Annotated in this window: 55 protein-coding genes and 1 tRNA gene (2 of these 56 only partly in view); 37 read left to right on the top strand and 19 right to left on the bottom strand. The window is 69.0% G+C overall.

What is annotated here, in order from left to right; translation table 11 throughout:
* The 4 genes in view from argF to IGS68_RS21780 are tightly spaced (at most 58 nt apart) and all read left to right on the top strand, a layout consistent with a single transcriptional unit that may run on beyond the window.
* On the top strand, window positions 1–712 hold the 3' portion of the coding sequence (argF, locus tag IGS68_RS21795) for an ornithine carbamoyltransferase (protein ID WP_201073810.1). The gene continues 215 nt to the left of window position 1, outside the view; only the last 712 of its 927 coding nucleotides appear in the window; its start codon lies beyond the left edge, outside the window; its stop codon occupies window positions 710–712.
* A complete protein-coding gene (locus IGS68_RS21790; RefSeq protein ID WP_201073808.1) occupies window positions 709–1,641 on the top strand; it encodes an Hsp33 family molecular chaperone in 933 nt (310 codons plus the stop codon). Before argF ends, IGS68_RS21790 begins: the two co-directional genes overlap by 4 nt.
* A gap of 16 nt (window positions 1,642–1,657) precedes the next feature.
* Entirely contained in the window at window positions 1,658–2,932 is a 1,275-nt protein-coding gene (locus IGS68_RS21785; RefSeq protein ID WP_201073802.1) for a serine hydrolase, read from the top strand.
* A 58-nt stretch (window positions 2,933–2,990) separates the two neighbouring features.
* Window positions 2,991–3,587 carry a hypothetical protein gene (locus IGS68_RS21780; RefSeq protein ID WP_201073801.1) on the top strand — a complete coding sequence of 199 codons (597 nt, stop codon included), beginning with the start codon at window positions 2,991–2,993 and terminating at the stop codon, window positions 3,585–3,587.
* A 7-nt stretch (window positions 3,588–3,594) separates the two neighbouring features.
* Here IGS68_RS21780 and IGS68_RS21775 read toward each other — a convergent pair whose 3' ends face one another.
* The 9 genes from IGS68_RS21775 to IGS68_RS21735 form a co-directional block, all read right to left on the bottom strand.
* The gene (locus IGS68_RS21775) at window positions 3,595–4,206 is read right to left on the bottom strand and encodes a DUF3226 domain-containing protein (protein ID WP_201073799.1); all 612 of its coding nucleotides are present in this window, start codon (window positions 4,204–4,206) and stop codon (window positions 3,595–3,597) included.
* A 164-nt stretch (window positions 4,207–4,370) separates the two neighbouring features.
* The gene (locus IGS68_RS21770; protein ID WP_201073797.1) at window positions 4,371–5,480 is read right to left on the bottom strand and encodes an AAA family ATPase; all 1,110 of its coding nucleotides are present in this window, start codon (window positions 5,478–5,480) and stop codon (window positions 4,371–4,373) included.
* A gap of 63 nt (window positions 5,481–5,543) precedes the next feature.
* Window positions 5,544–6,020: a hypothetical protein gene (locus tag IGS68_RS21765; RefSeq protein ID WP_201073795.1), complete on the bottom strand. Its 477-nt coding sequence runs from the start codon at window positions 6,018–6,020 to the stop codon at window positions 5,544–5,546.
* A gap of 62 nt (window positions 6,021–6,082) precedes the next feature.
* Window positions 6,083–6,706, bottom strand: a complete 624-nt coding sequence (locus tag IGS68_RS21760; RefSeq protein ID WP_201073793.1) for a helix-turn-helix transcriptional regulator — start codon at window positions 6,704–6,706, stop codon at window positions 6,083–6,085.
* 43 nt (window positions 6,707–6,749) lie between these two features.
* The gene (locus IGS68_RS21755) at window positions 6,750–8,195 is read right to left on the bottom strand and encodes a TrkH family potassium uptake protein (protein ID WP_305800072.1); all 1,446 of its coding nucleotides are present in this window, start codon (window positions 8,193–8,195) and stop codon (window positions 6,750–6,752) included.
* An 81-nt stretch (window positions 8,196–8,276) separates the two neighbouring features.
* The gene (folE, locus tag IGS68_RS21750) at window positions 8,277–8,912 is read right to left on the bottom strand and encodes a GTP cyclohydrolase I FolE (RefSeq protein ID WP_247881413.1); all 636 of its coding nucleotides are present in this window, start codon (window positions 8,910–8,912) and stop codon (window positions 8,277–8,279) included.
* A gap of 214 nt (window positions 8,913–9,126) precedes the next feature.
* Window positions 9,127–9,519 (bottom strand): Co2+/Mg2+ efflux protein ApaG, encoded by a 393-nt coding sequence (gene apaG / locus IGS68_RS21745; RefSeq protein ID WP_158046969.1) that lies wholly within the window; start codon window positions 9,517–9,519, stop codon window positions 9,127–9,129.
* Window positions 9,520–9,633: 114 nt separating this feature from the next.
* The gene (locus tag IGS68_RS21740; protein ID WP_201073789.1) at window positions 9,634–10,377 is read right to left on the bottom strand and encodes an ATP-binding cassette domain-containing protein; all 744 of its coding nucleotides are present in this window, start codon (window positions 10,375–10,377) and stop codon (window positions 9,634–9,636) included.
* Window positions 10,374–12,152, bottom strand: coding sequence for an ABC transporter permease (locus IGS68_RS21735; RefSeq protein ID WP_201073781.1), 1,779 nt, complete (start codon window positions 12,150–12,152; stop codon window positions 10,374–10,376). Before IGS68_RS21735 ends, IGS68_RS21740 begins: the two co-directional genes overlap by 4 nt.
* A 427-nt stretch (window positions 12,153–12,579) precedes the next feature.
* Between IGS68_RS21735 and IGS68_RS21730 the strand changes: the two genes are divergently transcribed.
* The 3 genes from IGS68_RS21730 (at window position 12,580) to IGS68_RS21720 (ending at window position 13,667) form a co-directional block, all read left to right on the top strand.
* Window positions 12,580–13,167 (top strand): GNAT family N-acetyltransferase, encoded by a 588-nt coding sequence (locus IGS68_RS21730; protein WP_201073779.1) that lies wholly within the window; start codon window positions 12,580–12,582, stop codon window positions 13,165–13,167.
* A gap of 75 nt (window positions 13,168–13,242) precedes the next feature.
* A tRNA-Gly gene (locus tag IGS68_RS21725) sits at window positions 13,243–13,316 on the top strand.
* Between the two features lie 129 nt (window positions 13,317–13,445).
* The gene (locus IGS68_RS21720; RefSeq protein WP_201073777.1) at window positions 13,446–13,667 is read left to right on the top strand and encodes a hypothetical protein; all 222 of its coding nucleotides are present in this window, start codon (window positions 13,446–13,448) and stop codon (window positions 13,665–13,667) included.
* Window positions 13,668–14,108: 441 nt separating this feature from the next.
* Here the strand turns inward: IGS68_RS21720 and IGS68_RS21715 are convergent, their stop codons facing one another.
* The 3 genes from IGS68_RS21715 to IGS68_RS21705 form a co-directional block, all read right to left on the bottom strand.
* Window positions 14,109–15,689 carry an HNH endonuclease family protein gene (locus IGS68_RS21715; protein WP_201073775.1) on the bottom strand — a complete coding sequence of 527 codons (1,581 nt, stop codon included), beginning with the start codon at window positions 15,687–15,689 and terminating at the stop codon, window positions 14,109–14,111.
* Between the two features lie 623 nt (window positions 15,690–16,312).
* Window positions 16,313–16,630 carry an EthD family reductase gene (locus tag IGS68_RS21710; RefSeq protein WP_201073773.1) on the bottom strand — a complete coding sequence of 106 codons (318 nt, stop codon included), beginning with the start codon at window positions 16,628–16,630 and terminating at the stop codon, window positions 16,313–16,315.
* A gap of 127 nt (window positions 16,631–16,757) precedes the next feature.
* A complete protein-coding gene (locus IGS68_RS21705) occupies window positions 16,758–18,170 on the bottom strand; it encodes an alanine/glycine:cation symporter family protein (RefSeq protein ID WP_201073770.1) in 1,413 nt (470 codons plus the stop codon).
* Window positions 18,171–18,345: 175 nt separating this feature from the next.
* Between IGS68_RS21705 and IGS68_RS21700 the strand changes: the two genes are divergently transcribed.
* Window positions 18,346–19,965, top strand: coding sequence for a bifunctional metallophosphatase/5'-nucleotidase (locus IGS68_RS21700; protein ID WP_201073768.1), 1,620 nt, complete (start codon window positions 18,346–18,348; stop codon window positions 19,963–19,965).
* A 10-nt stretch (window positions 19,966–19,975) separates the two neighbouring features.
* On the opposite strand, the gene IGS68_RS21695 is transcribed toward IGS68_RS21700, so the two are convergent.
* Entirely contained in the window at window positions 19,976–22,843 is a 2,868-nt protein-coding gene (locus IGS68_RS21695) for a hybrid sensor histidine kinase/response regulator (RefSeq protein ID WP_201073766.1), read from the bottom strand.
* A gap of 115 nt (window positions 22,844–22,958) precedes the next feature.
* On the opposite strand from IGS68_RS21695, the gene ehuB reads away from it, so the two are divergent.
* From ehuB to IGS68_RS21670, 5 genes are all read left to right on the top strand, one after another.
* Window positions 22,959–23,843, top strand: a complete 885-nt coding sequence (gene ehuB / locus IGS68_RS21690; RefSeq protein ID WP_201073758.1) for an ectoine/hydroxyectoine ABC transporter substrate-binding protein EhuB — start codon at window positions 22,959–22,961, stop codon at window positions 23,841–23,843.
* 130 nt (window positions 23,844–23,973) lie between these two features.
* On the top strand, window positions 23,974–25,140 hold the full coding sequence (locus IGS68_RS21685) for an MlaE family ABC transporter permease (protein WP_201073756.1): 1,167 nt from the start codon (window positions 23,974–23,976) through the stop codon (window positions 25,138–25,140).
* A gap of 1 nt (window position 25,141) precedes the next feature.
* A complete protein-coding gene (locus IGS68_RS21680; protein WP_201073754.1) occupies window positions 25,142–25,966 on the top strand; it encodes an ABC transporter ATP-binding protein in 825 nt (274 codons plus the stop codon).
* Between the two features lie 31 nt (window positions 25,967–25,997).
* Window positions 25,998–26,984 (top strand): MlaD family protein, encoded by a 987-nt coding sequence (locus IGS68_RS21675; protein ID WP_201073744.1) that lies wholly within the window; start codon window positions 25,998–26,000, stop codon window positions 26,982–26,984.
* Between the two features lie 3 nt (window positions 26,985–26,987).
* A complete protein-coding gene (locus tag IGS68_RS21670) occupies window positions 26,988–27,599 on the top strand; it encodes a PqiC family protein (RefSeq protein WP_201073735.1) in 612 nt (203 codons plus the stop codon).
* A 16-nt stretch (window positions 27,600–27,615) separates the two neighbouring features.
* On the opposite strand, the gene IGS68_RS21665 is transcribed toward IGS68_RS21670, so the two are convergent.
* On the bottom strand, window positions 27,616–28,845 hold the full coding sequence (locus IGS68_RS21665) for a sensor histidine kinase (protein WP_201073733.1): 1,230 nt from the start codon (window positions 28,843–28,845) through the stop codon (window positions 27,616–27,618).
* Window positions 28,846–29,154: 309 nt separating this feature from the next.
* Here IGS68_RS21665 and IGS68_RS21660 point away from each other — a divergent pair, with 309 nt between their 5' ends.
* From IGS68_RS21660 to glcF, 5 genes are all read left to right on the top strand, one after another.
* Complete coding sequence (locus IGS68_RS21660) at window positions 29,155–30,108, top strand: methyltransferase domain-containing protein (RefSeq protein ID WP_201073725.1); 954 nt, start codon at window positions 29,155–29,157, stop codon at window positions 30,106–30,108.
* Between the two features lie 139 nt (window positions 30,109–30,247).
* Entirely contained in the window at window positions 30,248–30,373 is a 126-nt protein-coding gene (gene ykgO / locus IGS68_RS21655) for a type B 50S ribosomal protein L36 (protein ID WP_012973122.1), read from the top strand.
* Between the two features lie 275 nt (window positions 30,374–30,648).
* Window positions 30,649–32,136, top strand: a complete 1,488-nt coding sequence (locus IGS68_RS21650; protein WP_201081575.1) for an FAD-linked oxidase C-terminal domain-containing protein — start codon at window positions 30,649–30,651, stop codon at window positions 32,134–32,136.
* 8 nt (window positions 32,137–32,144) lie between these two features.
* Window positions 32,145–33,392 (top strand): glycolate oxidase subunit GlcE, encoded by a 1,248-nt coding sequence (gene glcE / locus IGS68_RS21645; RefSeq protein WP_201073723.1) that lies wholly within the window; start codon window positions 32,145–32,147, stop codon window positions 33,390–33,392.
* A 14-nt stretch (window positions 33,393–33,406) separates the two neighbouring features.
* A complete protein-coding gene (gene glcF / locus IGS68_RS21640) occupies window positions 33,407–34,750 on the top strand; it encodes a glycolate oxidase subunit GlcF (RefSeq protein WP_201073722.1) in 1,344 nt (447 codons plus the stop codon).
* A 15-nt stretch (window positions 34,751–34,765) separates the two neighbouring features.
* Here the strand turns inward: glcF and pyk are convergent, their stop codons facing one another.
* Window positions 34,766–36,217: a pyruvate kinase gene (pyk, locus tag IGS68_RS21635; RefSeq protein ID WP_201073719.1), complete on the bottom strand. Its 1,452-nt coding sequence runs from the start codon at window positions 36,215–36,217 to the stop codon at window positions 34,766–34,768.
* Window positions 36,218–36,573: 356 nt separating this feature from the next.
* Here pyk and IGS68_RS21630 point away from each other — a divergent pair, with 356 nt between their 5' ends.
* From IGS68_RS21630 to IGS68_RS21615, 4 genes are all read left to right on the top strand, one after another.
* Window positions 36,574–37,017, top strand: a complete 444-nt coding sequence (locus IGS68_RS21630) for a FecR family protein (RefSeq protein WP_201073717.1) — start codon at window positions 36,574–36,576, stop codon at window positions 37,015–37,017.
* Window positions 37,014–38,027: an OmpA family protein gene (locus tag IGS68_RS21625; RefSeq protein WP_201073715.1), complete on the top strand. Its 1,014-nt coding sequence runs from the start codon at window positions 37,014–37,016 to the stop codon at window positions 38,025–38,027. The genes IGS68_RS21630 and IGS68_RS21625 overlap by 4 nt, the downstream gene beginning before the upstream one ends.
* A gap of 2 nt (window positions 38,028–38,029) precedes the next feature.
* A complete protein-coding gene (locus tag IGS68_RS21620; protein ID WP_201073713.1) occupies window positions 38,030–40,321 on the top strand; it encodes a CHASE2 domain-containing protein in 2,292 nt (763 codons plus the stop codon).
* Between the two features lie 93 nt (window positions 40,322–40,414).
* Window positions 40,415–41,230 (top strand): IclR family transcriptional regulator domain-containing protein, encoded by an 816-nt coding sequence (locus IGS68_RS21615; RefSeq protein WP_201073711.1) that lies wholly within the window; start codon window positions 40,415–40,417, stop codon window positions 41,228–41,230.
* A 6-nt stretch (window positions 41,231–41,236) separates the two neighbouring features.
* Here the strand turns inward: IGS68_RS21615 and IGS68_RS21610 are convergent, their stop codons facing one another.
* Complete coding sequence (locus tag IGS68_RS21610) at window positions 41,237–42,013, bottom strand: FadR/GntR family transcriptional regulator (protein ID WP_247881015.1); 777 nt, start codon at window positions 42,011–42,013, stop codon at window positions 41,237–41,239.
* Between the two features lie 177 nt (window positions 42,014–42,190).
* Here IGS68_RS21610 and IGS68_RS21605 point away from each other — a divergent pair, with 177 nt between their 5' ends.
* Window positions 42,191–43,756: a FliM/FliN family flagellar motor switch protein gene (locus IGS68_RS21605; RefSeq protein WP_201073709.1), complete on the top strand. Its 1,566-nt coding sequence runs from the start codon at window positions 42,191–42,193 to the stop codon at window positions 43,754–43,756.
* 85 nt (window positions 43,757–43,841) lie between these two features.
* On the opposite strand, the gene IGS68_RS21600 is transcribed toward IGS68_RS21605, so the two are convergent.
* Window positions 43,842–44,786: a DMT family transporter gene (locus tag IGS68_RS21600; protein ID WP_201073700.1), complete on the bottom strand. Its 945-nt coding sequence runs from the start codon at window positions 44,784–44,786 to the stop codon at window positions 43,842–43,844.
* Between the two features lie 164 nt (window positions 44,787–44,950).
* Between IGS68_RS21600 and IGS68_RS21595 the strand changes: the two genes are divergently transcribed.
* The 4 genes from IGS68_RS21595 (at window position 44,951) to IGS68_RS21580 (ending at window position 47,909) form a co-directional block, all read left to right on the top strand.
* Window positions 44,951–45,772 (top strand): N-formylglutamate amidohydrolase, encoded by an 822-nt coding sequence (locus tag IGS68_RS21595; protein WP_201073698.1) that lies wholly within the window; start codon window positions 44,951–44,953, stop codon window positions 45,770–45,772.
* Between the two features lie 5 nt (window positions 45,773–45,777).
* Window positions 45,778–46,932 (top strand): carboxylate-amine ligase, encoded by a 1,155-nt coding sequence (locus tag IGS68_RS21590; RefSeq protein ID WP_201073696.1) that lies wholly within the window; start codon window positions 45,778–45,780, stop codon window positions 46,930–46,932.
* Between the two features lie 129 nt (window positions 46,933–47,061).
* Window positions 47,062–47,373 (top strand): DUF1244 domain-containing protein, encoded by a 312-nt coding sequence (locus tag IGS68_RS21585; protein ID WP_201073694.1) that lies wholly within the window; start codon window positions 47,062–47,064, stop codon window positions 47,371–47,373.
* Window positions 47,374–47,621: 248 nt separating this feature from the next.
* A complete protein-coding gene (locus tag IGS68_RS21580) occupies window positions 47,622–47,909 on the top strand; it encodes a DUF2312 domain-containing protein (protein WP_158046941.1) in 288 nt (95 codons plus the stop codon).
* On the opposite strand, the gene IGS68_RS21575 is transcribed toward IGS68_RS21580, so the two are convergent.
* A complete protein-coding gene (locus IGS68_RS21575) occupies window positions 47,882–48,232 on the bottom strand; it encodes a hypothetical protein (protein WP_201073692.1) in 351 nt (116 codons plus the stop codon). The genes IGS68_RS21580 and IGS68_RS21575 overlap by 28 nt on opposite strands.
* Before the next feature lie 72 nt (window positions 48,233–48,304).
* Window positions 48,305–48,937 carry a S24 family peptidase gene (locus tag IGS68_RS21570; protein ID WP_201073690.1) on the bottom strand — a complete coding sequence of 211 codons (633 nt, stop codon included), beginning with the start codon at window positions 48,935–48,937 and terminating at the stop codon, window positions 48,305–48,307.
* A gap of 261 nt (window positions 48,938–49,198) precedes the next feature.
* Between IGS68_RS21570 and IGS68_RS21565 the strand changes: the two genes are divergently transcribed.
* The 10 genes from IGS68_RS21565 to IGS68_RS21520 all read left to right on the top strand — a co-directional run.
* On the top strand, window positions 49,199–49,534 hold the full coding sequence (locus IGS68_RS21565; protein ID WP_247881014.1) for a hypothetical protein: 336 nt from the start codon (window positions 49,199–49,201) through the stop codon (window positions 49,532–49,534).
* Complete coding sequence (locus IGS68_RS21560) at window positions 49,531–49,980, top strand: hypothetical protein (RefSeq protein WP_201073688.1); 450 nt, start codon at window positions 49,531–49,533, stop codon at window positions 49,978–49,980. The genes IGS68_RS21565 and IGS68_RS21560 overlap by 4 nt, the downstream gene beginning before the upstream one ends.
* Window positions 49,981–50,014: 34 nt before the next feature.
* Window positions 50,015–50,410 (top strand): hypothetical protein, encoded by a 396-nt coding sequence (locus IGS68_RS36210; RefSeq protein ID WP_201073686.1) that lies wholly within the window; start codon window positions 50,015–50,017, stop codon window positions 50,408–50,410.
* A gap of 3 nt (window positions 50,411–50,413) precedes the next feature.
* The gene (locus IGS68_RS21550; protein WP_201073684.1) at window positions 50,414–51,862 is read left to right on the top strand and encodes a portal protein; all 1,449 of its coding nucleotides are present in this window, start codon (window positions 50,414–50,416) and stop codon (window positions 51,860–51,862) included.
* Window positions 51,863–51,907: 45 nt separating this feature from the next.
* Entirely contained in the window at window positions 51,908–52,519 is a 612-nt protein-coding gene (locus tag IGS68_RS21545) for a capsid assembly protein (RefSeq protein WP_201073682.1), read from the top strand.
* 170 nt (window positions 52,520–52,689) lie between these two features.
* Entirely contained in the window at window positions 52,690–53,046 is a 357-nt protein-coding gene (locus IGS68_RS21540; RefSeq protein ID WP_371821849.1) for a HigA family addiction module antitoxin, read from the top strand.
* Between the two features lie 312 nt (window positions 53,047–53,358).
* Window positions 53,359–53,547 (top strand): hypothetical protein, encoded by a 189-nt coding sequence (locus IGS68_RS21535; RefSeq protein WP_201073680.1) that lies wholly within the window; start codon window positions 53,359–53,361, stop codon window positions 53,545–53,547.
* Window positions 53,548–53,727: 180 nt separating this feature from the next.
* Window positions 53,728–54,546, top strand: coding sequence for a phage capsid protein (locus tag IGS68_RS21530; RefSeq protein WP_201073678.1), 819 nt, complete (start codon window positions 53,728–53,730; stop codon window positions 54,544–54,546).
* Window positions 54,547–54,575: 29 nt separating this feature from the next.
* Window positions 54,576–54,845 carry a hypothetical protein gene (locus tag IGS68_RS21525; protein ID WP_201073676.1) on the top strand — a complete coding sequence of 90 codons (270 nt, stop codon included), beginning with the start codon at window positions 54,576–54,578 and terminating at the stop codon, window positions 54,843–54,845.
* 44 nt (window positions 54,846–54,889) lie between these two features.
* A protein-coding gene (locus IGS68_RS21520; RefSeq protein WP_201073674.1) for a phage connector family protein crosses the window boundary here: on the top strand, window positions 54,890–55,093 show its 5' portion. It continues 369 nt past the right edge of the window; 204 of the gene's 573 nt are visible here — the first part of the coding sequence; it begins with the start codon at window positions 54,890–54,892; its stop codon lies beyond the right edge, outside the window.

Raw genomic sequence — 55,093 nt, 5'->3', positions numbered from 1 at the left:
CGGCGGCGACGTGGTGATGCTCAGCTCCAAGGAGATGCAGCTCGGCCGAGGCGAGACGGTGGCCGATACCGCCAAGGTGCTGTCCCGCTTCGTCGACGTGATCATGCTGCGCACCGATTCCGAGGACAAGCTGCTGGAACTGGCGGAGCACGCGACCGTCCCGGTGATCAACGGGCTGACCGACCGGTCGCACCCCTGCCAGATCATGGCCGACGTGCTGACCTTCGAGGAGCATCGCGGCCCGATCGCGGGCAAGGTGGTGGCCTGGAGCGGCGACGGCAACAATGTCGCCGCGAGCTGGATCCACGCCGCGGTGCGCTTCGGCTTCGAGCTGCGGCTCGCCTGCCCGGAACAGCTCCGGCCCGACCCCGACCTGGTCGGCTGGGCGCTCGGGCAGGGGGGGAAGGTCAGCGTCGGCGGCGACCCGGATGCCGCCGTCGCCGGGGCCGACTGCGTGGTCACCGACACCTGGGTCTCCATGAACCAGCAGGACGCCGAAACCCGCCACAACATGCTGGCACCCTACCGGGTCGACCGGCGCCTGATGGCAAACGCGAAACCGGACGCCATATTCATGCACTGTCTGCCAGCCCACCGCGGCGACGAGGTCACCGCCGACGTGATCGACGGCCCGAACTCCGTGGTATGGGACGAGGCGGAAAACCGCCTGCACGCCCAGAAGGGCATTTTAACCTGGTGTCTGAGTTCATGAGTCATTTCGGTCACGCCGAGAATCCCCTCACCGACGACATTGTGCAGCCTTTCCAGATCGACGCCTCGCACCTGCGGGGCCGTCTGGTCAAGGTCGGCCCGATGCTCGACGAGGTCCTGTCCAAGCATGCCTACCCCGAGCCGGTCGCCCACCTGCTCGGCGAAACCATCACGCTCGCCATCACCCTGGCGGGCGCCCTCAAGTACGAGGGCATCTTCACGCTCCAGACCAAGGGCGACGGCCCGATCTCGCTGATGGTGGCCGACGTCACCAGCACCGGCGACGTGCGCGGCTACGCCCAGTTCGACGCCGAGCGGCTGGCCGGGGCCGACGCGGGTGCTACGGCCCCGGTCCCTGCGCTGCTGGGCACCGGCTATCTCGCCTTCACGGTCGATCAGGGCGAGCATACCGAGCGCTACCAGGGCATCGTCGAGCTGAACGGCGATACCCTGTCGGACTGCGTCCAGCATTATTTCCGCCAGTCCGAACAGCTCGACACCGGCATCAAGGTCGCGGTCGGCCATGCCGGAACCGATTCGGACCGGATCTGGCGCGGCGGCGCCCTGATGCTCCAGCGCCTGCCGGAGGACCAGATCCAGCAGGTGCTGGGCAGCGACGTCGCCGACGACTGGCGCCGCGCCATGGTGCTGATCGGCACCTGCACCGACGCCGAGCTGCTGGACCCGGGGCTGCCGCCCAACGACCTGCTGTTCCGCCTGTTCCACGAGGACGGCGTGCGGGTCTATACGCCGACGGAACTCCGGGCCACCTGCCGCTGCTCGCGCGACCGCGTGGCGACGGTGCTGCGGTCGCTGCCGCGGGAGGAGATCTCGGAGCTGAAGGTCAACGGCCGGGTCGAGGTCACGTGCGAGTTCTGTAACTCGACGTATACTTTTGATGATGCACAATTGGAGAATGTCTACGGCTGATCCATAGGGGTTCATCGTGCTGCGGGTATGCGTTCGTGTATCGTCGGCGGGCGCGCTCGCGGCCCTGATCCTCTTCGGAGCCCTGGTCTCCAGCCTTCTCTTTTCCAGCCCTGCCGCCGCGTACCGGGCCAGCCTGGTGGTCGATGCCGACAGCGGGGTCGTGCTCCACGCCGAGCAGCCGAACCTGCGCAGCTTCCCGGCCTCGACCACCAAGATGATGACGGTCTACATGGCGTTCGACGCGCTGCGGGCCGGCCGGCTGAAGCTGGACGAGGAACTGCCGGTGTCGGTCCGGGCGGCCAGCCAGACCGGCCAGTCCCTGCGCCTGCGCCAAGGCTCGACCATCCGGGCGCGCGACGCCATCCTGGGCGCCATCATCGAGTCCGCCAACGACGCCGCCGTGGTCCTGGCCGAGCGGCTGGGCGGCACCGAGTCCGACTTCGCCGAGGCCATGACCGCCAAGGCCCGCTCGCTCGGCATGAACCGGACCGAATTCCGCAACGCCTCCGGCCTCAACCACCCGGAGCAGGTCGTGACGGCGCGCGACCTGACGATCCTGGCGCTGGCGCTGCTGCGGAACTTCCCCGACCAGTACGGCTATTTCAGCACCCGGAGCTTCGTCCACCGGGGCAGCACCTTCAACAGCGTCAACGGTTTCCTGGCCAACTACCGGGGTGCCGACGGCATCAAGACCGGCTTCACCTGCGCCGCCGGGTACAATCTGGTGGCATCGGCGGTGCGCGACGGGCGCCGGCTGGTCGCGGTCGTGCTGGGCGAGCTGAGCCGGGGCGACCGCGCCGACAGCATCGCCCGGCTGATGGACCAAGCCTATGCCAAGCCCGACCCGAAGATCCCGGTCACCCTGCGCGACATCGACCCGGTCCGGACCCGGGAGCCGGACGAGCCGGCCGCCGGCGTCATCTCCCCGGCCTGCGCGTCGATCGTCTCGGTTCCCGGCATGCCGCGGGCGCAGGGCGGTTGGAGCGTCGAGATCGCCGGAACCTTCAACACCAAGGCGAAGGCGGCCGACGCCGGGCGCAAGCTGATGCGGAACCATGCCGCCGTGCTCGGCGGGGCCATGCTGACCACGATCGAGCGGCGAAAGAAGCACCGCCCGATCGTCGTCGGGCTGGAGGAGGAGCAGGCCACGGCCGCCTGCAAGCGCCTGCGCCAGGCCAAGGCCTACTGCGTGGTGGTCTCGCCGAAGAACCTGCGCGCCGCCGTCACGCCGGCCTCGGCGAAGGTCCGGAAATCCCCGCCGGCCAAATCCCCATCGGCCAAATCCAAGTGACCGGGACCAAGGCCCCGTGCTATCCGTGAACCCCCTCCTTTTCCGCGAAACCGTGATCATGCTCCGCAGCCTTCTCCGTCCGGCCGCCCTCGCCCTGGCAGCCACCCTCGCCCTGGCGGCCTGCCAGTCGGCGCCGCCGCGCCCGGCGGCCCGCCAGATCAGCTTCGCCAACGCGGCCCCGATCTCGTTCGACGTCGCCACGATAGAGGTCGTCCAGCAGTACCAGCCGCCCCAGGTGCAGCCGAACGTCGATCATCTTGCCCCGATCCCGCCGTCCGACGCGATCCGCCGCTGGGCGAACGAAAGGCTGCGCGCCATGGGCGGCAGCGGCACGCTGCGGGTCGTCATCAAGGACGCCAGCATCGTCGAGACCGGCCTGCCGCCGACTACCGGCCTGCGCGGCGCCTTCACCACCGACCAGTCCGAGCGATACGACGGCAAGCTGGCGGTCGACCTGGTCGTGGACCAGCCGTCGCGCCGCTTCAACGGCTATACCGGCGCCGCCGTCGCCCGCACCATCAGCGTGCCCGAGAACATCTCCCTCCAGGGCCGCGACGACGCCCTGTTCGCCATGGTCGAACGCATGATGACCGAGCTGAACGCCAAGCTGGAGGAAGGGGTCTACGGCAACCTGTCGGCGGTGACGCTGCGGTAGGAGTCCGTCAGGCGGTCAGGTCGGTCAGGAACCGCTCAAGACGCATGCGGAACGGAAGCCCGTAACCATCCGGCGCGATCCAGCGGCAATCCTCGATCGCGACCTGGATCGCCTTGCACGGCTTCAGGACGCTGGCGATGGCCGAAGCGACGGCTTTCCTGCGCCCTGCCGGCTTGTTCGCCTCCCTCAGGTCGTGACGGGTCAACCCGTCGGCGACGACGGCGCTTTCGATGAAGCGCCGCGCTCCGCCGTGGAGTGCCGGGTAGACGCTTTCCGCCGCTTCGATCAGGACGTCTTCAAGCGTCCCCATGACCTCATTGTCCGGCATAACGAAAATGCCGAATCTCGGTACACCCCCGCCGACCTCCCCAGCGGCTCCGGGCATCGTCAGGGCGGGGCATGATGCCGAGATCGCGCGCGTCAGATCGGCATAACGCTCCGGCGGAAGGTGCTGATGATCCGCGTCGAGCACGATCCCGATGGCGTCAAATCCTCCGTCAGGCACGAGCGAGAGGTCTTCTCCCAACAGATCGACGATCTGGCTTTCGCCATTGGCCGCCTGTATCGCGATCGACAGGTCCGGAGACGCGAAAAAGGAAGGAACCGGGACCCGCTTCATGAGGTCGTCCCTGATCGGAAACCGGGTCGGCACGGTGAACGTCCAGAATGGATCGAGCTCGGTCAGAAGCCTGACGCGCTCCAGGCCCCTTGTGCCGGCAGAGCTTCGACAGCAAGGCGACATCATGCTGTCCCTCGACGATCAGCAGCACCCTTTTCATCGATCTACCGGATATCCAAGCCACGATCGAGGATCAGCCGCTTCATCATCGCTCCATCGAATCGCCTGACCTGCTGCCGCCCGTCGGTTTCTTCGATCCGATAGCCTGCGATCTGGTCAAGATGCTCGGGATTCTCGTACAGGATGGCGTCGAGGGCTTCAAGGCTGTGGGTCGTGACGAAAAGCTGCACCTTGAACTGCCGGCAAGCCGATGTCAGCCACGCGAAGAGCTTGTTCAGGGCGGAGTAGTGGATCGCCGACTCGATCTCGTCGATCAGCAGGAATCCGCCCTCTACCTGCGGAATCGTCGAGGCGATGATGAAAGCGCGCCGGATGACGTCTCCCAACAGCTTGAGCGGGATCATCCCGGCCTTCGCGTGATTGATGAAGATTTCCGGGCGTTGCCCCATTAGGTTCAGGAGTTCGATACCGCGGATGGAAGGATCGATATCGGCCAGCAAGGCCACGATCTGGTCCTTCCGGCCAAGCTGCGTAGCCGTCGAAAAGCTGCCTTGCTGGGTGGGTTCGATCCGGTGCGAGTAGGGTACCAGGAACTCCATGGGGATCAGGGTGTCTGGAAACAGGGCAAGCTGATGAACTTCGTCCTCCCAGTAAACTCTGGCGTCTCCCGCTGAACCTTCTTGCCCATCCGAACCGGAGCGGGTTACCTGATGCTTGATCCTTATGCCGCGTCTTTGGCGATCGAACCGACCGGATGCCTGGGGCGAGTTTGGATCTGCGGTCTCTTCCGGCCATAAGCCAAACACTTCGGAAATACTCGAAACCAATCGATGCTCAAACTCAGGGCCACTGGTCGAAAGTTCCAGTCGGCCGTTATAGGGCCCTGGTCCCATTTCTGGGGTTTGAGGGAACAGCCATTTGATATTGTCCAGGAAGCTCCCGGCAAACGAAGAAAAGCGGCCCTCGCGACGCTGGGCTATCCAGCTCCACTCCAAGGGGCTGCGGGCATTCGCCAATACCGCAAGGCTTTCCAGAAGCGTAGTCTTGCCGGAGTTGTTGCGGCCCACGAAAATATTGACATCGGCCAACTGGTCGAGCTTCACGTCCCGCAGCCCGCGGAAGCTGCCGATATGAAGAGAGTCGATGTGCCGCATATCGATATCCGCGCCGACGCTTTCTGGAAGTCATCGCCAGCTTATAGCAACCGACGACAGGCGTCACCGGCAACGCAACGTCGAGCGGTCCGCCCGGACCAACCCCATAGCTTCCAGGGCCACCGCCGCCGGGTTCTCGCCGGCCTCGCGCAGGCGGGCCATGGCACCATGCCACAGCAGGTCGTTCAATTCCGCCAGCACGGGTTCTCCGGCGCAGCGCCGGGCCAGGAAGTCGGGATCGAAAAGGCGACGGCGGTCGTCTCCGGTCCAGTGCCGGGCCGGGACGGCGTTCAGCTCGATGCGTCGCGCCAGGCGCGCCAGCGTCTCGACGAAGCGGGCCTCGCGGGTCCCGTTGGTGAAGCTGCCCGCCGCCGCCAGGCGCAGGCATTCATCGAGGTCCAGGCGTTCCCTCAGGCGCGGGCCGAGGGCCAGGACCATCAGGGCGATCCGGTCTGCGTCCCGTGCCGCCATCAGACCGGCGAGCACGTCCGCAAGCGGCGGCTCCGCGACGGGGCGGCGCCGGAAGAGTCGGATCGGCATGGCTCATCCCTCCAGGAAAGGGCGAGCTTACCGCCGCACCCCCGCCCGGGCCGACGTATAAATCATACGACCGGCTCCTCGGCTCCGGTCGGGGCTCCGGGCGGCAGGGAGACGATGCGCGCCTCGGGGACGCCGCGCCGCAGGTCCTCCAGCGGCAGCGTGGTGACCATCCGGGCGAAGCCGCCGTCACTCAGCCGGACCCGCTCCCACAGCCACATGCCCGGACCCATGCGGATCACGCCCGAGTGCTTGAAGTCGGTCCAGCCGGCGACGGGGCGGGCGACCGGTTCGTACCAGCCCAGGTCGCCCAGGCGCGCCTCGCCGTCGCGGATGCCGTCGGACGCGAAGGGCCACAGGGTCTCGCCGTAGAGGTCATGGGCGTCGTTCTCCCACTCCCGCCGGCGCCCCTGGGACACGGCCAGCAGCCGGTGGCTGACGTCGCACACGAGATGGACGCGCAGGGCGGAGGTTTCCACCAGCCGCTTCAGCATGGCGTCGCCCGCCGGGTTCAGGCGCGCCTCCAGCAGGGGCAGCAGCCGCGCCGCCTGCTCCGGCGTCGGCCGGTGCCGCCCGGATTCCCAGCGCGACACGGTCGCCTGGGTCACGCCGGCCAGTTCGGCCAGGTGTTCCTGCTTGATGCCGTTGAGCCGGCGGAGCCGGCGCAGGGAGCGTCCGAATTCCAGCATTTCCTTGATCCCGCCAGGACGGGGGAACTGTATCCCCATTCCCTCACTGGCGCCAGAAGGCCGGGGTCAGCAGGACCAGCACGGTGAACAGCTCCAGCCGCCCCATCAGCATCCCGGCCGAAAGCACCCATTTGGCGGCGTCGGGCAACGGCGCGAAGGTGCCGCTCGGCCCGATCACCGGCCCCAGGCCGGGGCCGACATTGCTGATGGCGGTGGCGGCGCCGCTCATGGCCGTCAGGTAGTCCAGCCCCAGCAGTTGGAGCGATAGGGACAGCACCACGAAGCACAGGGCGTAGAGGAAGAAGAAGCTCATCACCGACACCGAGACCGCCTCCGGGATCGGCTTGCCGTTGTAGTAGGCGATGAAGACCCCGTGCGGCTGGATCAGCCGCCGCATCTGCGCGTCGGCGGTGGCGTAGAGCACCTGGAACCGGAAGATCTTGATCCCGCAGGAGGTGGAGCCGGCGCAGCCGCCGACGAACATCAGGAAGAACATCAGCCCGGCGGCGAACGGTCCCCAGGTCCCGAAATCCGACGTCGCGTACCCCGTGCCGGTGATCACCGACACGACGTTGAACGACGCCAGCCGCAGTGCTGCCAGCGGTTCGTAGTCGCGTTCGAGCCAGAGGTGCGCGGCCATGATCGCGATCGCGGCGGTCACCACGGCGGCGAACCACTGGACCTGCCGGTCCGCCAGCAAGGGCCGCAGGTCGCCGCGCAGGGCCCGCAGGTACAGCACGAAGGGCAGCGCCCCCGCCAGCATGAAGGTGATCCCCACCAGCTCGACCAGCGGATCGTCGAAGAAGGCGACCGACGCGTCGGCGGTGGAGAAGCCGCCTGTCGCGATGGTCGTCATGGCATGGGCGAAGGCGTCGAACCAGCCCATGCCGGCCAGCCGGTAGCCGACCGCGCACAGCGCCGTGAAACCCAGATAGATCAGGCCGATCCAGCTCGCCAGCTGGGCGGCCCGGGGCAGCACCTTGTCCGATTTCTCCGACGATTCCGTCCGGAACAGCTGCATGCCGCCGACCTGCAGCATGGGCAGCACCGACAGCGCCAGCACGATGATGCCGATCCCGCCCATCCACTGAAGCAGCGCCCTCCACAGCAGGATGCCCGGCGGGGCGTTGTCCAGCCCGACGATCACGGTGGCACCGGTCGTCGTGATGCCGGACATCGCCTCGAAGAAGGCATCGGTGTAGCTCAGCCCCATCTCCGCCAGCATCAGGGGCACCGCGGCGAAAGCGGCGGTCACCACCCAGGAAAGCGTGGTCAGCAGGAAGGCCTGGCGGATCGACAGCGTGAATTCGGGCATCCGGTTGGTCAGCAGCAGGGACACGCCGACGAACAGGGTGAAGGCCGCCGAGATCGCGAAGGTCTGCCAGTCCGGGTGCCCGACCGACAGGTCGGCCAGCATCGGGACCAGCATGCTGATGGCGAGCGTCGACAGCAGGATGCCGAGAACGAAGAAGACGGGGCGATAATCCAAAGGAAAGGGCCAGGGTCCGGAATTGGAAAAGGGCGCCGCGTCGCCGCGGCGCCCTCATCATACTGCCTTATGCCTCGCGGATCAGCCGCCGATGCCGTTGCCCGACGGGCTGCCGATCATGGCCAGGAATTCCCGGCGGGTCGACGGGTCCGTCCGGAAGGCGCCCAGCATCCGGCTGGTCACCATGTTGACGCCGGGCTTGTGGATGCCGCGGGTGGTCATGCACTGGTGCTCGCCTTCCAGCACGACGGCGACGCCGAGCGGCTGGAGGACCTCCTCGATCGTGTTGGCGATCTGCGAGGTCATCTTCTCCTGGATCTGGAGCCGCTTGGAATAGGCCTCGACCACGCGGGCCAGCTTGCTGATGCCGACGACGCGGTGATTGGGCAGATAGGCCACGTGCGCCTTGCCGATGATCGGCACCATGTGGTGTTCGCAGTAGGATTCGAACCGGATGCCCTTCAGGACGACCATCTCGTCATAGCCGTCGGTCTCCTCGAAGGTGCGCTGGAGCAGCTCGACCGGATCGACGCCGTAGCCGGCGAAGAACTCCTCGTAGGACCGCACCACGCGGTCGGGCGTGCCCAGCAGGCCCTCGCGGTCGGGATCGTCCCCCGCCCAGAGGAGGAGGGTGCGGACGGCCTGTTCGGCTTCGGCACGGCTTGGGCGCGCGATCCCGGGGGCGCTGCGGCGATGGTGGGAAGGACCACGGACGATATTGTCCGTAGCCAGGGGCTTCGATGCACTCACGACGGGTACCTTTCGATGGTCGGCTCTGTCCCGGTTCGCTGTGTCGCGCACTGTCGTCCCCCGACCGTCGTGCGTGGGCGGGAACCGGTTCCGCATGAACAGCGAGGTGGCGTGCCGTTCGCCCGATTCAAGATCGGCCGGTCGGCAGGCGCGCTGCTGGTCGACGCAGGTGGGGTGGCTGCTAATTGAGTTGGACAGTCTCGTGGGGGCTGTCCAGCGAGAAGGCCGGAATGGTCACGTCGAACTTCTCGCCACGCGCGGTTTCCATCTGATAGCTGCCCGACATGATGCCCGAGGGAGCGGTCAGCGGGGTGCCGCTGGTGTATTCGAAGCTCTCGCCGGGCTCCAGCACGGGTTGCTCCCCGACCACCCCGGCCCCCTGGACCTCCTGCACCCGGCCGAACCTGTCGGTGATCCGCCAGTGCCGGTTTCGCAGCTGAACCGTCTCGCCCCCGGTGTTCTCGATCCGGACATGATAGGCCCAGACGAAATGGTGCTCCGCCGGCGAGGACTGTTCCTCCAGGAACGTCGGCTTCACGGAAACCCTGATCGAGCGGGTTGTCTGACTGTACATGGCGGGCTCGCGACCGGGCGTCGGTTATATCGAAATGGCAGCGAAACAAAAATTACTCCGTGCTTTCCTCCTTGTCCAGGAGCGTATCCATTCCGTTTCTACGCCTCTTTGCGTTTACGCCCGCTTAACAACGTACCCCGATATGCGGGTCGTCGGCGTATCCGGCTCCGCCGCGCCGAGATCGACGACCGGCCCGTCCGCCTCCTCCGCGTCCGCCGGATCGTGGGTGACCAGCAATGTCGGCAGGCCGCGCCTCCGCGCATGGTCGAAGACCCAGGCGCGGAACCGGCCGCGCAGGGCGGCGTCCAACTTGCCGAAGGGCTCGTCCAGCAGCAGGGCCGCCGGCTCCGCCAGCAGGGTCCGCAGCAGGGCGACGCGGGCGCGCTGTCCGCCCGACAGGGTCGCCGGGTCGCGTCCGCCGAAGCCGGCGAGGTCGGCCTCCTCCAGCGCCCGCTCGACCACGGCCCGCCTCCCGGCGCGTCCCCAGACGGCCGGCGGCAGTCCGAACGCCAGGTTCTCCGCCACGCTCATGTGGGGGAACAGCAGGTCGTCCTGGAACAGGATGCCGACCCGGCGCCGTTCCGGCGGCAGACCGGCCAGGTCGGCGCCGTCCAGCACCACCCGCCCGGCGGCGTCGAAGGCGGGGTCCAGGGTCCCGCACAGATGGGCCAGCAGGCTGGACTTGCCGCTTCCGCTCGGCCCCATCAGCACGGCGACCCGGCCGCCCCGGATGGTCAGCGACAGCGGCGCGAACAGGTTCCGCCCGCCGAGCTTGAGCGTCACCCGGTCGAGTTCCAGCCGGTGTTCCGCATCCGGTCCCAGGCCCGCTCCCAGACCCGCTCCGAGGCCCGCCCTCATGCCCGTCCTCCCGCTCCGCTTCCGAACCGGCGCGCCCGCCCGGCCAGCCCCGGCGCCAGCAGCGCCAGGGCGAAGGCGGCCAGGGGCAGGGCGGCCTGGGCGAAGCCGTAGACGCCGATCAGCCGGCGGTCCGCCCCGGCCGCCAGCCCGACCGCCTCGGTCGTCAGCGTCGGCAGCCGGCCGGCCCCGGCGAACTGGGTCGGCAGGTACTGGGCGACGCTGACCGAGAAGCCGATGGCCGCCGCCGCCAGGACCGGGCGGATCAGCAGGGGCAGCTTGACCCGCAGGAAGACCCGCGCCGGCGAGGCGCCGAGGCACGCCGCCGCCCGCGCGTAGCGCTCGTCCAGCGCCCGGTAGGGATCGGCCAGGGTCAGGAACACGTAGGGCAGCACGAACAGCAGGTGGCTCCACACCAGCGCCGGCCAGGTGCCGTCCAGCCCGGCCGCCACCAGCAGCACCTGGGTCCCGAACAGGAAGCCGATCTGCGGCACCAGCAGCGGCAGGTAGAGCAGCCACAGCCCGCGGGCGGAGGGGCGCAGGCCGGATCTCTGCTCGTTCTCCAGGCAGCCCAGCACCAGCACCAGGGCGATCCCGGCGGCGGCCAGCCCGGCGGTCAGCGTCGTCCAGGCGGGGCCCGCCAGGGCGGGCAGCGCCCGTTCCCAGGTCTCCAGCGTCCAGCCGCCGGGCAGGGCGTCGGGAAAGCGCCAGCGCGACGCCACCGACCACAGGCCGAGCCCGACCGAGGAGCCGACCGCGACCGCCACCACCCCGGCGGCCAGCCCGGCCGAGGCCGCCCGCGCCGCCCGCCCGGAACCGCCGCGCCGCCCGGACACCAGCCAGCCCCGGCTGGCCCGCCCGGCCGCGACCTCGGCCAGGCGCCACAGGGTGATCATCGCCGCCACCAGGACCAGTTGCAGGCAGGCGCCCGCCGCCGCTTGGTAGCGGAGCGCCAGGTCGGGATCGGTGAACCAGCGCAGCACCAGCACCGCCAGCGGCGGCGGCGTGCCCGGCCCCAGGATCAGCGCCACGTCCACGACCGACAGGGAGAAGGCCAGCACCGCGTAGACCGGCAGCCTGACCTGCGCGTAGACCAGCGGCAGCACCACCTTCAGCCAGGCCGTGACCGGGCCGTACCCCATGCTGCGGGCGACCGTCAGCGCCTTGTCCGCCGGCGTCTGGCCGAGCGCCGCCACCATCATGAGCATCAGGAACGGCACCTCCTTGACCATCAGCCCCAGCACCAGCGCCAGCCCCCAGGGGTCGTTGACCAGCGCCAGGTCGGGCGGGAAAGTCCAGCCGGTCGCCCAGGGCGACAGCAGCCGGACGATCCAGCCGCTGGGCGCCATCAGGAAGGCCAGCCCGATCGCGAAGGCGGCGTGGGGCAGGGCCAGCAGGGGGGCGAGCAGCCGCCGGAAGGCGGAGAAGGTGCGGGTGCCGTGCCACGCGGCGCAGAACCACAGGGCGATGGCGAAGGACAGCAGCGTCGCCGCCAGCCCCGTCCCCGCGGACAGCAGCACGGCCCCGCCCAGTCCCGGCGCCGCCAGCAGCCCGCGCCACGGGTCCAGCGTCGGCTCGGTCCCGCCCAGCGCGGGCAGGATGCCGAAGGCCGGTGCCCAGGTGCCGGCCAGGCCGGCGGCGATCGGCCCGAGGAACAGGACGAGCGTCACCGCCGGCACGGCCTCCAGCCGGCTGCGCCGCCGCCGGCCCGCCGCCGGGGCAGGGGCGGTGGGTGCGGCGGGAGCGGTCGCGGAGTCGATCCGTTCGCCTGTCGTCATGCCTTGAACCAGATCCTTTCAGCCGTCCCGGACGGGTGCCGGACGGGTGCCGGACGGGTGCCGGACGGTATCCCAGGACAACCCGCGAGTCAGTCGGAAGTCATGGATGTGGCGTACCGATCACGCCGGTTTGATCGATGTAGGGCCATGTTGTCCCATGACGAATTTCCTGCTTTAACCGGAAGGGGTGCGGTGTTATATCCTGCGTCCGTTGAAACTGTATGGGTAACCCTAGCCCCATGTCGCCCCAGCACGCCCTACGACGACGAAGGATGCCGGCTTGCGCTCTCGCAAGCGATGCGCTCCTCACGCCGCGTGCTGATGCCCATGGGATAGCAGGCTGAACCCCTGAGTTTCCCTCCCCGGCATCGGCGGCACGGCGTCTAGCCTCTCTGCCCACTTCCTGCCGCCGGGATCACAAGCCTCAATGAACATTGCGATCGAGCAGCCGCATCACGCCGCCGCCATCGACACCCTGCTGGACCTCTCCTTCGGCCCCGAACGGGCCGGCAAGACCGTTTACCGCCTGCGCGAAGGCGTCGATCCCGTCCCCGGCCTGTCGCTGGTTGCGCTGGAGGACGATGCCGTGGTGGGCACCATCCGCTACTGGCCCGTGCTGATCGGCGGCGTCACGCCGACCATCCTGCTCGGCCCCATCGCCATCGCGCCGCACATGCGCAGCGGCGGCCTGGGCGCCCAGATGATCCGGCAGAGCCTGAACCGGGCCTCGGCCGCCGGCTGGCGCAGCGTCGTCCTGGTCGGCGACGCGCCCTACTATGGCCGCTTCGGCTTCACCCGGGACCTGACGCTCTCCATGGGCCTGCCCGGCCCGGTAGACCTGGACCGCTTCCTGGCGCTGGAACTGGTGGAAGGCTCGCTCGCCGGAGTCTCCGGCCTGCTGACCCGCTGGCCCGCCGAGCCCGAGCCGATGCTGGCCCCGGAAATCGCCGCCCGCCAGGGCGCGGGTGCGCCGGCCTATGCCCGGGAGTGGCGGCTGCTGAACGCGCCGGCGTGAAGGCGGGACCTTTACGGGGGAGGATGAATCGCCGCCTTGAATCAGGGGCGGCGATGCCCTATAAACAGGGGCGTCGCGGGTGTAGCTCAATGGTAGAGCAGAAGCTTCCCAAGCTTACGACGAGGGTTCGATTCCCTTCACCCGCTCCAAAAATCTCCAGAAAGAACAACGCCTTGCGCGAGTTCCTGGGCTCCTACTCCGAAATGTCATCGATTTTTCGGACCAGTTCGGACCACTCATGATCCGCTCGAGTGGTCCAGTTGGTCGGGGATAGGGGCATGGCAACGATTGATCGGCGAAGCGGTTACTCACGGCGCGCCCGGGTCCGCCGCAACGGAAAATCCGAGGCACGGGCGTTTGTATCCTACGAGGCTGCTCAGCGATGGGTGCTGGAGCTCGAAAGGAAAATCGTTGGCGACTACTACGAGGACCGGCGGCAGGCGCACGGCATCACGTTCGCCCAGGTCCTTGATTGGCTGATCACCAACATCAACCGGTGACAGGTCTACGCCCAGAATTAAATCAGCAAGCTTTGTTACTGGAAGGCCGGCGGATTGGCCCTTGGTCTCGCTTCGCCCGGCCCACCTCATGCGCTGGCGCCGCTAGGTTCTCAATGAGGATAACGCTGAGGATTGTGAGGCCGCCGGACCGGCTGCCGAAGTTGGACCGCCGACCGTGGTTTGATTGGGGCGACTGGCAAGCGGCCGGTCCTGCCCGTCGAAACCAGCCGAGGTATCGCTCACGCGTTCCGCGATGCCGTCGATGACCCGAAGTTCCCTGACCTACGTTGGCAAGACCTATGGCACGAAGCAATTAGCCGCCTTTAACCTCAAGGATCCGCTATAACGTGATGATGGCAATCTTCGGACACCTTTGTGCCGACCGATTCGGGGGCCAACTGCCGGGTAGCTGCCTGAACCCCGGTCGAAGCAGGTGATATGCTACTGTGCCACGGTGCTGTTGCAGAACGGATGCTGCATCATCGCGTTGCTCACATCGCCCGTGCCGCCGTCGCGCTTTGCCTTCACGTGCCCAGCCTGCATGCCATTGCGGTGCATTATGCCTCCGCAGGTCGGACATCTCGGTGCTGTCGGAAGAGCATCTCGCAAGAATGCAGCGCCCTTCGTTTCCCTGCTGAACTTTCGACCCGGCGAACTTGGTTCGACGTCACCTGCATCCTTGAAGAGAAATGCGTAGTTGTCATCAGCAAGCAGTGCTTGGGTTACTTCATGAACTGAATTTCCCTGCAAGAACTGATCCATTAACTCTCGGAACATGGATACTACGCGCGGCCTACTCCTTGCCCCACTACCGAGCTTTCTTACAGCTTCGGTTATGCTACGATGGACCATCAGAAATTCTTCGAACTTGCCACGTATCTGCGCGAAATGGATGAAATCAGCAGTCTGAAAGCCTTTGAAAAGATGAATGATACTTAACAAGGCCGTAGTCTGAAATACTCCTCCATGACTATAGAAGTACAATGCCGGATGTAACCCGAGTGAAGACGCGTGATTCGAACATATGCGCCACAGTATTGACCTTGTCTTGATAAGGTATTCTATTGTCTTGCCTCCATCTTCATCCTTTATCATTCCTTCATCATCTCCTGAACGCTTGTAGCTAGAGTCTTTTACTGCAACGTCGTTCGTCAAATTTACTAAATCGAACAGAAAAGGTAGGACATGAGGGCCATATCCCTGCCCGGCTAGAGGAACATCGAGCGTTCGTACTGGCAATTCGAGTCCGGGCTCAAATAGTAGCTTGTAGATCTGCCCTCCTAGTTCTTCGATTTTCTCCCTATTCTCCACTTCGAACGACTTCCAATAATTATGACCAGTGCCAGACCGGAGTATTGCCCGCGCTGCCAACGCCGTCGCAGACCCTCGCGCGTTCAGGATTCTCCTCTCCGTCGGGTCGATTTTTGTTCCGCCTTGATTGATTCGGAAGAAGGACTTCTCCGCTTTGTCGTGGTCAGCGTTCCTGATCCACTGGGCTGGAATTTCCTGCCAGCCAATACGGGCTGCCCTTTCTGCGATGTCTGGCCGGGAACGGTCGGGAAAGTCGATTGCAAACTGATGGTCACGGAAGGAGCCAACCTCCGCATTGACAAGGTCACGCGCCCTATTCGCTGCTTTCGATTGTTCTTCGGGAATGTAATTCTGGAAAAATCGGCGAGATACATCGCCGTCCCCGTAATCGTCGTGAACCCAGGCAATCAGAGCGCTGAGCCTGTGAGCGCCATCGATAACAAAAACTGTATGGCCCGCCCTCCAAAGGATTACAGCCGGGATGAGGTCACGCCGAGCGAACGTGCTGATCAGGTCAGCTACTTGCTCAGGACCCCAGCTAGCCGTTTCGCGCTGAAAATCTGGTTTTCGAAGGGCTGGATAGAGCAGACCCTTCGGTGCCAGACCCATAACAGAGAGCGCGTTGATGTCTTCAGAAGACTCACCTGGAGTCGCCAAATCAGCACGACGAATCAGGGCGTCTAGGTTCACGATGTTGGTTGTTGCAGCCATGCTTCCCTATATCCTCCAAACGCGCGAGGTATAAAAGCGTATCCGCGCTATTTTGGGAAGCCCTCAAATTGCGAAAGTAGTAGCTATTGCCGCGTCAAGGTCGACAAAGTCGAATGTAAGCGGATACCAACGCAGATCGGTGCATGAAATGAGGTAAAGTAAGCAAGTATGCCTGTCTCTGTATGTCTCATATTGTCGCAATTGCTCTAAATATTGAAGAATGTTAACGCTACGGCTCGCCTTGATAAGAGCGTGGCAAACTAGGTTTTTGTTTCGTAGAAACGTCGGGTCGGCCCCTTCGGTCGCAGATCCAACAGCTTGCCCCTACGGGGGCTACAGGAGAACGAGACATGACGGAGCCTTCGGAGAAGACGCCGGCTCACCGAACCGCACGACGGCGGCCGAGATGGGCCTGGCAGAGCGAGGCGAGGTCCCGGCTGGGCAGTACGTAGCCGACACCATCGCGGCACAGAAAACCCTCGGCGAGCATCCCTGGGACGCACGAACGGCAGGCTGCAACCAGCTTCTCGCCGATCGGACTCGATTGCTATCGAATCCGGCGCACTGGGGAGCCCCCGCAGCCCAATGCTGCGCACCCCCCAGGACCCGCTTCCGGCCGACCGCTAAACGATCCGCCGCACCTCCACCGGGAAGGCCACCACCCGCGACGTGTCCGCGAAGTTGGCGACGTCGTCCAACGCGGCCTTGCCCTCCGGGGAGGCGAAGCCGGCCTGTTGGGCGTCGGCGCTGTCGAAGGTCAGTTCGGCGATGCCGTCTACCGGCACGTTGCCTTCGGCGTCGGGCTGGACGTGCTTCTGGACATAGCCGCGCAGGCCGGGGATCTTCGCCGCGATCGGGCCGTGAACGTCGTGCCAGTAGTTCTGGTACTGCTCGGTGGTGGTGCCGGGCTTCCGGTAGAGCAGCAGGGCCAGCGTGAACATGGGTCGATTCCTCCCGGTTCGTGATTGGTTGTTGTTGCCATGGTCGAGCGGTGACGGTGGCGGCGGCGGCGATCGCTGTCAATCGGGACGAAAGCAGCATCGCCGCCTGGTGCGGGGGCCGTAGCGCCTACCACACCTCCGTCTTCAGGGGGGCCGGCATCAGGGCGTTGCCGCTGGCCTCGAACCGGGGCTGGCCCCGCTCTTCCGCCGCCTCGTAGTCGGCCAGGGTCGCGAAGGCCCATTTGGACAGCATCAGGATGGCTCCCAGGTTGACCAGCGCCATCAGGCCCATGGCGACGTCGGCCAGCGCCCAGACGGTCGGCAGCTCGCCGATCGACCCGCCCAGCACCGCCAGCACCGCGACGATCCGGAAGATGGTGAAGGCGCTGACCCGGGCGCCCAGGAAGGTCATGTTGCCGTCGGCATAGGCGTAGTTGCCGATGATCGAGGAGAAGGCGAACAGGAAGATCACGAAGGTCATGAACAGGCCGCCGGCCGTCCCGAACTCCTCCGCGATCACGGACTGGGTCAGGCTGGCGCCGGCCATCTCGGTGGCGCCGGTCACGTCGTACTGGTTGGACAGCAGGATGATGAAGGCGGTGGCCGAGCAGATCACGATGGTGTCCATGAAGACTCCCAGCGCCTGGATGAAGCCCTGGGTCGCCGGATGGGCCGTCGTCGCGGTGGCCGCCATGTTGGGGGCGCTGCCCATGCCCGCCTCGTTGGAGAAGAGGCCGCGCTTGGCACCGTTCATCAGCGCCACCATCAGCCCGCCGAAGGCGCCGGCCGCCGCCTGGTCCAGCCCGAAGGCGGAGCGGACGATCAGCATGAACATGTCCGGCACCCGGTCGATGTGGATCACCAGGATCAGCAGTGCCAGCGCCACGTAGGCCAGCGCCATGGCCGGCAGCATCCATTCCGCCACCCGCGCGACCGAGCGGATGCCGCCGAAGAAGATCGGCGCGCAGACCAGCGCCAGCGCCACGCCGGTCACCCAGGTCGGCACCCCGAAGCTCTCGCCCAGCACGTCGGCGATGGTGTTCGCCTGGACCGCGTTGAAGGCCAGCCCGAAGGTGAAGATCAGCAGCACCGCGAACACGATGCCCCAGGCCCGGGAGCCCAGGCCGCGCTGGATATAGTAGGCAGGACCCCCGCGGAACGTGCCGTCCGGCTGCGGCACCTTGTAGAGCTGGGCCAGGGTGGCCTCGACGAAGGCGGTCGCCATGCCCACCAGGGCGACGCACCACATCCAGAACACCGCGCCCGGCCCGCCCAGGGTCAGCGCGATCGCGACGCCGGCGATGTTGCCGGTTCCGACGCGGCTCGCCATGCTGACGCAGAAGGCCTGGAACGGCGATATCCCGCCGCCGTCGCAGTGCCGGGAGCCGGACATGACCCCGAACAGGTGGCCGAACCGGCGGAACTGCAGGAACCTCATCTTCACGGTGAAATAGATCCCGGCGCCGATCAGCACGTAGATCAGCAGATAGCCCCAGATCACGGTGTTGAGTGCGCCGAGAACGGCATCGACACTTTCCATGGCAGGCCTTTCAGGTTTGGGCTCGACCCGGGGTGGCGGTCGAAGCCCCGCGGGGGAATCGCGCAGAGTTCTTCTTGAAGACTGAACGCATGATCGTGCAAAAGGTTGGGGCCGGCCTCGGGGCCGGGACCTTCCGGAGGGACATGCGACGATGTCGAAGGCGACGATGGCGACGATGGCGACGAAAACCGCTCTGCTTGGCTCAGGGCTCCTGGCCCTGCTCGGAACCGGCCTCTGGGCCGCGCCGGCCGGAGCCGCCGAATTCCAGCTGCGCATCCTGCACGTCAACGACGTCCATGCCCGCTACGACCAGGTGACCTCCTCCGGCGGGTTCTGCACGCCGAAGGACGAGGCGGCCGCCAAATGCGTCGGCGGCGCCGCCCGCCTGCAGACGAAGCTCCGGGAACTGCGCGGCGACAACGCCCTGTTCCTCGATGCCGGCGACCAGTTCCAGGGAACGCTCTTCTATACCCATTTCAAGCACGGCGCGGTCCAGACGGTGCTGGGCATGCTGAACCCGGACGCCCAGACGCTCGGCAACCACGAATTCGACGACGGCCCGGCGGGCCTGCGCCCCTACCTGGACGCGGTGTCCTGGCCGGTGCTGAGCGCCAACCTGGACAGCTCGCGCGAGCCCGCCCTGGAGGGCCGCTACAAGCCGTCCACCGTAATCGAGAAGGGCGGGCAGCGGATCGGGATCGTCGGCCTCACCACGTCCGACACCCCGATCACGTCCAGCCCCGGCCCCACCGTGGCGTTCCGGGACGAGGCCGCCGCCCTGGCGCGGGCGGTCGCCGACCTCAAGGCGCAGGGCGTCGACAAGATCATCGCGCTGACCCATGTCGGCTATGCCGAGGACCAGGCGCTGGCTGCGGCGGTGGACGGCGTGGATGTCTATGTCGGCGGGCACAGCCACAGCTTCCTGGAGACCGGCAACGACAAGGCCGCAGGCCCCTATCCGACCGTCGTCACGACTCCGTCCGGCGCCCCCGCCCTGGTGGTCCAGGCGGGCTCCTACGGCACCCATCTCGGCCGGCTGGACGTCACCTTCGACGGGGCGGGCGTCGCGACGGCCTGGACAGGCGGGCCGGTGGCCCTGGGGGCCGAGGTGGCGCAGGACCCTGTCGTGCAGGACAAGATCGTCCAACTCAACGTGCCGCTGGCCCAGCTCCGTAACCAGCCGGTCGGCGAGGCCGGCGTGGAACTGGTCGGCACCAGCGACGCCTGCCGGTTCGGCGAATGCAACCTGGGCAACCTGATCGCCGACGCGATGCTGTGGGCGACCCGCGACCAGGGGACCCGCATCGCGGTCCAGAACGGCGGCGGCATCCGGTCCGGCATCCCGGCCGGCCGGGTGACCATGGGCCAGGTGATCGAGGTGCTGCCCTTCTCCAACACCCTGGCGACGTTCGGGATCAGCGGCGCCGACCTGCGCGCCAGCCTGGAGGGCGGGGTGTCCAAGGCGCACGACAAGACCACGTCGGGCACCGGGCGTTTCCCGCAGGTCGCCGGGCTGCGCTACGCGTTCGATCCCGCCAGGCCGGAAGGCGAGCGCATCCGGTCGGTGGAGGTCCGCGAGCCGGACGGCAGCTTCCGCCCGCTCGACCCCGCGGCGACATACAAGGTCGCGACCAACAATTTCGTGCGGGCGGGCGGCGACGGCTACGGCCTGTTCGCCAAGGCCGCCGACGCCTATGACTTCGGCCCCAACCTGGAGATGGTGGTCGCCGAATACATCAAGGCGAACGGCCCGGTGGCGCCGCGGGTGGAGGGGCGCATCACCCGCGCCCAGTGAGGTCCGGGACTCAGTCCGCCGCGTCGCTGAGCAGCTTCTCCACCGCCAAGCTGAGCTGGTGCGACGTGATCGGCTTGTGGGCGACGCTGAAGCCATGGGCGGCGGCGTCCCGCGCGCATTCCGGCCCGGTCTCCCCGGTCAGGATCACGCCGGGGATGTCGCTGCCGAACAGCTCGCGGATCCTCAGGATCGCCTCGGTGCCGACCCGGCCGCCGCGCAGCCGGTAGTCGGCCACGACGATGTCCGGCCTGCGGCCCGAGGTCCCGAGCCGGTCCAGCGCCTGGTCCGTCGATCCGGCGGCCAGCACGTCGTAGCCCCAGTCCCGCAGGATGCTCTGGAGACCGAGGAGGACGATCGCGTCGTCGTCCACCAGCACCGCGTAGCGCCGCGCGCCCGCCGGGGCCGCGGCGGCGGGCGGCGGGGGAGCGGCCGAGGCGTTCGCCGGCGCTTCCCCCCGCGTTTCCACGGCGGCGCCGGCCGGCAGTTCGATGCTGAAGACCGACCCCCGGCCCAGGGCCGACCGGGCCTCCACCCGGTGGCCCAGCAGGCGGGCGAGGCGGTCGACGATCGCCAGCCCGAGGCCGAGGCCCTGGTTGCGGTCGCGCTCCGGGTTGCCGACCTGGTGGAACTCCTTCCAGATGTCTTCCAGGTGGTCGGGCGGAATGCCCATGCCCGTGTCCTGGATCTCGATCCGGACCGTGTCGCCGGTCCGGCGGCAGTCGATCCTGATCCGGCCGGATTCGGTGTAATGGACGGCGTTCTCCAGCAGATTGTTCAGGATGCGGCTGAGCAATGTGCGGTCGGTGCGCACGGTGCCGCCGCAGGGGTGGATCTCGAACGACAGGCCCTTGGCCGCGGCCACCTTCGCGTAGGCGCTTCCGACCTGGTCGAGCAGCGGGTCCAGCGGCACGTCCTCGACGGTCGGCTCGACCGCGTCGGCGTCCAGCCGGGAGATGTCCAGCAGGCCGTCCAGCAGGACCTTCAAGGCGTCCAGGCCGCGCCGCAGGTGCAGGAGCTTGTCGGCCCCCTCCCGATCGGCGATGTGCGCCTTCAGGCTGTCGGCGAACAGGAACAGCGACTGCATCGGCTGCCGCAGGTCGTGGCTGGCGGCAGCGAGGAACCTGCTCTTGGCCAGGTCGGCCTGCTCGGCCACGCCGCGGGCGCGCTCGGCCTCGTCGCGGGCGGCCTGGAGCGCCTCCTGCTGCAGCTTCTGGTCATGGATGTCGGTCGAGGTGCCGAACCACCTCACGACCTGTCCGGTCTCGTCCAGCATCGGCAGGGCGCGGGCCAGATGCCACCGGAACATGCCGTCGTGGCGGCGGAAGCGGTGCTCGTGCTCGTAGACCCCGGCGGTGGTCTGGGCGTTTCTCCAGGCCTCCCGGGTGCTTTCGACGTCGTCGGGGTGCAGGTTCTCGAGCCATCGCCAGCCGTCGGAGAAGCTTTCCTCCTTGGCGCCCAGATAGGTCTTGAGCCGGCCGTTGACGTAGTCGACGCCGCCGTCCGGGGTCGCCGTCCAGACGATCTGGGGAATGCTCTCGGCCAGGAAGCGGTAGCGGCGCTCGCTGTCGGACAGCGCGTCGCGGGCGCGGCGGCCTTCGGTCACGTCCTGGAAATAGACGGCGATGCCGCCGTCGGGCAGGGGGAACGCCCGGACATAGAACCATGCCCCCAGGGCCGGATAGAACTCCTCGAACTCGGCCGGGACCCGGTCCGTGGCGACGCGATGGTACTCGTGCCAGAAGGCGGTGGTGTCGGCGCCGGGCAGGACGTCCCACAGCAGGCGGCCGGTGACGTCGGCTCCCCCGGTCAGCAGGGAGCGGGCGCGGCTGTTGATGAAGATGATGCGCCAGCCGGGGTTGACCTCGAAGACTCCGTCGGACGTGCTTTCCAGGATGGCCGCGGTGCGCTCGTTCGAGGCCTGGGCCAGTTCCAGCTGAAGCAGGCGGCGCTCGGCGGCGCTGCGCTTCATCAGGGAGCGCGCCAGCAGCCACCCGATCCCCAGGGCCAGCGCGACCGCCAGGATGCCGCCGCCGACCACCGCGGACAGGGTCCGCTTGGCCGGCAGGTCGACCAGGGCCGCCGGCATGCCGAGGGCTACCGTCCACCCGGTCAGGCCCGAGACGGAGGAGGCGACGTACAGGCTCTCGTTCAGCGCATTGGTCGCGTGGAACATCGGCAGCCCGCGACGCAGCCCGTCGAGCAGGGTGGCGTCCGGCGGGCCGCCGATGCCGGGATCGCGCGGATCCTCCGACAGGGTGCGGGCGACCAGGCTGCCGTCCTCGTCCAGGACGGCGATCCGCCAGCCCGGCGAAACGCCCTGGTCGCGCAAGGCCTGGTTGATCGTCCAGGCCCGCACATAGGCGGTGACCACGCGCTCGACCCCGCCGTCGCCGAACAGGGGGACGCTGACCGCGAAGACCGGTTCTTCGGCCCGCGCCGGATCGGCCAGGATGCCGCTGACGCGCGGCTCGCCGTAGCGGAAGACCGCGGCGATCTCCGCCTCCACACCGTCCGGCCCGGCGTCGCGGGGTGGGTCCGGGCCGCCGCGGCGCACGTCCGCCTCGGTGCCGCCGTCCCGGTCGGAGAGCCTCAGGGCCGTCCAGTCCGGGCGCATGGCCAGCATGCGCTCCGCCTGCGCGGGAAAATCGGCGCGCCGGCGCTCCGCGGACCGGTCCGATATGGCCAGCGTCTCGAGGGCGATCCGGATCGTCGTCACGCGTTCGTCCACGGTGGCGCGCGCTGCCGCGGTCGCCTGATGCATGACCGCTTCCCAGGACCGTGTCTGCTGCCGGTCGAACAGGACCGTCATGGCTGCGGCGAAGAGGACGATGGGCAGCGCGGCGGCCAGCAGCATCGTGGGAAGTCGGGCGCGCTTCATGGGCTGCGGCTGGTTCCTATCCTTCGTTGGTTAACATGAATGATGGCGGTGCTATCAATGATGGCACTATGATGCGCAAGTCAACCATCCTTGAATTGTATGAAGTGCGGGGGCGATGATGGTGACCCGTTGCCGGCCCGGCGGGCTGACCGTGGCATTCCTGCTGATCCTGCTTGTTTCGGCCCTGCCGATGGCATCGTCCCGGGCCGGGGAGACCCTGGACCGGATTCTGGAAACGCGGTCGGTCCGGATCGGCTATGCGCCGCTGCCGCCCTTCTCCTACCGCCTGCCGGACGGGCGGGTGACGGGCGAGGCCCCGGAGGTCGCCCGGCGGGTGTTCGCCCGGATGGGTGTCCGGGAAATCCGGGCGGTGGAAGTGGAGTTCGCCGCGCTGATCCGCGACCTGAAGGCCGGGCGCTTCGACGTCATCGCGTCCGGGATGTACATCCTGCCGGAGCGCTGCCGGCAGATCGCGTTCTCCTCACCGACCTTCCGCGCCGTCAACCACCTGGGCAAGGGGTTGGCGGTGCGCGCCGGCAACCCCCGCGGCATCCACGGCTACGACGACATCGCCAGGGACCCTGCGGTCCGGCTGGGCGTCGTGGCCGGGACCGTCGGGCGGATCCAGGCCCGGGCGGCGGGTGTCCGCGACAGCCAGCTCGTGATCTTCCCCGACGTGGCCGTCGCCGCGCGCGGGGTGGTGACCGGGAGGGTCGATGCCCTGGCGGCCGCCGAGCCCGCCGTCAGGGCCGTGGTGGAACGCGACCCGAAGATCCTGGAAATGGCGCAGCCATCCCGGCAGACGGCCCGGCCGGCTGCGGGATTTGCCCATCACGGCGCCTTCGGCTTCCGGAAGGAGGATGCCGATCTGGTCGAGGCGTTCGACCGGGAGCTCCGGTCGTTCCTGGGTACGCCGGAGCATCTGGACGTGGCGGCGCCGTTCGGCGTCTCCGTGGCCGAGCTGCCCGAGGCGACCACGACGGACCTATGCGCCCGCTGACCTGCGCCGCCTTGTGGCTTTTCTCGGTTCCCGGGAACAAATCGGCGTCCACCTCCTTCGTTCAGATTAACCGGACGAAACGGAAGGCGCCCGGCTCACGGCCTGCCGGCCCGAGCCCGGACGGAGTGCGATGACGGCGGTTACCAGGCAGGACAGGTCCCGGGGCGACGACCGGGGCAACGCAGTGGAATTGCGCCCCGGCGATGCCGGGCGGCTGACTCTCGTGCTGTCCGGGGACTGGCGGATCGCCAACGGCCTCGCCGGGACGTCGGACGTCGAGGCTCTGCTCGACGGGGGCCGGGTCCGCTCGCTGGCCTGCGAGGACGGCGGCCTGCGGGGCTGGGACAGCGCCCTGGTCAGCTACCTGCTGAAGGTGCGGGACCTGTGCGCCGCCCGCGACGTGCGCTTCGACGCCGGGGGGCTGCCGCCGGGAATCGTCCGGCTGATCGCGCTGGCCCGCGCGGTGCCGGTCAAGGCGGACGCGGCGCGCGGCGGCGGCGCCGAGCCGCTGACGGTCAGGGTCGGGCGCGCCGTGCTGGACAACCTGCGCGGCGCCGACCAGGCGGTCAGCTTCCTGGGCGAGATCATGCTGGGGCTCGGCCGGCTGCTGGTCGGCCGCGCGCGCTTCCGCCGGGTCGATTTCCTCCAGGCGATCGAGGATGCCGGGGCGCAGGCGCTGCCGATCGTCACCATCGTCTCGCTTCTGGTCGGGCTGACCGTCGCCTTCGTCGGCGCGATCCAGCTCCAGCAGTTCGGCGCGGACATCTATGTCGCGAACCTGGTCGGCCTTGCCATGACGCGCGAGATGGCCGCCCTGATGACGGCGATCGTGCTGGCCGGCCGGACCGGCGCCGCCTACGCCGCCCAGCTCGGCACCATGCAGGGCAACGAGGAGATCGACGCGCTGTCGACCATCGGGATCTCGCCGATCGATTTCCTGGTGCTGCCCCGGGTGCTGGCGCTGGCGCTGATGATGCCGCTGCTGTTCATCTATTCCTGCTTCCTGGGCCTGCTGGGCGGCTACATCGTCGGCGTCGCCATGCTGGGCCTGTCCGGCAACGCCTACATCATCCAGACCGTCGGCGCGCTGAGCATGACCGACTTCTGGGTCGGCTTCGTCAAGAGCATCGTGTTCGGCATGCTGGTGGCCTATGCCGGGGCGCTCCGCGGCATGCAGGCCGGGCGAAGCGCCCAGGCCGTCGGCGTCGCCGCCACCTCGGCGGTGGTGACCTCGATCGTCTTCATCATCGTGGTCGACGCGGTCTTCGCCGTCATGACCAACCTGCTGGGAATCTGACATGACCGACCCCGGGGCCGACCGGCCCAGGACGACCGAGCCCAGGACGGCCGCGCCCGGCGAAGCCGCGCCGAGGATCACCGTGGAAGGGCTGACCATGGCCTTCGACGGTTTCGTCGTCCAGCGCGACGTCGGCTTCCAGGTGCCGATCGGCGACATCTTCGTGATCATGGGCGCCAGCGGCTGCGGCAAGAGCACCCTGCTGAAGCACATGATCGGCCTGGTCGAGCCCGCGGCCGGCGACATCCGCTACGACGGCGAGAGCTTCACCGCCGCCGACCTGGAGCGGCGGGCGGTGATGAGCCGGCGCTTCGGCGTGCTGTTCCAGAGCGGTGCGCTGTGGAGCTCCATGACCCTGGCCGAGAACGTGTCGGTTCCGCTGTCCCAGTACACCAAGCTCGGGCCGGCGGAGATCGACGAGCTGGTGTCGCTCAAGCTGGCCCTGGTCGGGCTCGCCGGGTTCGAGGACTTCTACCCGTCGGAGATCAGCGGCGGCATGCGCAAGCGCGCCGGCCTCGCGCGGGCGATAGCGCTCGACCCCGACATCCTGTTCTTCGACGAGCCGTCGGCCGGGCTCGACCCGCTCAGCTCGCGCCGTCTGGACGACCTGATCCTGGAGCTGCGAGACAGCCTGGGCGCCACCGTCGTGATCGTCAGCCACGAGCTGGCCAGCATCTTCGCCATCGCGAACAATTCCGTCTTCCTGGACGCCGAGAGCCGCACCGCGATCGACGGGGGCGATCCCCGGCACCTGCGGGAGCACAGCCGCCACCGTTCGGTGCGGGACTTCCTGAGCAGAGGCGAGCTCGAGGAGGCCCAGCCATGACGACGAAGCCGTTTTCCGCCGGGAGAATTCCATGAAGAGAAAGGCGAATCCACGCCTGATCGGCCTGTTCGTGCTCGGCGCCATCGCCCTGTTCGTCACCGCCCTGGTGGCGCTCGGCAGCGGCTTCCTGAGCCAGCGCCAAGCGCCGGCGGTGGTCTATTTCGACGGATCGGTCAACGGGCTGTATGTCGGGGCTCCGGTCAATTTCCGCGGCGTCCGGGTCGGTTCGGTGACCCGGGTGGACCTGGTGATCGACAGCAGGGACCTGACCGCCCGCATCCCGACCTACATCGAGTTCGATCGGGACCGGACCAAGTGGGCCGGGTTGCCCGACGGCGAGCAGCCGGACATCTCCTACAGCGCCATGGTCGAGCGGGGCCTGCGCGCCCAGCTGGTGTTCCAGAGTTACGTGACCCAGCAGCTGATGGTCGAGCTGGACCTGCTGCCCGGAACTCCCGCCACCCTGGTCGGCGGCGACCCCGACGTCGAGGAGATCCCGACGATCCCGTCCACCCTGGACGTGGTCCGGCGCAACATCGAGCAACTGCCGATCCAGGACATGGTCGCGACGGCCATGAACACCCTGACGCGGGTGGACGACCTGCTGTCCTCGCCCGAGATCGGCGAAGCCCTGGCGGCTATGGCCGGCGGGATGCGCGAGTTCGAGACCACCATGGCCGCGGCCCGCACCACCTTCGCCACGGGGTCCGACACCCTGGCCCAGGTGCAGCGGGACCTCCAGTCCACCATGGCCGAGCTCCAGGGGCTGATCGGCACCGCGAACCGGGAGTTCGAGCCGCTGGCCGAGTCCCTGCGCACCACCTCGCGGAGCGTCGAGGAGGCGGTCGCGCAGGCCCAGGCGATGCTGGGCAACACCAACGAGCTGGTTTCCCGCAATTCGCCCGTCCGCTCCGACCTGGAGACGTCGATGCGCAACCTGTCGCTGGCCTCGCGCTCGCTGCGGGGGTTCGCCGAGACGCTGGAGCGCAATCCCAACGCCCTGCTGCTGGGGAGATAGACCATGAGACGCTTTCGCCTGGGATTGCTGGCCCTGCTGATCCCGTTGGTGGCCGGCTGCGCCGGGACGCTGCCGCCCCCCGACCTGCATGTCCTGAGTTCCCTGCCGCGCGAAGCCGCGACCGGGCCGGGATCGCCGGCCGCCGCGCGCGGCCCGGCGGTCGGGGTCGAGCAGGCCAACATTCCCGAATACCTGGACCGGCCGGAGATCGTGACCCGGTCCGGCGCCAACACGATCCAGGTCAGCCAGGGCGACCGCTGGGGCCAGCGGCTCCAGGGCGACGTGACCCGCGTGGTGGCTGACAACCTTCGGGGCCTGCTGCCCAGCGACAACGTCTTCGTGCTGCCGCTTCGCCGGCGCGAACAGCTGGCCTATACCGTCACCCTCGACGTCACCTCGTTCGAGCGCGACGCTTCCGGCGACGCCGTGCTGAACGCCTACTGGAGCGTGCTCGACGCGCAGACCGAGGTGGAGCGGGCGGGCGCCCGGGCGCGCTACGTGGAGCCGGTCGAGGGCGAGGGCATCGAGGCCACCGTCGCCGCCATGAACCGGGCGCTGAACGCGCTGAGCCGGGACATCGCCGCCGGGATCAGGCGGGCGTCGGCCCGCAGGTGAGCGGGCGGGGCCGGCGTCACTCGGCGAAGCGGATCCGGATCGCCAGGCCGGAGTCGTGTTCGACCGAGACGCCGGCGCCGATCTGGGTGGCGAGGGCGCGGATCAGGGTCATGCCGATGCCCCTCTCTTCCTCGCCCCCGGCGGCCCGCGGCATGCCGATGCCGTCGTCGGCGAGCAGCAGTTCGGTCAGCCCGTCGGGGTGGGCGGCATCGGGAAGGCGGCGCAGTCTCACCCGCACCGTGCCGTCCCGCTCCCCCGGGAAGGCGTGCTTCAGGCAGTTGGAGATCGCCTCGTTCGCGATCAGGCCCACGGGGATCGCGGTATCGAGGGTGCATTCCAGGGGATCCGCCTCGATCAGGATCCTGACCCGGTCGTGCCGGTCGTGCAGGTCCATGAGGCCGCGGCACAGCTCCTCGAGATGGGCGGCGAGGTCGATCCGGGCGAGGTTGGGCGAGGTATAGAGCTGCTGGTGGATGCTGCCCATCACGTTGATGCGCTGGCTGACCGCGTCCATCCGCTCCCTGGCATGGCCGTCGGCCAGCTTGGACTTCTCGATCTGGAGCAGGCCCCACAGGCTCTGGAGGTTGTTCTTGACCCGGTGATGGATCTCTCGCAGCAGGGTCTCCTTCTCCTCCAGCGCCGCGGCGAGCGCGTGCTCCGCCTTGCGGCGCTCCTCGATCTCCCGGGCCGCGACGTCGGCCGCGTGGCGGGCCTCGATCTCGTGCATCACCATGGCGGCCAGGTCCCGCAGGATCGCCTTCTCCTCGTCCCCGAAATCGTGCCGGGGAACTTGGTCGATGACGCACAGGGACCCGAATGCCAGGTCGCCGGAGGTCCGGAGGGGCACGCCCGCGTAGAACCGGATGCCGGGATCGTCCGTCACCAGCGCATTCCGGGCGAAACGCTCGTCCTCGAGCGCGTCGGAGACCACCATGACGTCGTCCTGGAGGATGGTGTAGGAGCAGAAGGCCAGGTCGCGCCGGGTCCAGGGCGTGTCGAAGCCGTGGCGCGACTTGAACCACTGCCGGCTTTCGTCGAGCAGGCTGATCAGCGAGACCGGGGTGCCGAGCATCCGGGCGGCCAGACGCGTCATCCGGTCGTAGGCGGCCTCCGGCGGCGTGTCGAGCAGCGCATAGCGCCGCAGGGATTCAAGCCGCTCCGGCTCGTTCAACGGCAGCGGAGGAATGATGGCAGGGAAGCCATCGGTTTCGGGGCGCTTCCGGTCGGTACACGGCGGATGGATCATTCAGGCACAAGCTTTATTGTTTGGACCCCGACTTTCTCGATCCTTTCGGGAACCTTATGATCATCATCAGGTAACATGAAGCCGATCAGCAACCTAGAGAAAGGTTGGTGCTCCAATGTTAACACCCTATGGTTATAGTATGAAAGTGCGGCGCGTTCTTTGTCCCGCCCGGACGATCCGCTCCCGGCTTTCAGGAAAAGCTCGCGATCCCCCTTAACGGGCGTTTAACGGCATCATGCTACGAGAGGGGCGCCGCCGGCGGTCCTCGCCGCGGCTGTTCCATGCCGCATTCAGGACGACGTTTGGGAGATGAGCGAAGCCCCGGCAACCGGCAAGCCTTGGAAGAAGCGCCTGCTCGCCTGGTGGGAAGGCTACGACCTGCCCGAGGACAAGGCGCACGCAGCACCGGAACCGGCGGCAGCCGCGCCGGCCGCTCCCGCCGCGCCCAGGCCGGCGATGCCGGGCGTCAATTCCCGCTTCGGCAAGCCGCTCTGGTCCGCGACCCGGATCGGCGTGGTGGAGAAGATCTGGGGCGACGGCTTCACCTCGCCGGGCGGCGACGACTACATACCGGAACTGGTCAAGCCGCTGGGGCTGAACCCGGCGATGAGCGTGCTGGACCTGGCGGCCGGCCTGGGCGGTGCCGCGCGCAAGATGGCGGCCCAGTATGGCTGCTGGGTCACCGGGCTGGAACCGTCCCCCGTCCTCGCGAAGGAGGGGATGGAGCGGTCGGTCAAGGCCGGCATGGCCAAGCAGGCGACCGTCACCCACTACGACCCCGAGAATTTCCGGCACCCCAAGCGGTTCGACTGCATCTTCTCCAAGGAGTCCTTCTTCTGCATCAAGGACCGCGAGAGCCTGAACGACGGCATCGAGATGAGCCTGAAGCCGCGCGGGCAGCTCCTGTTCACCGACTATGTCTTCGAGAAGGACGAGCCGCGGTCGCCGGCGGTGAAGGAGTGGCTGGCGAAGGAGCCGCTGGAGCCGTTCCCGCTGACCGTCGCCAAGACGGTCAATTCGCTCCAGCAGCGCAACCTGGACATCCGCATCACCGAGGACGTGACGGATGCCCATCGGGTGCTGATCCTGGCCGCCATCCAGTCGCTGACCGAGTTCCTGGAGAAGCACAGCATGGACCACGAGACCAAGCTGGCGGTGGTCGAGGAGGTCGAACTGTGGGCGCGGCGCGTCGCCGCGCTCCAGGGCGGGCTGCGCATGTACCGCTTCTTCGCCCTGAAACTGGCCGACGGGTCGGAAGGCTGACCCGGGGGTCGGAAGGCTGACCCGGGGGTCGGAAGGCTGACCCGAAAACCGCGCGCAAACACAGGCGCTTGTTGACATCGGGCCTTGCGCTCCATATTTTCCGCCGCTCTTGTGACTTACCCTCCTGGGACTGTGAACCATGAAGATCGTGAACTCGCTGAAATCCATGAAGACCCGGCACAAGGCCTGCCGCGTGATCCGCCGCAAGGGCCGCGTCTACGTCATCAACAAGCAGAACCCCCGCTTCAAGGCGCGCCAGGGCTGAGCGTGCTGAAGGGGAGAGCCCGTATCTCCGGGGGGTGACCGCGCCGCAGTTTCGGCGCGGTTTTGCTTTTCAGGGGTTGGGGAAAACCCGCAGGATCCTATCTTCAGGGCCTCTTGTTCGGCCAAGTGGTGATACCACTTTACATCAACGCGACGTTTTCCCAATGTGCGCGCGATGAAATGCCGGCGCCGACGAGGCGCGGCCGAGGGACAAGAGACCGGCATCGGCTGTTGCCGCTGTACGGCCCCGTCCGCTGGAGGAGGAAACACGGCATGATCAAGATGCCCACGCCTGACGCTTCGGTGCTCGCCCGCCGGGCGGAGATCGTCAATGCACTGAGGGCCATCGTGCCGGGCGAAGGCGTCATCGTCGAACGCGACGAGATGCGGGTCTACGAGACCGACGCCCTGACGGCCTACCGCCAGCTGCCCATGGTGGTCGTCCTGCCGACCACGACCGAGCAGGTTTCCCAGGTCCTGAAATACTGCAACGAGCTGGGGATCAAGGTCGTTCCCCGCGGGGCCGGCACGTCGCTGTCCGGCGGCGCGCTGCCGCTGGCCGACGGGATCATCCTGGGACTGGGCAAGTTCAACAAGATCCTGGACATCGACTACGCCAACCGGACCGTGACCGCCCAGCCCGGCGTCACCAACCTGGGCATCACCACCGCGGTGGCGCACGAGGGGTTCTACTACGCCCCCGACCCGTCGAGCCAGATCGCCTGCACGATCGGCGGCAATATCGCCGAGAACTCGGGCGGGGTCCACTGCCTGAAATACGGCCTGACCACCAACAACGTGCTCGGCATCGAGATGGTGCTGATGAACGGCGACATCGTCCGGCTCGGCGGCAAGCACCTGGATGCCGAAGGCTACGACCTGCTCGGCATCATGACCGGGTCGGAGGGGCTGCTGGGCGTCGTGACCGAGGTCACCGTGCGCATCCTGCGCAAGCCGGAGACGCTGCGCGCCGTCCTGATCGGCTTCCCGAGCAGCGAGACCGGCGGCAACTGCGTGGCCGCCATCATCGCGGCCGGCATCATCCCCGGCGGCATGGAGATGATGGACAAGCCGGCGATCCATGCGGCGGAGGAGTTCGTCCACGCGGGCTATCCGCTGGACGTGGAGGCGCTGCTGATCGTCGAGCTGGACGGGCCGGAGGCGGAGGTCAACCACCTGATCGGCGAGGTCGAGAAGATCGCCCGCGACTGCGGCGCCGTCTCGGTCCGGGTCAGCGAGTCGGAGGACGAGCGCATGGTCTTCTGGGCCGGGCGCAAGGCGGCTTTCCCCGCCGTGGGCCGGATCAGCCCGGACTATCTGTGCATGGACGGGACGATCCCGCGCAAGCAGCTGCCGCTGGTCCTCAACCGCATGACCGAGATGTCGGCGAAGCACGGGCTTCGGGTCGCCAACGTGTTCCATGCCGGGGATGGCAACCTGCATCCGCTGATCCTCTACGACGCCAACAAGCCCGGCGAGCTCCAGGCGGCGGAGGATTTCGGCGCCGACATCCTGAAGCTGTGCGTCGAGGTCGGCGGCGTGCTGACCGGCGAGCATGGCGTCGGGGTCGAGAAGCGCGACCTGATGACCCACCAGTTCACCGAGATCGACCTGAACCAGCAGCAGCGGCTGAAATGCGCCTTCGACCCGGAAGGGCTGCTCAACCCCGGCAAGGTCTTCCCGCAGCTCCACCGCTGCGCCGAGCTGGGCCGCATGCATATCCACCGCGGGCAGATCCCGTTCCCCGACCTCCCGCGCTTCTAGGGCCCGGCATGAAGACACATCTGAAGCCCACGGACGCGGACCAGACCCTGGAAGCCGTCCGCTGGGCGATCTCCGAGGAGACCCCGCTGGAGCTGGTCGGGAACGGCAGCAAGCGGGCGCTGGGGCGGCCGTTCCAGGCGACCCACACGCTCGACCTCTCGGGCCTGACCGGGGTGACCCTGTACGAGCCGGAGGAGCTGGTGCTGTCCGCCCGCGCCGGGACCCCGCTGGCCGAGCTGGAAGCCCTGCTCGCCGAGAACCGCCAGCAGTTCGCCTTCGAGCCGACCGACTTCGGCCCGCTGCTGGGCGGCGAGGCCGGACGCCAGACGATCGGCGGCGTGGTCTCGTGCAACCTGGCGGGACCGCGCCGGGTGAAGGCGGGCGCCGTGCGCGACCATTTCCTGGGATGCCAGGCGGTCAGCGGCCGGGGAGAGGCGTTCAAGGCCGGCGGCAGGGTGGTCAAGAACGTCACCGGCTACGACCTGCCGAAGCTGGTGGCCGGCGCCTACGGCACGCTGACGGTGCTGACCGAGGTCACTCTGAAGGTGCTTCCGGCGCCGGAGGATACCCGCACCGTGCTGATCCGCGGGCTGGAAGACACGGACGCCATCCGGGTAATGGCGCTGGCCCTGCAAAGCCCCTACGAGGTCGCCGGCGCCGCCCATGTGCCGGCGTCGCTGGCCGGCGGGCTGGGCGTCGAGGAACTGGGCGCCAAGGAGTCGGGCGTCGCGGCGACCGCGATCCGGCTGGAGGGTTTCGGCCCGTCGATCGAGTACCGGGCCGGCAAGCTGCGAGACCTGCTCGGCGGCTTCGGGACGGTGGACTTCCTGGACCGCGAGCCGTCGCTGGCCTTCTGGGCCGCCCTCCGGGACGTCAAGCCGTTCGTTTCCCAACCGGAACGGCTGGTCTGGCGCCTGTCGGTGCCGCCCGCCGACGGGGCGCGGGTGGTGGCCGACATCAAGCGGCGGCTGCCCGGATCGGACGCCTATTTCGACTGGGGCGGCGGCCTGGTGTGGCTCGCCGTCGATCCCGGCGCCGAGGCGGCCGGGCAGCACGCCGTGCGCGGCGCGATCGGACTGGGCGGAGGATCGAGCGGCGGCCACGCGACGCTGATCCGGGCGCCCGACACCGTCCGCGCCTCTTCCGACGTGTTCCATCCCCAGCCGGCACCGCTGGCGGCCCTGTCCGCCCGCGTCAAGGAAACCCTGGACCCCAAGCGCATCTTCAATCCCGGCCGCCTGTACGCCGGGGTCTGACGCGGAGAACCGCCATGCAGACCAATTTCTCCATAGCCCAGCTCGCCGACGCCGATGTCCGCGAGTCCGAAAAGATCCTGCGCGCCTGCGTCCATTGCGGCTTCTGCACCGCGACCTGTCCGACCTATGCCCTGCTGGGCGACGAGCTGGACAGTCCGCGCGGCCGCATCTACCTGATGAAGGACATGCTGGAGAACGACAAGCCGGCGACCGAGCAGGTGGTCAAGCATATCGACCGCTGCCTGTCCTGCCTGTCCTGCATGACCACCTGTCCGTCCGGCGTGCATTACATGCACTTGGTCGACCACGGGCGCGCCCATATCGAGAAGACCTACCGCCGCCCGGCGGCCGACCGGCTGATGCGCAGGATGCTGGCGACGGTCCTGCCGCGGCCGGGCCTGTTCCGCCTGGCGCTGATGGCCGCGCGGGCGGGAAGCCCGGTCGCGGGCGTGCTGCCGGCCAAGCTGAAGGGCATGCTGGCCTTGGCGCCGAAGCGCATTCCCGGCCCCAGCGCCGTGGACAAGCCGCAGGTGATCCCGGCCGAGGGCGCGCGGCGCAAGCGGGTCGCGATCCTGAACGGCTGCGCCCAGCAGGTGCTGAACACGGCGATCAACGAATCGACCGTCCGCCTGCTGACCCGCCATGGCGTCGAGGTGGTGGTGGCCAAGGGGGCCGGATGCTGCGGCGCCCTGACCCACCACCTGGGCCAGACCGACGGCAGCCACGGCTTCGCCCGCGCCAACATCCTGGCCTGGACCCGGGAAATCGAGCGGGGCGGCCTGGACGCCATCGTGATCAACACGTCCGGCTGCGGAACGACCGTCAAGGACTACGGCTTCATGTTCCGCGAGGACAAGGAGCTGGCGGACAAGGCGGCGCGCATCTCGGCCCTGGCGAAGGACGTCACCGAGTTCATGGCCGAGCTCGGCCTGGGCGAGCCGGTGGTCGAGACGGGGCAGGTGGTGGCCTACCATTCCGCCTGCTCGATGCAGCACGGCCAGAAGATCAAGACGCCGCCCCGCGCCCTGCTGGGCGCCGCCGGGTTCCAGATCCGCGAGGTGCCGGAGGGGCACCTGTGCTGCGGCTCGGCCGGCACCTACAACCTGCTCCAGCCCGAGATCGCGACGAAGCTGCGCGACCGCAAGGTCCACAATATCGAGAGCACCAAGCCCCAGGTGATCGCCGCCGGCAATATCGGCTGCATGACCCAGATCGCCTCCGGCACCGGCATCCCGATCGTCCACACGGTCGAGCTGCTGGACTGGGCGACCGGCGGCCCGCTGCCGGAAAGCCTGAAGGGCAACCCGGCCTTCGTCACGCAGGCGAAACCATCTCCGCAGGTCCAGGCGGCGGAGTAGCCGGGAACGCCGGCCTCACGGCTGGCTGTTGCCTTCCACCCAGGCGATGCGGAGCACGTTGGTGTTGCCGGGGGTGCCGAAGGGGATGCCGGCGGTGATCACCAGCCGCTGGCCCTCGGCGGCGAGGCCGTCCTGGTAGGCGATGCGCGAGGCCTTCTGGATCATCTCGGCGAAGGTGCTGACGTCGCCGGTGTTGACGCTGTGGACGCCGTAGGACAGCACCAGCCTGCGCGCGGTCTCCAGCCGCGAGGTCAGGCACAGGATCGGCACGTCCGGCCGCTCGCGGACCGCACGCAGCGCCGTGGAGCCCGAGGTCGTGTAGGTCACGATGCAGGCGGCCGACACCGTTTGCGCGACCTGGCGGGCCGCCGCGGTGATCGCGTCCGCGGAGGTCCGCTGAGGGTCGGGGTGCTGGGCGTCCATGATGGCGCGGTAGAGCGGGTCGTGCTCCACCCGGCGGGCGATGCGGTCCATGATCGACACGGCTTCGATCGGGTAGGCGCCGGTCGCGGTCTCCGCCGACAGCATCACGGCGTCGGCGCCGTCATAGACGGCGGTCGCGACGTCGGACGCCTCGGCCCGGGTCGGGGCCGGCGACCCGATCATGGATTCCAGCATCTGGGTCGCCACGATCACCGGCTTGCCGGCCATGCGCGACTCGCGGACGATCCGCTTCTGGATGCTGGGCACGTCCTCGGCCGGCATCTCCACGCCCAGGTCGCCGCGCGCGACCATGATGCCGTCGGCCATCTCGATCAGCTCGTCGAGGTGGGCGATGGCGGACGGCTTCTCCAGCTTGACCAGGAGAGCCGCGCGGTTGGCGATCAGACGGCGCGCCTCGGCGACGTCCTCCGGCCGCTGGACGAAGCTGAGCGCGACCCAGTCCACCCCGATGTCGAGCGCGTAGCGCAGGTCGTCGCGGTCCTTGGCGGTCAACGGCGACAGCGGCAGCAGCACGTTCGGGACGTTGACGCCCTTGCGGTCGGACAGCTGGGTGCCGGTGACCACCTCCGTCTCCGCATGGTCGGGGCCGCAGCTCAGCACGCGCAGCCGGACCCTGCCGTCGTCGAGCAGCAGGTCGGTGCCGGGGGTCAGCGCCTCGAAGATCTCGGGGTGGGGCAGCTTGACCCTGGTCTCGTCGCCCGGCTCGTCGGACAAGTCGAGGCGGAATCTCATGCCGGGGCTCAGCTTGATCGGTCCGTCGGCGAAACGGCCCACGCGCAGCTTCGGCCCCTGCAGGTCGGCCATGACGCAGATCGGTCGGCCCATCCGCTTCTCCAGACCCCGCAGGATCTCCAGCCGGGTGCCGTGGTCCTCCTGGACGCCATGGCTGAAATTGAGCCGGAACACGTCGACTCCGGCCTCGAACAGGGCGCGGATCCGTTCCGGCGAGGACGTGCCCGGCCCGAGCGTCGCGACGATCTTGGTCGAGCGGGAACGCCGGATCGAACTGGCCTTGCGTTTCATGTGAGTCCCTTCTCGCGCGGGTCTTGGTTCAGGAGGCTTCGCCCCGGCTGGAGGCGTCGGATGGTCAACAATGCCGGTGTGTGGTCATTCCGAAGCGGGCGGGCCGAAACGGTCGGGCATCGCGAATGGGGCACTGCCGCGCCAAAACTTGCCGTCCGATGCCGGAATGTCAATGCCGGTCGGGCCGGGTCCGATCCCCTTGGAACATGGACGGCGGGGAGCGCGGCCGCGGATCGCGTATGGCTTTTGAGCGGCCCGGTCCTATCCGGAAAGTCTGGCTTCAAGATCCGGACGATTTTAAACTTGAGATAGTTACCTCCAGGGCGGCGGCCGGCATGCGCAGATCCGTGATGTTCATGATTGCCCCTGTCATGGGCATGCTCGCCTGCTTTCCGCCCCTGAGCCCGGAAGCGGCGGAGCCGATAGCCCAGATCAAGACCGTTTCCGGGATCGGAACGGTTTCCCGCGGGGCCTGGACCCTGGAGGCCGAGGCGGGCGGGGCACTTTTCGAACAGGACCGGCTACAGACCGGCGCGGACTCCAGCCTGGGCATCACGTTCAGGGACGGGTCCCGGATATCCCTGGGTGAGAACAGCGATTTCGTGGTCCGGCAATTCGTCTTCGAGCCCCAGAGGGGAAGCCTTTCCTTCATCGTGTCGCTGATCCGGGGGGCCCTGGTCTATATTTCCGGCCGCATCGCCGCCCTCGCGCCGGAGGCCGTCCGGATCCGGACCGTGAACGGAACGGTCGGCGTCCGCGGCACGCGTTTCGCCGTCCGCGTCCCGGAGACGACTCCGTGAGCGCGGCCGGTGCGGGCAGGATGGCGGGAATTCTCCTGGCGCTCGGGGCCGCGGGGTGCGCGGCCGTGCCGGCAGGGCGTCCGGCTGGGGAGGCCGAGCATGGATTCCTGTCCGAACTGGCGGCCGCGTACCGGGAGTTCGCGGCGAGCGAAGCGGATCAGTACGACTGGCCGGACAGCCGGCGGTACCGCCGGCGCGCCCTGGCCGCCGAGGCGGGACTGATGGTCGAGCCCTCCGACCCGGGGGAGCGCGACCTGGACGGGGCGGAGCTGCGGCGTCTCGGCGAGGCGCGCGGCGGCCTGGTGTCCGTTCTCGATTCGAACGCCCGGATCCTGGCCCCGATCGCGGCGGCTCGGGCGCAGGCCTCCTTCGACTGCTGGGCGGAGCAGCAGGAGGAAGGCTGGCAGATGGACGACATCGCGCGTTGCCGGAGCGATTTCGATCAAGCCTTGGCGGAGGCGAGGCGCGCGACCCGGAGCGAGCTGGTGGTGCTGTTGCCGGGGGAGGAGGGGTCCGGGGCGATCGTGGTCGAGACCCGCGGCGGCCGGCGGACGCTCGACCGGCCCTTCGCGGCGAGCGTGTCGGCCGCCGCCGACGCGCCGCCCGCCGATCGGGGCGCCCTGGCGCCCGCCGCCGTTTCCGGCCTGTTCGGCGACGCGCTGGACGCCACGCCGCAGCCCCCCGCGGCGTTCATCCTCTATTTCGAGGCCGGAGGCGAGGAGCTGACCGGCCCGTCGCGGGACGTGGTGGCCGACCTGCTGGCGGAGGTCCGGGGGCGCCGGCTGCCGGACCTGTCGGTGATCGGCCATACCGACCGGGCCGGCGCGGCGCCGGCGAACGAACGCCTGGCCCGCTCGCGGGCGGCGGCGGTGGCGAGGCTGCTCCGGGAGGAGGGCATTCCCGCCGGAGCCGTCGAGGTGAAGTCCTTCGGCGAGACGGACCCGCTGGTGCCGACCCGGGACGGCGTGGCGGAACCGCGCAACCGCCGCGTCGAGGTGATGGTCCGTTGATCATGGCGGCGATCCTGAGCATGCCCGGGCCGGACCCTGGCCGCCATGCCAGGTTGACGGCCGCCGCCGCGTTGGCCGCGTGCCTGCTGGCCTTGCGCTGGGCCGATCCGCTGCCGCTGGAAGCGATGCGCCTCCAGGCGTTCGATCTCGCCGCCGCCTTCTGTCCGCGGCCCGCACACCCCGGGCGCGTCGTGGCCGTCGATATCGACGATGCCAGCCTGGAGGCGGCCGGGCAATGGCCCTGGCCGCGCGCGGCCATGGCCCGCCTGGTCGAACGGATGAGGCAGCGCGGCGCCGAGGCGGTCGTCTTCACCGTGGTCTTCGCGGAGCCGGACCGCTGGTCGCCGCCGCGCTTCGCCAGCGTGCCGGACCTGCCGGCCGGCGTCTCCGGCATCCTGGCCGACCTGCCGGACACCGACCGGGTGTTCGCCGAGTCCCTGCGCGGCGTTCCGGTCGTTCTCGCCCGGGCGCTGCGCCGCGAGGCGGGGTCTGCCGAAGAGGTGGTTCCGGCCGGCGTCCAGGGGCGTTTCGGCCTGATCGGGCCGGCCGCCGGCTTGAGTCTGCCCGGGCATGCCGGGGTGATCGACAACCTGCCGGTCTTGCAGGACACCGCGGCGGGTGCCGGAGTCACCGCGCTGGCCGTCGACGCGGACGGCGTCGTGCGCCGGTTCGCCGCCGTGCTCCGGGCGGGCGGCCGGCTGCTGGCCGGGTTGGGACCGGAGACGGCCAGGATCGTCGGGCAGGCATCCGGATTCCTGGTCGAGGCCGGACGGGGCGGGCTAAAGGCCGTGCGCGTCGGCGCGCTGCGCGTTCCGGTCGATGCGGACGGCTGGTTCCGCCCCCGGCTGTGCGGCCTGGACGGCGTGCCGGTCGTCCGCGCCGCCGACCTGCTCGGCCCAGGCCCGTCCGCCGGCGCGGGCGTGCTGGAGGGGCGTATCGCCGTGGTCGGCGTGTCCGCCCAGGGTATCGGGAGCGCATGGCGGACCGCCGCCGCGGACCGGCCCGTTCCCGCCCCGGTCCTGGAGGCCGCCATGATCGGCGACCTGTTGGCCGGGCGTTGGCTGCACCGGCCGGCCCTTGCCGGCATCCTGGAGACCCTGGCGGCCCTGGGCTGCGTGCTCGCGGCCGGCCTCCCGGCGAGCCGCCGGGCACGGTTCGGAGCCGCCCTCGTCCTGGCGGCGATCCTGGCGGGGTCGGCCCTGCTGGTCCTGCGGTCGGAAGGCCTGCTGCTGGACTGGACGCTGCCGGTCCTCGCGGCGGGGCTGGCCCCTGTGGCGGCCGGCATCGCGGACCGGCGGCGGGAGCGGGCCAACCGGCGCCGGGGCGACCGCCTGATGGGGCAGGTGGTGGATGCCAGCCCAGACCCGATCGTGACGGTGTCCGGCGCCGGGGCGATCCAGTCCTGCAACGCGGCGGCCGCGGCGCTCGCGGCGCTTCCGCCGGCGGTGCTGGCCGGGCGGGGCGCCGGCCCGCTGTTCGGCCTGTCCCCGCAGGACCTGGAACTGCTCATCCGGCAGCGCCTCGAGGGCCGGCCGACGCCGCCGGTCGAGGTGGAGACGGCACGCCCCTGCGGGGCGCCGATGTTCCTGGAACTGGCGGTCGGCATGCTCGACGCCGACTCGGCCGTCCTGGTCGGCCGCGACATCACCCGGCGGAAGCTGGCCCAGAACCGGCTGTCCCGGGCGCTCGCCGACAACGAGGCGCTGCTTCGGGAAATCCACCACCGGGTCAGGAACAACCTGCAAGGGATCTGGGGGATCATCGCGCTGGAGAAATCGTTCCTGACCGACGCGACGGCGCTGGAGCGACTGTCCGCCATCCAGGACCGGCTGCTGGTGCTGGGGCGGATACACGAGCAGCTGGCCTTTTCCGGCGATCTGGCGCGGATCGACATCGCGGCCCAGGTGGACCGGCTGTGCCGGTCGCTCGCCGACCCGCGTCTGGACGACGGGCGGATTTCCCTGGATGTCCGCGTGGACGCCCTGCATTGCCACATCGAGACCGCGCTGCCGCTGGGCCTGACGATCCACGAGCTCCTGTGCAACAGCCTGAAATTCGCCTTCCCCGAAGGGCGGCGGGGCCTGATGACGGTGCGCCTGGAGCGGCGGGACGGCACGGTCGTGCTGGACGTCGCGGATGACGGCGTAGGGCTTCCCCTCGACGCGGGGAGGGCCGCCGGCATCGGCCGGACCCTGCTGGCCGCCCTGGCATCCCAGCTCGAGGCTTCGCCGGAAACGGCGGGGCCGCCCGGCCACCGGGTGCGCCTGACCATGCCGGGCCGCCTGTTCGAATGACCGGGCGGAGGAGGGCCGACGTTTCGACCGGTTGCGCCGGTCCGCGGCAGCCCTTACACAAGGCGGACGGGTTTCACAGACGGCGGAGCGGCTTTGGACGGGGATCACGGGCAACAGGGGACCAGGGCGGAGGCGGCCGGCCCGGTCCAGGCGCTGAGCCGGTCGCTCGACCTGCTGGAATGCATCGCGGCGGCCGGGGACGGAATCGGCTCGGCCGAGCTGGCGGCCTTGACGGGCCAGCCGCCCAGCACCGCGCACCGCCTGCTCAAGAACCTGGAGCAGCGGGGCTATGCCGCGTTCGACGAGGACCGGGGACGCTGGTTCATCGGCGTGCAGGCCTTCACGGTGGGCGGCGCCTTCCTGCGCCGGCGGAACCATGCCGTGATCGCGCGCCCGGTCATGCGGCGCCTGATGGAGGAGTCGGGCGAGACCGTCAACCTCGCGGTCGAGGACAAGGGCGAGGCGGTCATCCTGACCCAGGTCGAATGCCGGGAGATGATGCGCGCCCTGTCCCAGCCGGGCACGCGGGCGCCGCTCTACTGCTCGGGCGTCGGCAAGGCCATGCTCGCGGCCTTGCCGGAGGAGGAGGCGCTCGCCGTGCTGGAGGGCCTGCCGCTGAGGCGGATCACCGACCGGACGCTGACCGGTCCGGACGACCTCGCGAGGGACCTGGCGGAAACCCGGAGGCGCGGCTACGCCGTCGACGACGAGGAGCACTCGGTCGGGCTGCGCTGCGTGGCGGCCGCGATCCATGACGAGCACGGACGGCCGCTCTGCGCCCTGTCGATCTCCGGCCCTGCCGTCCGGATCCCCGACGGGCGGATCGCCGAACTGGGAGCGCTGGTCGTCCGCGCCGCCGGGGAGATCACCCGGGCGCTGGGCGGCTCGGCCCCGCAGGGTCGGGACTGAGGCGGCCTATCCGGCGGGGGCGTCCGCCACCGGCGGCTTTTCCGCGCCGGCCTCGTCGCGGCGGCGCCGGGCTGCGTGGTAGTGGTCGAGCACCCAGGTCAGGTGGGCCGTCATGGCGGCCGCGGCGGCGTCGGGATCGTGCCGGTCGATGGCGCGGTGGATCGCCCGGTGCTGGGCCAGCACGACCTTGTCCTCGGACCGCTCGAACAGCTCGTGCCGGTGGAACTCCAGCATCTGGGTCAGCGTGTCGCGGATGACGGACAGGATGTGCATGTAGACCGGGCTGCCCGCTGCCTTGCCGATCGCGATGTGGAAATCCACGTCGTCGGTCGCCCGCAGCTTGCCGCGCGACGGCTGGGCCATGGCGACCACGGTCCGGCCGATCTCGGCCACCTGCTCGGGCGTGGCGTTGACCGCTGCCCGCCGGGCCGCCCAGGATTCCAGGATCACGCGGATCTCGGCCAGGTCGTACAGATTGTCGAACTTGACCCGGATCATCTCGGTCAGGGCCGGGTCCATGTCGCCGGCGGTCGAGAGCACCCGCGTGCCGCCGCCCTGGACCGCGGCCAGGAAGCCTTGGGTCTTGAGCTGCTGCAGGGCGGCCCGGACCGACACCCGGCTGACCTGCATCTGCTCGGCAAGCTGCCGCTCCCCCGGGAGCCGCTGGCCGGGCGTCAGCTCGCCGCGGGCGATCATGTCCAGGAGCTTGGTCGCGACCCTGTCGGAAACCCGGTCCGCGCCGGCCTTGGCGGCGGGTTCGGCCGCTTCGCTCGTCTCGGTCACTTTGCGCCTTCCTCCGGGCCGGATCTTCGTTCGATAGGGGTTGGCATGGTAATACCAGACCGGGCGTTCCGCCAGAGGGTTGAGTCAGCCCAGGATACGATCGGATCACCGCGTTTCGTAGATTTTAATAAAATGAATCCAGGGTGTCGAAAGGAAAACCCTTGGTCGGTGATCGTCATGGCGGATATCGCCCGGAACGGTTTGATTGATCAGCCCAACGAATTGATCGCCGAATACTTGATGACCGAACGACCCCAGGCCGTCGCGGCGGTGCTGTTCATGGTGCGGCCCGAGCGCGCTGCCGCGATCCTTGGCGAAATGGCGACGGAGCGGCAGGCACAGGTGCTTGGTAGGATGCGGCGGTCCCGCGGCCTTGCGTCACATATCCGTGAACGGCTGGAACGGTCGGTTGCGGACGGGGTGCGCCGCCGCGCTGAAAGCCCAGCGGCAAGACACCTTGCGTCCATTCTGGCGGCATTGCCCGGGAACCCGCCTGCTCCCGAGCAGACCGGCGCCGAGGAGTCGGAAGCGGAAGCGGAAGCCGATCTTGCCGACGACCAGCCCGGTCCTGCCGTGACGCGCGGCATTCAGGCCCTGGTCAACAACAGCACCGTATCGGTCGGCCGGCTTCCCATGTTGGAGGTGGCTCTGGACCGGTTTGTTCGACTGTTCCAGGCCAGCCTGGCGGACCTGTGCGGCCTGCGGTCCGTCCTGTCGCTGCAAGCGATTCGGGCGGTACGGTCCGGCGATTATCTGCATGGCCCGGACCGGAAACGGCGCATTTTCGGGGTCTTCCGCTGCGTCGATTGGGACCATTACGGGATGCTGACCGCAGATCCGGCGACGGTCGGCCAGATCGCCGACCTGATGCTCGGCGATCCGGATCCGCCGAGGCTCGATCCGGTCGGAGCTTCCACGGAACTGGAGCGCGCAGCCTTCGCGATCTTCTGCGAAACTCTGCTCGCCGGACTGGAAACCGCGATGGAGCCGATCGCGCCTGGCCGCTTCGAGCTGGAAGAGTTGCTGGACGTACCTCAGTTCGTCACCATCGACCGGCCGGCCAATACGGCCATCGTGATCGATTTCCGTCTCGGGCAGGGCACTGGCGGCTTCGACCTGGTGTTGCCGTGCGCGGCGCTGGAGCCTGTCCGTGCCCGACTTTCCCGCCCGTTCGAGGGCGACAAGTTCGGCGACGATCCATACTGGGCGAAAGCCATGCGGGATCACCTGCTGAAGGCCGATGCCCGGCTGCGAGTCTTTGCCGACGGCGTGACGTCGAAACTGGCCGACGTGGCGGCCTGGAAGCGCGGCAGCCTGGTACCTCTGCGGGGCCTGATCCGGGCTGAGTCCGGCGGCGTCACCGTCGCCGTCGGCCGTATCGGCGGACGCCGCGATCTCCGGACACTGGAAGTGGATCGGGTTTCCTTCGCTGGAGAGGGTCAGAGCATGGCCGAAAACTTGGGCCGGTCCCGGATGGGCGAGGTGGAACCGGGACCGGCCGCGGCCGGTCCGAAACTGGATCTCGCGGCGCTGGGCGAGGTCAGGTTGCGCATTTCGGTCGTGCTCGGCGGTATCGACATGTCGATCTCGGACCTGCTGCGGATCGGCCGGGGTGCGGTTCTCGAACTGGATCGCCGGGTAGACGAGCAGGTCGATATCCTGGTCAACGACCGGCCGGTCGCCAAAGGACAGATCGTCATCGTCGAGGACCGGATCGCCGTGGCGGTCGAGGAATTGCTGTAGAGCCGTACCCAATTAGGTGGATCCGCCCGAGGCGGCTGATCCGATGCGTTGCGCCATGGGCGCAACACGGTGCGGCTCCAGCCCCCTACCGGCTGCCGCGGCGGGCGATGAAGATGCCGGCCAGGACGATGGCGGCGCCGGCGGCCTGCCAGGCGCTCAGCGGTTCGTCCAGCAGGATCCAGGCGAACACGCCGGCGGCGGCGGGTTGCAGGAGCAGGCTGACCGAGGAGAAGGCCGGCGGCAGGTGGGCCAGGGCGTAGGCGATCAGGCTCTGCCCGCCGGCATGGCTGATCACGCCGAGTCCTGCCAGCACCAGCCAGCCGTAGAGGCTGGGGGCGACCAGGCTTTCGCCCGACAGCAGGGCCAGGGGCATCAGGGTCAGGCCGGTGACCAGCCCGGTCCAGGTCATGATGGTGGCGGTCGAGAACTCCGCCCGGAGCCGGCCGACCGACAGGATGTAGCCCGCGTAGAACATGGCCGTGACGACGCCCAGCGCGTCGCCGAACAGGTGGCTGAGGCTGAGGTTCAGGCTTTCGCCCATCAGCACGACGGCGCCGCCGATCGCCAGCGCCAGCCCGGCGATGAAGGTCCGCGAGAAGCGTTCCTTGAACACCGCCCAGGACACCAGCGTGACGAAGATCGGCGCGAAGTTGGCGAGCAGGGTCGAGTTGGCGACCGAGGTGAACTGGATCGACCAGTGCCAGACCGCCAAGTCCCCCGCGAAGAACAGGCCGGCCCAGGTCAGCCGCAGATAGTCCCGCCGGGTCGAGGGACGCCGGGGCGCCGCCGTGCCGCGGCCTTCCAGGGCCAGCCAGACCAGCAGCACCGGCATCGCGAAGCCGATGCGCCAGAACGCCGTCGCGGTCGGCCCGATCTCGCTCAGCCGGACGAAGATCGGCGACAGGGCGATGCCCAGCGCGCCGACCAGCAGCGCGGCCAGCGCGATGCGCGCGGCTCGGTCCGCCGCGAGGGCGGCGGGGGAGAGGCCTTGGGGCGTGGCCCGGGACGTGGCCGGAGGGGTGCTGGGCATCGGGAGGGTTCCGGGGGAAGCGGGTCCGAAGAGACGGGCGGGATGCGCATGGACACCCGGCGGGGGCGCCGTGGCAAGGGAGGATTTCGTCAGGGCGGCCATGCTCCCCGGTTTCGGTGTCGCGGGGCATTTCGCCGCGCGTCGTTTCGGGTATAGTGAGGGTCATGTCTGCTTCCTCCACGGCTCCCAAGCCCGCGGCGATGCCGCCGCTGCTCGGACCCGGCGACCCTCCGCCGGTGACGGTCCTGAACCGCGAAGGCCGCGCGCCGGTCCTGCTGCTGTGCGACCACGCCTCCAACGCCATGCCCGCGTCGCTGGGGACGCTGGGGCTGGACGAGACGGCGCTGTCCCGGCACATCGCGTACGACATCGGCGCCGCCGACGTGACCCGGGCGCTGGTGGAGCGCTGGGACGCGGCGGCCGTGCTGTCCGGCTATTCCCGCCTGATCATCGACCTCAACCGCGACCTGGACGACCCGACCTCGATCCCGGTGATCAGCGACGGCGTGGTGGTGCCGGGCAACCGGGCGCTGGACCCGGCGGAGGCGGCGCAGCGGGTGGACGGGCTGTTCTGGCCCTATCACTCCACCGTGGACGCCGAGATCGACCGGCTGCGCGAACGCGGGCAGGTTCCGGCGGTCGTGTCGATCCACAGCTTCACCCCCGTGATGAACGGTATCGAGCGGCCCTGGCATATCGGCATCCTGTGGGACCGCGATCCCCGCATGCCGGTGCCGGCGATGGAACGGCTCCGGGCCGACGCCCGCCTGGTGGTGGGCGACAACGAGCCCTATACCGGCAAGGGCACGGAGGGATCGACCATCGACCGCCATGCGGTGGCGCCGGGGCTGCCCCATCTGCTGGTGGAGATCCGCCAGGACCTGATCGACACCCGCCATGGTGCCGCCGAGTGGGCCGGCATCCTGGGCGAGGCCCTGGACGAGGTCCTGGCCGACCCTAATTTGTATCGCATCCAGCACTTCTGAGGATCATGGCTGCACCGGCCCCCAGCTTCACGCTCGGCATCGAAGAGGAATACCTGCTGGTAGACCGGCAGACCCGCGATATCGTGCCCGACCCGCCCGAGGACATGCTGGAGGCGTGCGCCGCCGTGGCGCCCGAGCAGGTCCATCCCGAGTTCCTGCGCTGCCAGATCGAGATCGGCACCCGCGTCTGCGCCGACCTGTCGGAGGCGCGGACCGAACTGGCCCGGCTGCGCCGTTCGGTCGCCGACGTGGCGGACCGCTACGGGCTGGCGCCGATCGCGGCCTCGACCCACCCGTTCGCGGTCTGGCTGCCGCAGAAGCACACCAACCGCGACCGCTACAACATGCTGGCCCGCGACATCGGGGCGCCGGCCCGGCGGCTGATGATCTGCGGCATGCATGTCCATGCCGGGATCGAGGACGAGAACCTGCGCATCGACCTGATGAACCAGGTGCGCTACTTCCTGCCCCATCTGCTGGCGCTGTCCACCTCCTCGCCCTTCTGGCAGGGGCAGGACAGCGGGCTGAAGAGCTATCGGCTGGCGGTCTGGAACGAGCTGCCCCGCACGGGCATGCCGGAGGAATACCAGAGCTTCGGCGAGTTCCAGCAGCAGGTCGGCGCGCTGGTCGATGCCGGGGTGATCGAGGACGCGACCAAGCTGTGGTGGGACATCCGCCCGTCGGGCCGGTTCCCGACGCTGGAGATGCGGATCAGCGACATCTGCACCCGGCTGGACGACACGCTGACCGTCGCCGCCTTCTATGTCTGCCTGCTGCGCATGCTGTGGCGGCTGCGCCGGGGCAACGTCGCGTGGCGGCGCTACCGCAACCTGCTGCTGGAGGAGAACCGCTGGCGGGCGCAGCGCTACGGCTTCGATGCCGGCCTGATCGATTTCGGCCGGGGCGGCATCGTCCCCTATGGCGAGCTGCTGGAGGAGCTGATCGGCCTGCTGCGCGAGGACGCCGAGGCGCTGGGCTGCGTCGAGGCGATCGAGAACGCCCGGGGCATCGTGGCCCGGGGCACCAGCGCCCACCGGCAGGTCGCCGTCTACCAGGAGGCGCTGGCGGCCGGCGCCACGGCGGAGGACGCGCTGAAGCTGGTGGTGGACTGGCTGATCGGCGAGACCCTGCACGGGCTGGAGCCGGCGGCGGGGGGCTGAAGGGGGCGGCGACGAGGGATTGCCCGAGCCGGACCGTGGGCGACGAGGCGGTTGCACCCGGCGCCGGGCGATGCCATGTCAGGCCGACGGCTTCCGCTTGGTCGGAAGCGCTTTGGGGAGTGGACGACGATGACCGAACTGGACGAACGCACGCGCACCGAGCTTGAGGCCGCGGCCTTCCGGCAGCTGGTCGAGCACCTGCGCAACCGCACCGACGTGCAGAACATCGACATGATGAACCTGACGGGGTTCTGCCGGAACTGCCTGTCGAAATGGTACCGGGCGGCCGCCGAGGGCAAGGGGCTGGAGATGAGCTACGACGAGGCGCGGGAGATCATCTACGGCATGCCTTACGAGGAGTGGAAGAGCAAGCATCAGGCGGAGGCTTCCGCCGAGCAGCAGCAGGCCTTCGCTGCGGCGCAGGCCCGTTCGGACCACTGAGGGGCGGTGACCCGGCCGGGCCGTAGGGCAGCGCTTCTGTTCGGCTTTCCGTAGGTCGGCCTCGGCCGAAGGCCGACGCCGACGGAGGGGGCCGGAGCGTCGATGCGGGGCGTCGGAGTTCGCCCTGGCGGGCGAAGTCCGACCTGCGGCACTATCGAAAAGTTGGGGCGGGGCGTCGCCGGGGGTGCCCTTGGCGGTCGGATTGGCTATGGTGCCTCCGACAAGTCGTTTCTGGTGACGAGGAATTCATGACGGACACTTCAGTTGCGGCGCGGGCCGATGCCGGGCCGGCGAACGACGTCGGCGGCATCGCCGCCGATCGCCTGCGCTCGTTCGTGGAGCGCATCGAGCGACTCGAGGAAGAGAAGAAGGGCATCTCGGACGACATCAAGGATGTCTATCTCGAGGCCAAGGGCACCGGCTTCGACGTGAAGATCATCCGGACGATCATCCGGCTTCGCAAGAAGGCCAAGGAGGAGCGCCAGGAGGAGGAGGAGCTGATCGAGCTCTACAAGATGGCGCTCGGCATGGAGTGAGCCGGCATGAGGCCGGCCACGGCGGTCGCCCGGTGGAGCGCCAGGTCGGCGACGAGGCGGGCGAGCCATGGATCGTTTGCGGGATCGAGCCGGGGAGCGCGCCCGTAGGCGGCCCGGCGGCGGGCGATCCCCAACCGGGCATCGGCGGCGAGGCGGGAGGCGAGGCGTCGAGTCGCCGCGATCCGCCCGGCGTCGCGCGGCTCGCGGCCGCCGAGCAGCGCCGCCGACACGGCCGCGCGCGGCGGCGGGCCGGTGAAATCCCGGTACAGGCTGGCCAGGAGAGTCGCCGGATCGGCGGCGTGGGGGTGCGAATCGTCCGTCATGGGGCAATGTGACCACAAACCCACGGTGCGGTCAAAGGAATTTATTCCAATCCTACTCGGCCGTCCCGCGGCCTACTGGCTCGCCCAGACGATCCGCGCCATCCAGGTGATCTCGGTCGGGCTGAGCGTGCGCAGGGGGTGGGCCGGGTTGATCGACTGGAGCTCGATCCGGTTGGCGGTGGAGCGCAGCAGCTGCTTGGCCATCACCTCGCCGCCGGTGGTCTTGACCACGACGCGGTCGCCGCGCCGCAGGCTGGCCGAGGGCGAGACGATGATGATGTCGCCGTCGCGGTAGACCGGCTCCATGCTGTCGCCGGTGATCTCCAGCGCATAGGCCTGGGGATCGCCGACATGCGGGAACTGAAGCTCGTCCCAGCCGCTGCCGACGGGATAGCCCGCGTCGTCGAAGAAGCCTTGGGCCCCCGCCTGGGCATAGCCGATCACCGGGATGCGCTGGGTGGCGCCGGTGATCTGCTCGTTGTCGACCAGGCTGACGAAATCGCTGAACGAGCTGGCGGTCGCCTCCAGCACCTTGGAGATGCTTTCGGTCGACGGCCAGCGCAGCTTCCCCTCGGTCGTGGTCCGCTTGCTCTTGTTGAACGTCGTCGGGTCCAGCCCGGCCCGCCGCGCGAGGCCGGAGGCCGACAGCCCGTTCTGGGCTGCGAGGCGATCAATCGCCTGCCATATGTCTGCGTGTTTAAGCATGGGAACAATTTCACATATTCCGGTCCTCATGTCCCTAGGAACGTTTTCACAAAAAGCTTGACGTAGGAATTAAAGCGGAACATAAGGGGAACATCAAGGGGGTTCTTCCCGCCGGAAGACGCCCGTTCCCGAAATCCAGTCCGCACAGGAGGTGCCGCCTTGCCCGGCCACCCTTCCACGTCTCCCCTCCGGCATCGCCCGCCGTCCCCTGGCGGGATCTCCGGTTCCCCGCGCCCGGCCGCGGATCCCGACGCTTTCGCGGTGCCCTTCGACAACGTCGAGGAAGCCTGGTTCTGGTTCGTCCAGGCGCAGGAGGCCCGCGCGTCCGGAGCCCGCATCGTCGCCGGCCGCGGCATGGTGCCGCGCCCCTGCGAACCGCTCGACATGATCCGCGTGGTCGATCGGCTGTACCGCCAGCGCAAGCTGATCCGCGACCACCTGCACGTGCTGGTCCATTACGGCCGCCGGCTGATGGCGCCCGATCCGGACCGCCGGCTGGAGGCGCGGGCGTCCGGCCTGTGGCGGGAGGCGCTGGACTTCCTGGACCCCATCCTGCGCGAGAAGGGCATCGTCGCCGGCGCCCGGCTAGCGGGATGAGCGGCACCGTGTCGCCCGCCGCCCCGCCCCGCGCCGAGCCGCGGGCCTGGGTGGTGTTCTGCGGGGATGCCGACCTGTGGTGGCTCCGGCTGCTGCGGCCGGGCTTCCGCCACTGCTTCGTGGCGCTGAACGACGGCACCCACTGGATCACGGTGGACCCGCTGTCGCCGCACCTGGAGATCGCGGTCCAGCCGGTCGCCGCCGGCTTCGACCTGGTCGGCTGGTTCGCCGAGCGCGGCCATGCCGTGGTGGCGGCCCCGGTCCGGCGCGACCTGAACCGTCCCGCGCCCTGGGGGCCGTTCACCTGCGTGGAAGCGGCCAAGCGGGTGCTGGGGCTGCACGACCGCTGGGTGCTGACCCCCTGGCAGCTTTACCGGCGGCTGCTCGACCCGGCGGCGCCGGTGCCGTGCGGGGCCGCGGGTGCCGGTTCGCCGGCCTTTTCCTGAACAATCCATTCGAAATCCGAAGGAGCCTGTCCCCATGGCCAAGATGTTCTCACCTCCCAAGGCGCCGGTGGTCGTGACCCCGGCGATCCCGGCACCGGCGGAACCCGTAAGTCCGGTGCAGACCGCGCCGGCCCCGACGCCTGCCCCGGTTCCGACTCCCGCCGTTTCCAAGCCCGAGCCCGCCCCGACGGTGCCGGCCGAGGAGGAGCCCTCCACCAAGCCGGCGCCGGCCGAGCCCGTGGCGCCGGCTCCCGCGCCGGTCGCGCCCGTGCCCACGCAGGAGCAGGCCGACGCGCTGGCCGCCGCGGAGAAGGCGCTGGCCCGGCGCGACCGCAGCCTGACCGGCACGGTGCTGACCTCGTGGCGCGGCGTCCTCCAGCAGACCGGAACCGGCGCCGCGCCGGCGCGCAAGCGCCTGCTGGGGGAATAGGCGATGGATGCACCGGCGCTGCTCCAGCGCTTCGGCGCGGCCAAGTCCAGGCGGAGCGTCTGGGAAGCCCACTGGCAGGAATGCTACGACCATGCGCTGCCCCACGGCGGCGGGTTCGGCCCGGCGGGGAGCCCGGGCGAGCGCAAGTCCGACCGGCTGTTCGACGGCACCGCGGCCGACGCGGTCGAACAGCTCGCCGCCAGCCTGCTGGCCCAGCTGACGCCGCCCTGGTCCCGCTGGTTCGGCCTGGCGCCCGGGCCGGACCTGGACGACGCCAAGCGGGACGCCGCCGCCCCCGTGCTGGAGAAGGCGGCGATCACGCTGCAATCGCACTTCGATCGGTCGAACTTCGCGGTCGAGATGCATCAATGCTACCTGGACCTGGTGACCGCCGGGACCGCCTGCCTGCTGTTCGAGGAGGCGGCGCCAGGCGATTACTCCGGCTTCCGCTTCACCGCGGTGCCGCTGGCCGAGGTCGTGCTGGAGGAGGGCGCCGACGGACGGCTGGACGGCACCTTCCGGCGCAGCGAGCTGACCCTGGCGCAGCTCCGGCTGCGGTTCCCCGACGCCGCCGTCCCGGACGCGCTGGAGCGGGAGGCCGCCCGCGATCCCCAGGCCCGCTTCGCGGTGGTCGAGGCGGTCCTGAAGGACGGCCCGGCCTACCGCTACAGCGTGATCCTGGACAGCGGGCTGGCGGAGGCGGCCGTCCTGGCCGAAGGGCGGTTCGCCCGCTCGCCCTTCATCAATTTCCGCTGGCTGAAGGCGCCGGGCGAGACCTATGGCCGGTCGCCGGTGATGAAGGCGCTGCCCGACATCAAGACCGCCAACAAGGTGGTCGAGCTGGTGCTGAAGAACGCCTCGATCGCGGTCACCGGCATCTGGCAGGCCGACGACGACGGGGTACTGAACCCCGGCACGATCCGGCTGGTGCCCGGCACCATCATCCCCAAGGCCGTCGGGTCGGCGGGGTTGACGCCGCTGGCGGCGCCCGGCCGGTTCGACGTATCGCAGCTGGTGCTCGACGACCTGCGGCGGCGCATCCGCCACGCCCTGCTGGTGGATCGGCTGGGGCAGGTGTCGGACGGCCGGATGACCGCGACCGAGGTGCTGGAGCGGTCGGCCGAGATGTCGCGCCTGCTGGGGGCAACCTATGGCAGGCTCCAGTCCGAGCTGCTGACGCCGCTGATGATGCGGGCCGTCGCCATCCTGCGCCGGCGCGGCGAGATCCCCGACGTCGCCGTGGACGGCAGGACGGTCGAGCTCCAGTACCGCTCGCCGCTGGCTCAGGCGCAGGCCCAGCGCGACGTCCAGGCGACCTTGCGCTGGCTGGAGGTGGCCGCCAGCCTCGGCAAGGACGCCGAGGCGGCGGTCGACCATGCCGCCGCTGCCCGCTGGCTCGGCCGTTCGTTCGGCGTTCCGGGGGAGCTGGTCCGGACGGCGCCGGCGGGGTGAATTCCCTTCTTCCTTCCCTTCGTTCAATCCTGAGGAGTGTGACTTATGAGCGAATCCCTGCTGATCGACCCCGCGGCTCCGGATCCGGCTTCCCCCGGCGCCGGCGCTCCCGACCGCGCCGCGCTGATGCGGATGCTGGGGGTGCCGGACGCGCCGGACGGCTACTGCATCCAATGCGACCACGGGCTGTTCGAGTCCGACCCGGACCTGAACCGGCGGCTCCATACCGCCGGCTTCACGCCCGAACAGGCCCAGCTGCTGTACGACTTGGCGGCCGAGCGGCTGGTGCCGATGATCCGGCAGATCGCCTTCGAGTTCGAGGCGGAGCGCGAGGTGATGCGGCTGGTCAGCCATTTCGGCGGCGAGGAGGCCTGGCGCGAGGTCTCCCGCCAGCTCCTGGCCTGGGCGAAGAAGAACCTGCCGGCGTCGGCGCTGGACGGACTGACCACCAGCTATGACGGGGTGATCGCCCTTCACCGCATGATGACCGCGTCGGAGCCGGCGGCGCTCCGTGCGGCGGCCGAGGCCCAGCCGGCGGGGAGCGAGGCCGACCTTCACAAGATGATGCGCGACCCGCGCTACTGGCGCGACCGCGACCCGGCCCTGCTCGCCAAGGTGACGGAAGGCTTCCGCCGGATGTATCCCGACCGCGAGTAGAGCGGAACCCGATCAGGTTGAACCGCTCCGGTCCTCGCGGCTGTGTTGCGCTCATGGCGCAACACATCGGATCGGCCGTCTCGGGCGGATCGACCTGATCGGGTACAGCTCCGGTTACCGAGGTCGGGAGCGTCGATTACCCTTGAACCGGAGAGTGACGGGAGGACCGCATGGCCATCGCACGTGAGGATATCGACGCGGGGCGCATCGACTTTGCCGACGTGGCAACCGGCGAGATGCTTCCCCCCGTTCATCCCGGGGAGATCCTTTCCGAGGAGTTTCTCGGGCCGCTCCGCATTTCGGCTTACAGGCTCGCGAGGGACGTGGGGGTGCCGGCGACGCGGATCCACGCCATCGTCGCGGGCCGGCGCGGCATCACCGGCGATACCGCGCTCAGGCTCGGCCGGTATTTCGGCACGTCGGCGCAGATGTGGATCAATCTTCAGGCGCGGTACGACCTGGAGACGGCCCGCCGCGAAGCCGGCGCCAGGATCGCGGCGGAGGTCATGCCGTTCCGGGCCGCCTGAGCCCGACCTTCGGGGAATAGAGATGTGCCCGATCAGGTTGAACCGCTCGCCGCACCGTGTTGCGCCATGGGCGCAACCTACGGCTCGATGCAGGACGGAGGTGATGTGGGCTGATGATCGTAGGTTGCGCCCATGGCGCAACGCATCGGATCAGCTGTCTCGATCGGATCGACAGGTTTGAGGGGAGATCAAAAAATCAGGAATGTTCCGAAGTCCTCCCCCGGTCCCAAGCCTTTCCGTTGACATAAATGCTCGTTTCTTCCCGTGCGGTTGACCGGGAATGAAATCCGGTTCCTGCGCAAGGCGTGCCGGATGAACGGCAAGCAAGTCCCGGCCATTCAGGTAGAACCCGACCATTTCAAGCGGATGGAGATCGGCCAGCCGGCCGATGGCCAGCCAACTCCTCGCCTCGTCCTGGAGCGGGTCCGGCTCAAGGATGCCGCCCGCCGGACCAAGACGGACGAGTGGGACATCGTCGACCATGACCAGCTCGCCGCCTGACCCGGACTTTCGGGGAAAATTCGCGGAGCGGTGAAAAAGGGCTTGACCGAAAAGGAATAAAAACCTAAAACTCTCCCCGTCAACACCAGAACTCCGTCCACCAGGCCGGACCGCGCCCCGCGGTCCGGCCTTTTTCTTTGCCCGCGCCACGGCGGGCCTTCCAGAAAGGATCGTGCATCCATGTCCAGCACCATCGACAGGGCCTTCGTCAAGCAGTTCGAGCGCGAGGTCCACGAGAGTTTCCAGCGGATGGGCTCCAAGCTGCGCAACACCGTGCGCAGCAAGGGCGACGTCCGCGGCGCCTCGACGATCTTCCAGAAGGTCGGCAAGGGCGTCGCCTCGCCCAAGGCGCGCCACGGCACGGTCCCGGTGATGAACATCGACCACGCGCCGGTCGAGTGCATCCTGACCGACTATTACGCCGGCGACTGGGTCGACAAGCTGGACGAGCTGAAGACCAACATCGACGAGCGCTCGGTCATCACCAATGCCGGCGCCTATGCGCTGGGGCGCAAGACCGACGACCTGATCATCGCCCAGCTGGACACCTCGGTCAGCTATGCCGGCCTCGCCACCGACGGCCTGACCAAGGCCAAGGTGCTGGCCGCGTTCGAGACGCTGGGCCAGGCCGACGTTCCCGACGACGGCCAGCGCTACGCGGTGGTCGGCTGGAAGCAGTGGAGCCAGCTGCTGGGGATCGAGGAGTTCGCCAAGTCCGACTATGTCGGGCCGGACGAGCTGCCGTGGCGCGGCACCCAGGCCAAGCGCTGGCTGGGCACCCTGTGGATCCCCCATTCGGGCCTGACGCTGAACGGCAACGTGCGGCTCTGCCACTGGTACCACAAGACGGCGGTCGGGCACGCGGCCGGCGCCGACGTCACCACCGACGTGACCTGGCACGGCGACCGCGCCTCGCACTTCGTCAACAACATGATGAGCCAGGGCGCCTGCCTGATCGACACATCGGGCGTCGTCACCCTGCGCTGCCTCGAGAACTGATCGATCCCTCATCCCCAGGAGTTCCGAAGATGGCCTTCAAGACCAAGGACCTGAGCGTCCTGGCATATGCCAACGGCTTCACCCTCTGGCACTACGTGACCGGCGACCTCGCGGCCGAGGTCGATACCGCCGGCTATTTCAACGCCGCCTCCGACATGCTGCGGGTCGGCGACATGATCATGGCCAACCTGGACGCCGACGGAACGCCCCAGGCCGGCATCCTGCTGGTCGCCTCCAACAGCGGCGGCACCGTCGACGTCGCCAACCTGACCCAGGTCGGCGCCTCCAACAGCGACTGATCCCGCCCTCCCAGCCAAGTCCCCCCTGCCAGAGGAGAACCCCCATGGCGCTGACCCCGATCGGTCTGTGCAGCAGGGCCCTGATCAAGATCGGGGCAGCCTCCATCACCGGTTTCACCGACGGCACCGCCGAGGCGGAGGTCGCGGACGCGCTCTACGGCTCGACCCGCGACGCGCTGCTCTCGGCCAACGCCTGGAGCTTCGCGACGGTCCAGGCGACCCTGGCCCGGCTGGCCGAGGCGCCGCTC

The organism is Skermanella sp. TT6, from assembly GCF_016653635.2.
GTDB classification, from domain to species: Bacteria; Pseudomonadota; Alphaproteobacteria; order Azospirillales; family Azospirillaceae; genus Skermanella; species Skermanella cutis.
Note: the sequence above shows the minus strand (reverse complement) of the source record. Positions and strands in the feature narration are given on the sequence as shown.

What these genes read in the sequence shown, in the direction of transcription:
- IGS68_RS21790 (WP_201073808.1), top strand. Translation starts at nt 709, where the DNA reads ATGAGTCATTTCGGTCACGCCGAGAATCCCCTCACCGACGACATTGTG.
- IGS68_RS21780 (WP_201073801.1), top strand. Translation starts at nt 2,991, where the DNA reads ATGCTCCGCAGCCTTCTCCGTCCGGCCGCCCTCGCCCTGGCAGCCACC.
- IGS68_RS21775 (WP_201073799.1), bottom strand. Translation starts at nt 4,206, where the DNA reads ATGAAGCGGGTCCCGGTTCCTTCCTTTTTCGCGTCTCCGGACCTGTCG.
- IGS68_RS21770 (WP_201073797.1), bottom strand. Translation starts at nt 5,480, where the DNA reads ATGCGGCACATCGACTCTCTTCATATCGGCAGCTTCCGCGGGCTGCGG.
- IGS68_RS21765 (WP_201073795.1), bottom strand. Translation starts at nt 6,020, where the DNA reads ATGCCGATCCGACTCTTCCGGCGCCGCCCCGTCGCGGAGCCGCCGCTT.
- IGS68_RS21760 (WP_201073793.1), bottom strand. Translation starts at nt 6,706, where the DNA reads ATGCTGGAATTCGGACGCTCCCTGCGCCGGCTCCGCCGGCTCAACGGC.
- apaG (WP_158046969.1), bottom strand. Translation starts at nt 9,519, where the DNA reads ATGTACAGTCAGACAACCCGCTCGATCAGGGTTTCCGTGAAGCCGACG.
- IGS68_RS21740 (WP_201073789.1), bottom strand. Translation starts at nt 10,377, where the DNA reads ATGAGGGCGGGCCTCGGAGCGGGTCTGGGAGCGGGCCTGGGACCGGAT.
- IGS68_RS21735 (WP_201073781.1), bottom strand. Translation starts at nt 12,152, where the DNA reads ATGACGACAGGCGAACGGATCGACTCCGCGACCGCTCCCGCCGCACCC.
- IGS68_RS21730 (WP_201073779.1), top strand. Translation starts at nt 12,580, where the DNA reads ATGAACATTGCGATCGAGCAGCCGCATCACGCCGCCGCCATCGACACC.
- IGS68_RS21720 (WP_201073777.1), top strand. Translation starts at nt 13,446, where the DNA reads ATGGCAACGATTGATCGGCGAAGCGGTTACTCACGGCGCGCCCGGGTC.
- IGS68_RS21715 (WP_201073775.1), bottom strand. Translation starts at nt 15,689, where the DNA reads ATGGCTGCAACAACCAACATCGTGAACCTAGACGCCCTGATTCGTCGT.
- IGS68_RS21710 (WP_201073773.1), bottom strand. Translation starts at nt 16,630, where the DNA reads ATGTTCACGCTGGCCCTGCTGCTCTACCGGAAGCCCGGCACCACCACC.
- IGS68_RS21705 (WP_201073770.1), bottom strand. Translation starts at nt 18,170, where the DNA reads ATGGAAAGTGTCGATGCCGTTCTCGGCGCACTCAACACCGTGATCTGG.
- IGS68_RS21700 (WP_201073768.1), top strand. Translation starts at nt 18,346, where the DNA reads ATGGCGACGAAAACCGCTCTGCTTGGCTCAGGGCTCCTGGCCCTGCTC.
- IGS68_RS21695 (WP_201073766.1), bottom strand. Translation starts at nt 22,843, where the DNA reads ATGAAGCGCGCCCGACTTCCCACGATGCTGCTGGCCGCCGCGCTGCCC.
- ehuB (WP_201073758.1), top strand. Translation starts at nt 22,959, where the DNA reads ATGATGGTGACCCGTTGCCGGCCCGGCGGGCTGACCGTGGCATTCCTG.
- IGS68_RS21685 (WP_201073756.1), top strand. Translation starts at nt 23,974, where the DNA reads ATGACGGCGGTTACCAGGCAGGACAGGTCCCGGGGCGACGACCGGGGC.
- IGS68_RS21680 (WP_201073754.1), top strand. Translation starts at nt 25,142, where the DNA reads ATGACCGACCCCGGGGCCGACCGGCCCAGGACGACCGAGCCCAGGACG.
- IGS68_RS21675 (WP_201073744.1), top strand. Translation starts at nt 25,998, where the DNA reads ATGAAGAGAAAGGCGAATCCACGCCTGATCGGCCTGTTCGTGCTCGGC.
- IGS68_RS21670 (WP_201073735.1), top strand. Translation starts at nt 26,988, where the DNA reads ATGAGACGCTTTCGCCTGGGATTGCTGGCCCTGCTGATCCCGTTGGTG.
- IGS68_RS21665 (WP_201073733.1), bottom strand. Translation starts at nt 28,845, where the DNA reads ATGATCCATCCGCCGTGTACCGACCGGAAGCGCCCCGAAACCGATGGC.
- IGS68_RS21660 (WP_201073725.1), top strand. Translation starts at nt 29,155, where the DNA reads ATGAGCGAAGCCCCGGCAACCGGCAAGCCTTGGAAGAAGCGCCTGCTC.
- ykgO (WP_012973122.1), top strand. Translation starts at nt 30,248, where the DNA reads ATGAAGATCGTGAACTCGCTGAAATCCATGAAGACCCGGCACAAGGCC.
- glcE (WP_201073723.1), top strand. Translation starts at nt 32,145, where the DNA reads ATGAAGACACATCTGAAGCCCACGGACGCGGACCAGACCCTGGAAGCC.
- glcF (WP_201073722.1), top strand. Translation starts at nt 33,407, where the DNA reads ATGCAGACCAATTTCTCCATAGCCCAGCTCGCCGACGCCGATGTCCGC.
- pyk (WP_201073719.1), bottom strand. Translation starts at nt 36,217, where the DNA reads ATGAAACGCAAGGCCAGTTCGATCCGGCGTTCCCGCTCGACCAAGATC.
- IGS68_RS21630 (WP_201073717.1), top strand. Translation starts at nt 36,574, where the DNA reads ATGATTGCCCCTGTCATGGGCATGCTCGCCTGCTTTCCGCCCCTGAGC.
- IGS68_RS21620 (WP_201073713.1), top strand. Translation starts at nt 38,030, where the DNA reads ATGGCGGCGATCCTGAGCATGCCCGGGCCGGACCCTGGCCGCCATGCC.
- IGS68_RS21605 (WP_201073709.1), top strand. Translation starts at nt 42,191, where the DNA reads ATGGCGGATATCGCCCGGAACGGTTTGATTGATCAGCCCAACGAATTG.
- IGS68_RS21600 (WP_201073700.1), bottom strand. Translation starts at nt 44,786, where the DNA reads ATGCCCAGCACCCCTCCGGCCACGTCCCGGGCCACGCCCCAAGGCCTC.
- IGS68_RS21595 (WP_201073698.1), top strand. Translation starts at nt 44,951, where the DNA reads ATGTCTGCTTCCTCCACGGCTCCCAAGCCCGCGGCGATGCCGCCGCTG.
- IGS68_RS21590 (WP_201073696.1), top strand. Translation starts at nt 45,778, where the DNA reads ATGGCTGCACCGGCCCCCAGCTTCACGCTCGGCATCGAAGAGGAATAC.
- IGS68_RS21585 (WP_201073694.1), top strand. Translation starts at nt 47,062, where the DNA reads ATGACCGAACTGGACGAACGCACGCGCACCGAGCTTGAGGCCGCGGCC.
- IGS68_RS21580 (WP_158046941.1), top strand. Translation starts at nt 47,622, where the DNA reads ATGACGGACACTTCAGTTGCGGCGCGGGCCGATGCCGGGCCGGCGAAC.
- IGS68_RS21575 (WP_201073692.1), bottom strand. Translation starts at nt 48,232, where the DNA reads ATGACGGACGATTCGCACCCCCACGCCGCCGATCCGGCGACTCTCCTG.
- IGS68_RS21570 (WP_201073690.1), bottom strand. Translation starts at nt 48,937, where the DNA reads ATGCTTAAACACGCAGACATATGGCAGGCGATTGATCGCCTCGCAGCC.
- IGS68_RS21560 (WP_201073688.1), top strand. Translation starts at nt 49,531, where the DNA reads ATGAGCGGCACCGTGTCGCCCGCCGCCCCGCCCCGCGCCGAGCCGCGG.
- IGS68_RS36210 (WP_201073686.1), top strand. Translation starts at nt 50,015, where the DNA reads ATGGCCAAGATGTTCTCACCTCCCAAGGCGCCGGTGGTCGTGACCCCG.
- IGS68_RS21550 (WP_201073684.1), top strand. Translation starts at nt 50,414, where the DNA reads ATGGATGCACCGGCGCTGCTCCAGCGCTTCGGCGCGGCCAAGTCCAGG.
- IGS68_RS21545 (WP_201073682.1), top strand. Translation starts at nt 51,908, where the DNA reads ATGAGCGAATCCCTGCTGATCGACCCCGCGGCTCCGGATCCGGCTTCC.
- IGS68_RS21540 (WP_371821849.1), top strand. Translation starts at nt 52,690, where the DNA reads ATGGCCATCGCACGTGAGGATATCGACGCGGGGCGCATCGACTTTGCC.
- IGS68_RS21535 (WP_201073680.1), top strand. Translation starts at nt 53,359, where the DNA reads ATGAACGGCAAGCAAGTCCCGGCCATTCAGGTAGAACCCGACCATTTC.
- IGS68_RS21530 (WP_201073678.1), top strand. Translation starts at nt 53,728, where the DNA reads ATGTCCAGCACCATCGACAGGGCCTTCGTCAAGCAGTTCGAGCGCGAG.
- IGS68_RS21525 (WP_201073676.1), top strand. Translation starts at nt 54,576, where the DNA reads ATGGCCTTCAAGACCAAGGACCTGAGCGTCCTGGCATATGCCAACGGC.